The organism is Phascolarctobacterium succinatutens, assembly GCF_958453765.1.
Classification (GTDB): Bacteria; Bacillota; Negativicutes; order Acidaminococcales; family Acidaminococcaceae; genus Phascolarctobacterium_A; species Phascolarctobacterium_A succinatutens_B.
Window position 1 is genome coordinate 1 of sequence record NZ_CAUDZA010000014.1, and the last position, 56,683, is coordinate 56,683.

General features: G+C 49.1%; 41 protein-coding genes and 1 other RNA gene. 1 reads left to right on the forward strand and 41 read right to left on the reverse strand.

Features of this window, described 5'->3' with window-relative positions:
• From Q7Q81_RS06810 to pyrH, 20 genes are all read right to left on the reverse strand, one after another.
• A partial coding sequence (locus tag Q7Q81_RS06810; protein WP_304274706.1) for a filamentous hemagglutinin N-terminal domain-containing protein occupies positions 1–9,019 on the reverse strand: 9,019 nt, incomplete at its 3' end.
• A gap of 107 nt (positions 9,020–9,126) precedes the next feature.
• The gene (locus tag Q7Q81_RS06815) at positions 9,127–10,791 is read right to left on the reverse strand and encodes a ShlB/FhaC/HecB family hemolysin secretion/activation protein (protein ID WP_304274709.1); all 1,665 of its coding nucleotides are present in this window, start codon (positions 10,789–10,791) and stop codon (positions 9,127–9,129) included.
• An 827-nt stretch (positions 10,792–11,618) separates the two neighbouring features.
• A complete protein-coding gene (locus tag Q7Q81_RS06820) occupies positions 11,619–14,453 on the reverse strand; it encodes an Hsp70 family protein (protein ID WP_304274713.1) in 2,835 nt (944 codons plus the stop codon).
• Entirely contained in the window at positions 14,443–15,540 is a 1,098-nt protein-coding gene (locus Q7Q81_RS06825) for a hypothetical protein (protein ID WP_304274715.1), read from the reverse strand. The genes Q7Q81_RS06820 and Q7Q81_RS06825 overlap by 11 nt, the downstream gene beginning before the upstream one ends.
• Before the next feature lie 18 nt (positions 15,541–15,558).
• Positions 15,559–16,692, reverse strand: a complete 1,134-nt coding sequence (locus Q7Q81_RS06830; protein WP_304274718.1) for an MBL fold metallo-hydrolase — start codon at positions 16,690–16,692, stop codon at positions 15,559–15,561.
• Between the two features lie 476 nt (positions 16,693–17,168).
• A complete protein-coding gene (locus Q7Q81_RS06835) occupies positions 17,169–17,570 on the reverse strand; it encodes a YkvA family protein (protein WP_304274722.1) in 402 nt (133 codons plus the stop codon).
• Between the two features lie 35 nt (positions 17,571–17,605).
• A complete protein-coding gene (locus Q7Q81_RS06840; protein WP_304274726.1) occupies positions 17,606–18,097 on the reverse strand; it encodes a YajQ family cyclic di-GMP-binding protein in 492 nt (163 codons plus the stop codon).
• A gap of 99 nt (positions 18,098–18,196) precedes the next feature.
• Entirely contained in the window at positions 18,197–18,583 is a 387-nt protein-coding gene (locus tag Q7Q81_RS06845; RefSeq protein WP_304274728.1) for a DUF3783 domain-containing protein, read from the reverse strand.
• 14 nt (positions 18,584–18,597) lie between these two features.
• Entirely contained in the window at positions 18,598–22,323 is a 3,726-nt protein-coding gene (locus Q7Q81_RS06850; protein ID WP_304274731.1) for a PolC-type DNA polymerase III, read from the reverse strand.
• A 207-nt stretch (positions 22,324–22,530) separates the two neighbouring features.
• Complete coding sequence (locus Q7Q81_RS06855) at positions 22,531–23,262, reverse strand: MgtC/SapB family protein (RefSeq protein ID WP_210684617.1); 732 nt, start codon at positions 23,260–23,262, stop codon at positions 22,531–22,533.
• A 69-nt stretch (positions 23,263–23,331) separates the two neighbouring features.
• A complete protein-coding gene (locus Q7Q81_RS06860; RefSeq protein ID WP_303711650.1) occupies positions 23,332–25,041 on the reverse strand; it encodes a proline--tRNA ligase in 1,710 nt (569 codons plus the stop codon).
• Complete coding sequence (ispG, locus tag Q7Q81_RS06865; RefSeq protein WP_418948457.1) at positions 25,041–26,117, reverse strand: flavodoxin-dependent (E)-4-hydroxy-3-methylbut-2-enyl-diphosphate synthase; 1,077 nt, start codon at positions 26,115–26,117, stop codon at positions 25,041–25,043. The genes Q7Q81_RS06860 and ispG overlap by 1 nt, the downstream gene beginning before the upstream one ends.
• A 13-nt stretch (positions 26,118–26,130) precedes the next feature.
• On the reverse strand, positions 26,131–27,147 hold the full coding sequence (gene rseP, locus Q7Q81_RS06870) for an RIP metalloprotease RseP (RefSeq protein WP_304099248.1): 1,017 nt from the start codon (positions 27,145–27,147) through the stop codon (positions 26,131–26,133).
• A gap of 43 nt (positions 27,148–27,190) precedes the next feature.
• Complete coding sequence (locus Q7Q81_RS06875; protein WP_304274734.1) at positions 27,191–28,342, reverse strand: 1-deoxy-D-xylulose-5-phosphate reductoisomerase; 1,152 nt, start codon at positions 28,340–28,342, stop codon at positions 27,191–27,193.
• A gap of 10 nt (positions 28,343–28,352) precedes the next feature.
• Positions 28,353–29,231, reverse strand: a complete 879-nt coding sequence (locus Q7Q81_RS06880) for a phosphatidate cytidylyltransferase (protein WP_304274737.1) — start codon at positions 29,229–29,231, stop codon at positions 28,353–28,355.
• A gap of 64 nt (positions 29,232–29,295) precedes the next feature.
• Positions 29,296–30,084, reverse strand: coding sequence for an isoprenyl transferase (locus Q7Q81_RS06885; protein WP_304274740.1), 789 nt, complete (start codon positions 30,082–30,084; stop codon positions 29,296–29,298).
• 122 nt (positions 30,085–30,206) lie between these two features.
• Positions 30,207–30,371, reverse strand: coding sequence for a 4Fe-4S binding protein (locus Q7Q81_RS06890; RefSeq protein WP_009146289.1), 165 nt, complete (start codon positions 30,369–30,371; stop codon positions 30,207–30,209).
• A gap of 17 nt (positions 30,372–30,388) precedes the next feature.
• On the reverse strand, positions 30,389–30,592 hold the full coding sequence (locus tag Q7Q81_RS06895; protein WP_304274742.1) for a hypothetical protein: 204 nt from the start codon (positions 30,590–30,592) through the stop codon (positions 30,389–30,391).
• Positions 30,592–31,155, reverse strand: coding sequence for a ribosome recycling factor (frr, locus tag Q7Q81_RS06900; protein ID WP_009146287.1), 564 nt, complete (start codon positions 31,153–31,155; stop codon positions 30,592–30,594). The genes Q7Q81_RS06895 and frr overlap by 1 nt, the downstream gene beginning before the upstream one ends.
• Positions 31,155–31,883: a UMP kinase gene (pyrH, locus tag Q7Q81_RS06905; RefSeq protein ID WP_021721057.1), complete on the reverse strand. Its 729-nt coding sequence runs from the start codon at positions 31,881–31,883 to the stop codon at positions 31,155–31,157. The genes frr and pyrH overlap by 1 nt, the downstream gene beginning before the upstream one ends.
• A gap of 215 nt (positions 31,884–32,098) precedes the next feature.
• Here pyrH and Q7Q81_RS06910 point away from each other — a divergent pair, with 215 nt between their 5' ends.
• A complete protein-coding gene (locus tag Q7Q81_RS06910; RefSeq protein ID WP_293721572.1) occupies positions 32,099–32,632 on the forward strand; it encodes an ECF transporter S component in 534 nt (177 codons plus the stop codon).
• A 122-nt stretch (positions 32,633–32,754) separates the two neighbouring features.
• On the opposite strand, the gene Q7Q81_RS06915 is transcribed toward Q7Q81_RS06910, so the two are convergent.
• The 21 genes from Q7Q81_RS06915 to Q7Q81_RS07015 form a co-directional block, all read right to left on the reverse strand.
• Positions 32,755–34,416: a nucleoside kinase gene (locus Q7Q81_RS06915; RefSeq protein ID WP_304274747.1), complete on the reverse strand. Its 1,662-nt coding sequence runs from the start codon at positions 34,414–34,416 to the stop codon at positions 32,755–32,757.
• Position 34,417: 1 nt separating this feature from the next.
• Complete coding sequence (locus tag Q7Q81_RS06920; RefSeq protein WP_304274750.1) at positions 34,418–35,662, reverse strand: pyridoxal phosphate-dependent aminotransferase; 1,245 nt, start codon at positions 35,660–35,662, stop codon at positions 34,418–34,420.
• A gap of 21 nt (positions 35,663–35,683) precedes the next feature.
• On the reverse strand, positions 35,684–38,065 hold the full coding sequence (locus Q7Q81_RS06925; RefSeq protein WP_304274753.1) for an endonuclease MutS2: 2,382 nt from the start codon (positions 38,063–38,065) through the stop codon (positions 35,684–35,686).
• Positions 38,066–38,199: 134 nt separating this feature from the next.
• On the reverse strand, positions 38,200–38,490 hold the full coding sequence (locus Q7Q81_RS06930; protein ID WP_304274756.1) for a hypothetical protein: 291 nt from the start codon (positions 38,488–38,490) through the stop codon (positions 38,200–38,202).
• A 113-nt stretch (positions 38,491–38,603) separates the two neighbouring features.
• Positions 38,604–39,440, reverse strand: coding sequence for a pyruvate, water dikinase regulatory protein (locus Q7Q81_RS06935; RefSeq protein ID WP_044484866.1), 837 nt, complete (start codon positions 39,438–39,440; stop codon positions 38,604–38,606).
• A complete protein-coding gene (locus Q7Q81_RS06940; RefSeq protein WP_009146278.1) occupies positions 39,421–40,089 on the reverse strand; it encodes a helix-turn-helix transcriptional regulator in 669 nt (222 codons plus the stop codon). The genes Q7Q81_RS06935 and Q7Q81_RS06940 overlap by 20 nt, the downstream gene beginning before the upstream one ends.
• Before the next feature lie 133 nt (positions 40,090–40,222).
• A complete protein-coding gene (locus Q7Q81_RS06945) occupies positions 40,223–41,509 on the reverse strand; it encodes a replication-associated recombination protein A (protein ID WP_304274759.1) in 1,287 nt (428 codons plus the stop codon).
• A 17-nt stretch (positions 41,510–41,526) separates the two neighbouring features.
• The gene (locus Q7Q81_RS06950) at positions 41,527–41,811 is read right to left on the reverse strand and encodes a type II toxin-antitoxin system RelB/DinJ family antitoxin (RefSeq protein ID WP_299824423.1); all 285 of its coding nucleotides are present in this window, start codon (positions 41,809–41,811) and stop codon (positions 41,527–41,529) included.
• A gap of 50 nt (positions 41,812–41,861) precedes the next feature.
• Entirely contained in the window at positions 41,862–42,701 is an 840-nt protein-coding gene (locus Q7Q81_RS06955) for a hypothetical protein (protein WP_304274762.1), read from the reverse strand.
• 73 nt (positions 42,702–42,774) lie between these two features.
• A non-coding RNA gene (gene ssrS, locus Q7Q81_RS06960) (6S RNA) lies at positions 42,775–42,958 on the reverse strand.
• 143 nt (positions 42,959–43,101) lie between these two features.
• Positions 43,102–44,898 (reverse strand): aspartate--tRNA ligase, encoded by a 1,797-nt coding sequence (gene aspS / locus Q7Q81_RS06965; RefSeq protein WP_009146276.1) that lies wholly within the window; start codon positions 44,896–44,898, stop codon positions 43,102–43,104.
• A gap of 15 nt (positions 44,899–44,913) precedes the next feature.
• Complete coding sequence (hisS, locus tag Q7Q81_RS06970) at positions 44,914–46,173, reverse strand: histidine--tRNA ligase (RefSeq protein ID WP_299824419.1); 1,260 nt, start codon at positions 46,171–46,173, stop codon at positions 44,914–44,916.
• 33 nt (positions 46,174–46,206) lie between these two features.
• The gene (gene hemZ / locus Q7Q81_RS06975) at positions 46,207–47,673 is read right to left on the reverse strand and encodes a coproporphyrinogen dehydrogenase HemZ (RefSeq protein ID WP_304274764.1); all 1,467 of its coding nucleotides are present in this window, start codon (positions 47,671–47,673) and stop codon (positions 46,207–46,209) included.
• Positions 47,674–48,744 (reverse strand): AI-2E family transporter, encoded by a 1,071-nt coding sequence (locus tag Q7Q81_RS06980; protein ID WP_304274767.1) that lies wholly within the window; start codon positions 48,742–48,744, stop codon positions 47,674–47,676.
• Between the two features lie 6 nt (positions 48,745–48,750).
• Positions 48,751–49,377: an MBL fold metallo-hydrolase gene (locus Q7Q81_RS06985; RefSeq protein ID WP_304274770.1), complete on the reverse strand. Its 627-nt coding sequence runs from the start codon at positions 49,375–49,377 to the stop codon at positions 48,751–48,753.
• Between the two features lie 37 nt (positions 49,378–49,414).
• On the reverse strand, positions 49,415–49,864 hold the full coding sequence (gene dtd / locus Q7Q81_RS06990; RefSeq protein WP_298881173.1) for a D-aminoacyl-tRNA deacylase: 450 nt from the start codon (positions 49,862–49,864) through the stop codon (positions 49,415–49,417).
• Complete coding sequence (locus Q7Q81_RS06995) at positions 49,861–52,110, reverse strand: RelA/SpoT family protein (protein WP_293809791.1); 2,250 nt, start codon at positions 52,108–52,110, stop codon at positions 49,861–49,863. The genes dtd and Q7Q81_RS06995 overlap by 4 nt, the downstream gene beginning before the upstream one ends.
• Before the next feature lie 25 nt (positions 52,111–52,135).
• Complete coding sequence (gene recJ, locus Q7Q81_RS07000; RefSeq protein ID WP_304274774.1) at positions 52,136–54,490, reverse strand: single-stranded-DNA-specific exonuclease RecJ; 2,355 nt, start codon at positions 54,488–54,490, stop codon at positions 52,136–52,138.
• On the reverse strand, positions 54,487–54,870 hold the full coding sequence (locus Q7Q81_RS07005) for a LapA family protein (RefSeq protein ID WP_304274777.1): 384 nt from the start codon (positions 54,868–54,870) through the stop codon (positions 54,487–54,489). Before Q7Q81_RS07005 ends, recJ begins: the two co-directional genes overlap by 4 nt.
• Before the next feature lie 159 nt (positions 54,871–55,029).
• Positions 55,030–55,761 carry a hypothetical protein gene (locus tag Q7Q81_RS07010; RefSeq protein ID WP_304274780.1) on the reverse strand — a complete coding sequence of 244 codons (732 nt, stop codon included), beginning with the start codon at positions 55,759–55,761 and terminating at the stop codon, positions 55,030–55,032.
• Between the two features lie 18 nt (positions 55,762–55,779).
• A partial coding sequence (locus Q7Q81_RS07015) for an ABC transporter substrate-binding protein (protein ID WP_304274783.1) occupies positions 55,780–56,683 on the reverse strand: 904 nt, incomplete at its 5' end.

Genomic DNA, 56,683 nt, shown 5'->3' on the forward strand with positions numbered 1-56,683 from the left:
CAGTGATATTACTTGCGCTGTAACCGCCGCTAGTAATCGTTGCATTACCATAGGTGCGTACTACGTCGTTCAGGCCAACATTCAGCGTTGCCTTTTCTACTTTAGACTTGCCATTTGCAGTTACTACAAGATTATAGTTCTTACCCAAGCCTGCATTTGTAGTGCTTGCGCTTCCTGTCCACTCATAGTTACCTGCATCGTTCGTTACCTTGCTGCCGCTTACTTCATCAGTTGCGCCGTCGCCAGTAACTGTTACCTTAACATCGCCGGCATTATAGCTGTCGCCGTTTACCAGACCAGTGATATTACTTGCACTGTAGCTACCGCTGGTAATCGCTGCATTACCGTAGGTGCGTACTACATCGTTCAAGCTTACCTGCAAGGTTGCCTGCTTAACCACGGAAGCACCACCATCAACAACCAGCTTGTAGTTTTGCTTAAGCTTATCGTTCGCTGCAACTACATTAGCATTCCACTTATAAGTATCACCAGCATCATTGGTTACCTTGCTGCCGCTTACGCCATCAACCGCGCCATCGCCGGTAACAGCGCCCATAGTTACATTGCCGACACCATAATTATCGCCGTTGACATTACCAGTCAATCCGTTAACGCCGTATGCTGTACCATTAATCAGCGCTGTATTACCATAGGTGCGCTCAACATCGTTCAGCTTAACATGCATTGTTTCCTGGTCAACGGTAATGCTGCCTGTAGCGTCATTAACAAGCTCATAGTTGCCCAACTTATTTGCATCGCCGGTAAGCTTTGCATGATCAATTTTCAGGCTGTCAGCATATGTATCAGCGTCCGCAGTATTGCGCCCGCCCTTATTAGTCGCATAGCTGCTGCCATCCTTCAAATTAACGACGGCACCATCAGCCAGCTTGACATTATCACCATAAACAATAGCATTTGCCAAATCCTTAATGCTTACCACGCCATTGATATGGTTATTAATAGCATCACTGCTACCGTAGGTCAGATTAGCATTAATATTATTCAGGTAAACCTTGCGCGCCAAAACATTAGATTTGCCATGAACTGTCGTTGTTGTGCTGCTTACACCATCATTTTGGAATTCATAATTGCCTGTAAGGCTGCCATCAAGCTTAACGCCTGCCTGCCACTCATAGGTTCCCTTATTATTAGTACGCTTTTCATCCCCAACAGTAATAATACCTGTATCCTTGCTGTTTTGGATTGTATCCTGCAAATCAGTGATAATCACCTTACCATCCAGCTCTGCCTTCATAGCGCTATTGAAGCTGTCAAGTCCATCAATGCTCAATGCATAATCATGGTCTTTCAGCAAACTGCCATACGTTCTGTTAACAGTATTACCGATAACATTCAGCACCTTTTTGGTAACCGTAATATCACTCACGGTAAAGTCATAGCCCAGGTTGTTGGGGCCTACTTCGCCACCGCTGGCAATCTGTCCGGACCACAGCCAGCTGCTATAATCACCGACGTTCTTCAGAGCTTCGCCCTGCAGCAGGCTGTTGTTGTTCTTATAAGCCGCAAAAGCATCGTTGGCCGCATCATTTGTTTTAAGCTTGCCGTTTTCAATCCAGCCGTGGATATCAAGATGATTTGTCGCATCATAAACCCAACCTTTCTGCAGGTCGCCATCTACCGTAACCTTGGTCAGGAACACCTTCAGCAGCGGGTTAGTGCGTTTATCGTAAAGCTTCCAGGTTGTATCCTTATAATCAAAAGTATAGCTGTCCAGCTTCTTGGCATCCTTGCCGTTTTCTTTCAGCGTTCCGTCTTTCTTGATGATATAGCTGTTTCTGACAGTGCCACCATTTACGTTGGTGTTGCCATTTGCTGCATAGCCATAAATATTGCTTACCTGGCCTGCATTGCTGCCTACAATATTTGCCACATTGCTATTGCCTGCTACCGCAGTAGTGCTATAAGCGTTGCTCAGTTGGCCTCCAGCCGTATTACTGCCAACGATACCGCCGACATTGCTAGCGCCGCTGATTGCACCGCCATCAGTATAGGTATAATTATAAAGCTTTCTGCCATCAGCATCAGTTGCTCCGGTTTCGGTCTTGGTTACTGTTACTACGCTGTTGAACACCTGGTTCAGCGTGCCGCTGTTAGTACCGGCGATACCGCCAACGTTGCTGCTTTGTCCTGCATCGACCACACCGGTGTTATAGCCTGCCGTCAGCTTGCCGCTGTTATTGCCAAGCAGACCGCCGATGTTTTCGCCATCAACTGCTGTAATAGTACCGTTTGTTGCATCGTAGGAGCCTGCCTGAATCGTGCCATTGTTGTAAATCTGGTATTTGTAATAATTGTTCTTATCATCGCGACCACCGGTGATAACACCATGGTTAATACCAATGATGCCACCGACATTTGCTACACCGCTGACATTACCATTTACTCTGTTCATCAGGGAGGAATTGCTGATATTCGCGCCAACGGCATTTACACCGATAATACCGCCGGTGCCGTTTTCCTCCATGGTACCGTCAGCAGAAGCACTGCCATGCACTTCGCCCTCATTTGTCATGTTGACGTAAGTAATATTCGCACTGTTTTCACCAATGATGCCGCCAGCACCACCAGCTAAAGCAATAACGGTACCGGAGTTGACAATACCTACGCTTTGTTCTGAAGTACCGGTAATATCCACTTCATTTTTGCCGATAACACCGCCGACATAGTTATTGCCGATAACAAAGCCTTCATTACTGTTGCCCATGCCCAGGAGCTGGCCAACTTTGCCGTCTTCGCTTGTGTTTCTGCCGACAATGCCGCCGACATAGGAAGCCTGCGCAGCATCCACTCTGGCCCTGTTGGTCGCATTGGTGATGATGCCAATGTTTTCACCGGTAACGCCGCCGAAGAACTGCGCATTAGCTACAATTTCCGTGCTTCCCTTTAAAGCAGTTCGTGTCGCGTCATCAATCACATACAGGTTGATATTGGAATTGACATTATCAATTGTGCCGCTGTTTTTACCGGCAATGCCGCCGACATTTTCCCAGCCGTAGATTTTACCGCTGTTCAGCAAGTTCAGCTGGTCATCCGCGGAAATTACACCCTCGTTAACACCGGCAATACCGCCTACATTCTTAATACCGGTAATGGTAGCCTGCGGAGAATTTTCCAGATTGTTGAGGTAGGAGCCCGCTGTATTGTAGCCTACCATGCCGCCGACATTGGTGCAGCCGGTAATCGCACCGGTATTGCGTCCCTGGTTTGTAGCAGCATGGTCCTGCATACCTACCAGGCCACCAACATTTTGGCTGCCTGCATCACCAATAATCTCTACAGCATTGGCAATATTTTCCAGCGTTGGCTGTGAAGCGAAAAAGCCATCTGGATCATCCATCACATTGGTGCCGGCAATACCACCTATAGCCTCAGAGCCGTGGATAATACTTTCATTGTAGACATTGGTAAGCTTGCCGTTGTTCGTGCCAACAATGCCACCAGAAATTTTAGTGCTGCCAGCTTTACCAGTAACACCATGAGCGGAAACATTATCAATATCAGTATCCATCTCAGGTCCCAAAACACTAAGTTCATGTTTTTCGTTGATACCGACAATACCTCCCAAATTAGATGCATACTGATCTGCAGACAGACCAGCAGTTGTCACCGCACTGTTGCTTTGAACATTATCAATATAACCGATTTTCGCTTCAAAATTACTCCAGTCAAAAGTACCGCCATTAACGCCTGCAATGCCGCCTGCTACAGTATTCGCCCCGGCGATAACTGTACTCTGGTCATCGCTGTTAGTAATACCGCCGTAGTTTTTGCCTACAAGGCCACCGATATAACCGCTGCTGCCTTTTACGGTATTGCCATAGCCGGAAATGCCGCTGATTTTGCCACCATTATTTTCTGCTGCTACAGCGCCAACACTGTCACCAGTATCATTACCGGTGAATACGGAAGAAGCGATGTTGATGTTTTTAACTACCGCGCCACTGCCCAGCTTGCCAAAAATACCGCCTTTAGCCTGCAAGCCGACAATTGTGTGACCATCACCATCAAACGTGCCTGTAAAAGCTGTAGTGCCACCGCCGATAGTGTTATAGGTGCTCTTGCCTTCTGCATTCACCAGGCCGCTGGCATCTATATCATTTTTCAGGACATAATTATAGCTTAACGCATCTCTGTCAGTCATATTTTGAGCAACACGCTGCAAGGAGTTCAGCTCCTCGGCATTGCTTATCCAGGTATAAATAACATTGCGGATTTTATCACCTTTATAATTCTCACCTGCTGATTCCACATACAGGTTTTGCAGTTTATCTGACACTTTGACGGTAGTATCGTTTTCTTTAAGGTCATTCTTGGCAAAGTTCAGATTTCCCGTAACGCCGCCAAACGTATAATTATCATCCCATAAATCGAAGGTGATTTTCATGGAGTGCTTATCATCTGTCAGCTCACTGTTATTGCTGCCATAAATGCCGGTTGCTTTTGTCGTATGCGCATCAATAAATTTATGCAGCGCCTTCACCTTATCATTACCCGTCAGCTCGCCACCGATATTGGAAAGGTCCAGGGTAATATCGTTTACATAAACAGTGCCCGGTTCGTCAGGTACATCAGCACCGCTCAGGTTAATGCTGCCTGCGATATCAAGGTCGCTGTCGACAAGGATATCGCCGCTGCTGCTGACAGTCAGGTTACCCTTAGTTACAATCTTGCCTTTTTTATAGTTGCCATACAGCAGGTTGGCGCTACCGCTCATGTACGTGCCATCAGCCAGGGTATTTTCCATGGTGCTGATGGTGATATCGCCTGTTTTGGCAGTTGCAGTATGTAGCTGATAAGCATGTGCCATGCCTTGAGAGGTCATTGCCTTAGTTTTGTCTGACACATTATCCTTATCAGGTTTCTGGGAATCAACATAACCATAGTTAATACCAGGAACAATAACATTGGTGCCTTCTTTCTCGTTGCCCATGGTAATCAGCTTGCCATAGACAGTTAAATCGCCGGCGTTGATGGTAATGCCATGCTGAAGCGATTTTTCCGGATTAAAGCTGGAAAGCGCATTATGATTGCCGGTCGATATAACGCTGCCGCTCAGCTCCATGGAGCTGTTGGTATTTAACACAACATCACTGCCGTAAAGCATGCTGTCCATACCAAAGCGCAGTCCACCCTGCAGGTTATCCTTGGCGTTGAGCTCCAGCAAGCCATCGCTGTAAATGGTGCCACCAAAAACATGCGTGCTGTTGGTAATTTCTACATTATTCAGCGTCAGGCCAGGAGTATAACGAAGGGTATTATCAGCATTGGGCAAGCCAAAAACTGCCAGGGAGCCATTGTTCTTCAGGTCCATATCGCTCCAATTGAAGCTTAAATCCTTTTTGGTGTTGATAATCGTCAGCAGCGGATCATAGGCCGTGCCATACTGCACATTCGCACCTTTATTATCCTTAATGAACTCCTGCCAGTTGCTTTCCTGGCTGAAGTATTTATGCGAGCCTGACAGGAAGGCGTTCAGCATCGGCAGGCTGCCATCGCTCATACGCCAGTTATCATCCGTTGCTTCTGTTATTGTGCCATTCTCCTGTTTGGAAAAGCTAAAGTCCCCCCACTGGGTCTTATCTTTCAACTTATCATATTCAATGACATTGGCCTTTTTTAGCAGCTCAAGATTGGCAGGATTTAATGTTAAATCAAGGTAACCATTATCATCCTGCGGACGGATGTAATAAACCTTATCGAATGTGACAGAATTTTGATTTGTATTACGGCCGTAGAAACCTAATATATCACCAAGCCTACCGCTATTAACATACAGATTACCCATGGTATAGACATTGCTTATCTTCAACTTGTAGTTACTACCAGGTTGAAAACTACTTGGCCACCTATATATAGCTCCCAAAATGCCACCAACTACATTAGCACCGCCAGCATCCTTAAAGGAGCGTAAGGAACCAAGGTTATAAGCATTGGCAATACTCATATCATCAATGTCGCCACTGCTTTTATTGCCGCCGTTCAAGTCTACGCCACCAACAATGCCACCTACCTGGCTATCCGTACTGTTCTTGTTATTTACCGTAATATTACCGGTGTTGAAAACGTTTTTCAGATAACCACTGTACCAATAACCGGCAATGCCGCCGACAACGTTTAAGCCATTGTAAATATCACCATTGTTATAGCTTTTTTCAACAATGCCGCTCAAACGGCCGACGATGCCACCGACATGGCGTCCAAAAGTCCCGAAGCCGCTGTCGCCAATCGTACCCTTGTTATAAGTATCGTAAATGATAACACGGCCGCTGGCCTGTTCGGTACTGTCACCCAGGATACCACCCATATTAATCGGCGTCGTACCACTTGCATCAGCACGTGTTGTATGAATATCGCCTACGTTATAGGAGGCAGCAATACTGCCATTGTAGGCAAAGCCGCCAATACCGCCAATATTGGTATAACCCTTAACATTACCTGTATTATAGCTGCTGGAAACTACTGCGTTGGCATGGGCACTACTACTGGCAGCACTGGTATCATTTTTGATAATATCAAGTTGTTCTTTATCAGTCAGAACTTTACCATTGCTATCCGTTGCCTTCGGCATGTCAATTTTACCGACAATGCCGCCTACATTGGCAGCCTGTGCCGTCAGCTTCAACCTATCCTCTGCCGCAGTATGCACATCGCCGCGGTTGCCACCAGCTTCAATACGCACCGCCGCACCGTACAGATAGCCTGCTATACCGCCAATATTACCGGTGATATATTTTTCTTTATCTTGGTTGGGGTTGTAATCACTGCGGGTGATTTCGTAAGTAAAATCGCCATCGCTTTTGATGCCACCGGTAGCCATAATGTCACCGCCGTTGTTAATAGCGTTCAGAATGCGGTAATCATTTTTATATACATCATTGACATCGGTGGAACCAAAATAACCGGCAATACCGCCTACGTTCATCGCACCGCGGATATTGCTTTCTACGTTATTGGCATTGGTGATATAGCTGTCCTCGGCACGGCCGACAATACCGCCTACGTTACCTGCTGCATAATGGTCGTAGCCATCAGGATTATCGCCACTATCAGCAGTTTTCTTTACCAACGCGGAGCTTACATCCGCTTTGTTGGTTACATCCTTCAGCTTGCTGCCAGCACTGCTGCTGCCAACAATGCCGCCGACATTTGCTGCACGCACATCAGCCTTATGGGTACCGGTAAGCACACTGTCATTATTCTGCCAATTATCTTTTTGGTAATCTGTATGATAAATATAGCTGTCAGTAGTATAGCCATTGGCCTTGATAATGCCTTCGTTAGAGGCATTATCAACAGTTGTATTGGAAATACTGCCAACGATACCGCCAACATTATAGCCACCCTCAACAGTATTATAGTTAATCAGCGTATTCTTCGTGCCACCAACAGTCGCATTTTCTGCTCTACCAATCATGCCGCCGATATTGTTAGAGCCATTATCTATACCGGTAATTTTACCAAGGTTATAGGAGCCCTTGTACTGGACACGGTTTTCCTCATCATTGGACAGCTTGCCGCCCTCCATATAGCCAACCAGGCCGCCAACATTGCTAACACCGCTGACATTACCAGTATTAGTCAGGTTCGACAGCTCACTGCTGCGGCTGTCCGGCTGAACAGAACCAGCAGCATCAGCAAAGCTATAGGTACGCCCTGTATCATCCTTAGCATAACCGATGATACCACCGACATTATTTTTACCGCTGACCTTCAGCGTACTGTTGACACCCTTGACTGTGGTGTTCACCGCATGACCGATAAAGGCACCGGTGTTATCGCCGCCCTGCACGGAAATGCCATCAGTACCGGCAATCAGCGTTACATTGCCCATAATTGCGCCGTCAGTAAAGCCAAACAGGCCAGTGGCATCGCCCTTGCTGCCATCACTGTTCTTAATGCTCAGGCCAAAGATAGAATTATAAAGACCATCAAACTTGCCCTTGAAGGCATTATTCTCAGTAGTGCCAATAGGAGTCTGGTCACTGCCCGTCAGGTCAATAGAATAACGCAGGGCATAATGGTCCCCCATTCCCCAACCATCCGCTTTGCCGATTTTTGCCAATTCCTTGCCGTCCTTAATCCAACGGTAGGTAAAGAATTCGGCAATTGTCTGGTTCGGTGCATCAGGATTGCCAACATTAGTCGTGCCATGCCAGCTGGTGCTTGTTGTTGTATCCATAGTACCGCCATTATCGCTGACATCAGTGAACACCATATATTTGCCCCATTCAGCGGCCTTTTCCGGCGTACTGCTGCCAAGTACAATATCATACTTGCGGTTATCACCAACACTCTTGTTATCATAAGGCTTGCTGACAATAGTCAAGGCATCAGCCTTAGTGGTATCAAGACCACTGAGGCGGTCCATATCAATAACTACACGTTCACCCTCAAAGACCAGCTTATTGGCGTTGATATAACCCAGGCTCATCAGCTCGGCGTCGGTCATTTCCCTGTTCTGCTTCAGCGCGTTGGCGATATCAGTATCTTCTTTCCAAGTGTCGATATTATTTATTTTTTTGTTGGCAATATGCAGGCTGCCGACATTAATTTCCGCACTGTTACCAATCTGCACGCCGTTAGGGTTTACAAGATAGATATTGCCGCCCTGCTTACCACCGACATAGGAATTCAGCTTGCCGTAAATCTGCGAGCTTTCGCTACCAGTAACATAGTTCAGCATATTAAAGTTATCGTGGTCACCACGGATAGTTACGGTAGCATTGGCACCAATGGAAAAGCTGTCCCAGGTGACAATGGCATTTTGCGTCATCTGGTGCAAATTCATCTGGTTGCCCTGCGTCCAGCTGCCGTTAAAACCACCTTCAATATTACCGGCAATTACGTCACCTTGTTTCCCATTACCGGGAAGCATGTTGTTGGCAACAACGCTGTTGCCTGCGGCGCTGGCAACCCATGGCACTGAAAGCACAGAAAGCATTACAAGACTGGCCAGACGCGTATTTAAACGTTTATTTAAACTATCCTTTTGTTTCATTTTTTCTCCCTTCATTTAAGCTGCATATTCAATTATCAATTTATTTTATGAGCTTGCTTGTCCGCACCTTCTCCCTTAAGACGCAGAAAAGCACCAGACAAGATCACTTAAAACATTTTATAAAGCTGGAACCACATATGGCCGCTATGGTCACGTGGTTCAACCCTGTCTTTTTGCGCATTGATTTTGCGGGCATAATCCAATTGAGCATGCCAAGAATTATCCAAATTATAGCGCATGCCCACACCCCAGCCGGAAAGATGCTCGATAAGAGCAGCATTATGCGATTTTACTGCGCCTGTGTCAATAAAGGCTGCAGCCTCCAATCCCTTGATGCCCGTCTGACGGCGAACCTCGGCAGTAGCAGTAAAGCCAATATCGCCGCTGCCTTCACTGGCACCATAAGCACGCACGCCGTTCATACCGCCCAGGTAGAACATTTCGCTGCCGTCCAGGTTGCGGTTGGCAATTTGGCCGCTGAGCTGTACGCGGTAGTTTGTTTTACCATCATAAATAACGTGCAGCAGGTCACTTGTCAGCTTATGGTAGTCACCATCCAGGGATTTGCCACCGCCACTCAAATTACCATACCAGTAAATCAGGCTATACTGGCTGAAGCGGTTCGGCAGATACTTGCTGCCGCTGATGCCTGCATGGTAAACATTGGCCATTTTCTCCGTGGTCAGCTCTATTCCTGCCAATCCTGCAGCCTTCAACTGCAGTCTATCCTTAATTTTGCGGTGGTCATAGCCATAAATCGCCGTTACACGGTTCATGCGGTCGCGGTATACAGGCGTCAGACCATAGAAGCTGAAGCCACGCGACTGACCGAGAGAATTATAAAAGCTGTTTGTATTAAGGTCGTAACTGCTCTGGCTCCAGCCAATGCCCCAGCGCGTGCCGTCACGTCCGACAGGCGCTTCATAGCGTGCACCATAGTTTTTGGTATCATGGTTGGTGAGCATGCCGTTCAAAATGATTTTGTCACCCTGATGACCGGGGTTATTTATTTCGGTATTAAAGCCGTAGCGATAACGGCCGCTGTAGTAGCCGCCGGCATTATCAGTAAATACGTAGTTGTTCCAGACGGGACGACGCAGCACCTGCACCTTTACCTTCGTGGTGCCAGGCTTGCTGCCCGGTGCTAAAATCGCTCTGGCAACAACCCCCGGCAAATCGTTGATGTTGTTCATCGTCATTTCCAGCGGCTTATCCATGATATAAGCACCGCTTTGCAGATTCTTATGAATATAACCAGCCAGCACTCTGTCAGCTACGTCCGATTCATTGCTGATAATCTCAATATCATCGTATTTGGCAACGTAAACTGCAATTTCCAGCTCGCCCTGCTTTACCTCCTGCGGCGGCACAATAGCCTGCGCTACAGTATAGCCGCAGGTGCGCGCATATTCATTAATTCTGCTGATGAGCTGCTGCAGCTCTGCCATCTGCAGGCTGCGTCCTTCATACTCTTTGCAGATAGCTGCCAGCTTGCCGTTCTTATCAGGCAGCGTGAAGCCTGTCAGTTTAACCTTGGCAACAAAAAACGCCGGATGAGCCTCCGTGCCTGTATTGCCAGGCTTATAAAGCTCGCCTGCACCTTGCATGCCTTCCACCTGTTGCTCCTGTTGACCTGTTCTGTTGTAAGGATGTGTCGTTACAGCCTCCTTATCAAAGGTAGGTATGGGGTTTGCAGCTAATGCCGTTGTGCTCATCAGTGAGCACATAACAGCTGCTGCTATCAGCTTTTTGTTCATTATATTCAGCTCCATTCTCTTAATTTTCTCCAAAAAGCACACCACTTGAATTGTTAATATATAAATTCTCAATTGTTCACGTACATTATTTATTTATGGTATGAAATATTCTTAATAAAGGAAGTAGCAGTACCTGCAGACAGTAAACTGAAACAGCAGGTAATTTTTCGCACAACACTACCGATTAAAATCAGTCAATATAACCACTATCGACTGAAATATTTAATATTATCGCAACTGTTATACACTTACATCACAGAAAGTATGAACAACGAGTATCTTTTTCTCTCTCGATTATTTTACTCTTTATTAATATTATCGTAAACTGCCCTTTTTTAAGCTTCAGAAAACATTTTTCTTGATGTTTTTGCAAATATTTTAGCTTTAGCAAAAACCTGCATCAATTTATATTGCAATTCACAAGCACTCACTTTATAAGGATTATTGTTTCCAGATAAGTTTTATCCATGAATATTTTTTCTAAAATATATGCGATTAGAAATACACTTACTTTTATAAATTACCTATCTTATTAATAGCAATTATAGCACTATGTCCCCCCCCAGTCAAACTCTTATCCATGAACACGCTACATTCGGCGTAAAAATTTTCATTAACTCTTAAATACGTTACATTTAGTTGAAGAGATTTTAACAGTTAAGGTTCAGATAGGTATAAGTAAACTTTAAAAAATTATATCTTTGCTAATTTTTGCGTAAAAAAATACGCAACAGATATGATATCTCCATCATCAACATAAAATCAAAAAGGACCGCCCCCACAGGCGATACATCATCGCCAGGGACAGTCCTTTTGAACTTCACTTAATTATTATTTCCGTTTTAAATTTCCAGCTTCTTCAGCAGGAACTCTTCTTCATCCTCAGACAGGCTTTCACCATCAAGCATTTTGTAGGCAACGCCAGCAGCCTTGGCCAGACGCATCATAACCTCCGTGCTGTAGTTGCGGTTGAGATTTGCCAAAGTCTGTCTTGCCAGCTCCATAGAAGCAGAAGACACAGTATTTCCCCCAAAACGCTGGTCGCAGGCATAGGCCAGGGCAATCAGGCAGCAGACAATCTCGCTGCTGTAGTTTACATCAAGAACAGTGCGGTTGTTGATAATGAAGCAAAGGTCCTCCACTGCCTTGTCCACATCAAGGCCTGCCGCTCTGCCGCCATCCTCCAGGCGCAGCGCCATGCCCAGGGCATGTGCTGTAACCTGCAGGTTACACTTGTTGCTTTCGCAGTAAGCATCACGCTGGAATACCTCTTGCACAAAGCTGCCAGCAACGCGGCTCTTGCCCAACGCGTACAGGCTTGCTGTATAATAACGGTTTTCAGCTGCCAGCGGCTGCACTTTGGCAACCTGCTCCTTACTGCCGCAGCAGCCAAGGGTATAGATGGCCTGAATGTTGACATTAATTTTGAGACCATAGCATGGGAAGCCCTGCAGTACACCCTGCAGTTGGTTCAAACACTCTCTTGCTAAGCTTTGGCGCTGCTGCTCAGTCCAATAAGCAACATGCTTGCGGGCAATGGTGAAAAGACGCAGGCGCAGCTCATCATTATTGGTATAGCACAGCATCTCCAGCAGCGGTCTGGCAAATTCTGCCTTATTACCGGCAGCAGCAATACTGCTGGTGCGCTGGCTCAGCTTGTTGATGACATCCTTTGGCACATTGCCCTTGGCAGTACTCTTGCGTTCACACAAGGTCTGCAGGCCATGCAGCTCATTATGCACGTTCAGCTTAGTACCGGCGGGAGGATTGAATTTCAGCTTAGTAGCATGTGCATCAGGATTATCGCCGCCGATAACGATTTCAGCAGTTTTCTGCTCCAGAATCTGGTGCATATCCACATCACTGCTCAAAAGCATCTCCATGCTCAGCACCTTGTTGCTGCCCATGAGCACGCGAATCGCAACGTAAGCACCATCCTTATAACCATGCTCCAGCTTCAGATGACCATTGCCGATGGTCTGGTAAGTGTCGCCAAAGGTACGTCTTTTAATAGGGATGGCAATCTCTGCCTTGTCTGGAAGCAGCTGAAAGCCCTTAATATAGTCGGACTGGTACGGCAGATCCGTGCCGCCGGCAACAAGCTCCTGTACAGCACCATCGCGCATACCAAGATACAGGCTGTCATTAAGAATATTTTTACCCCATTCAATTGCAGCACGCTGCTGTACGGCTGCGGCAGCAGCCTTCGGAGCTGCAGCCTTGCCGGGCAAGGGCTGCAGAGCAGGCGCTTCTGCGCCTACCATGCGCATATCCTCCTGCATTTGTTTCGCATATTTGTGCAGGTAATAATGATATACTGCTGCACCTCTTGCTACAGCCTGGTCCGGGTCCAGCGCCACAATCGGCTCCAGGCCGAAGAATTCGCGCAGGCGGTCCGTAACCATATAGAATTTGCTCATACCGCCATTGACAATTACGGCATCTACCTTCACTTCATCACCCAGCTTAGCGGCACTCTTTTGCAAAACGTCAAGAATAGGATAGATAATATTCTTCGTATCCTGCAGACTGTCTATTTTCTTGTAGTCGGCAAGCTGCAGATTTTTTCCCATAAACGGCTGCAGAATCTTTTCCACAGCCTCTTGAGTGAAGCTGTCGTCATAGGCGTAACCGATGCCGCCCATGTTACCGCCTACGAAAAATTCTTCGGCATCCTCCTCATCATCCCAGCCAAAACTGTCATCGGCAGCATAGCTGCTTTCTGCCTGACGGCGCTCGCTCAGCTCCAGCTTCAGCTCCTCTGCATAGTTCAGCAGTTGAGGCATGATGGCCTTCTTTTCCTGCTGCAGCTTGCGCACAACCATAGGACTAGTAGAATACTGTTTTTGGTAATGCTCAAACATTACATCAGCAATGGCCTGATCAAAGTCATCGCCGCCTAAAAGAGTGTATCTGTTGGTAGCAATTTCATCTACCTTTAAAACGTCGGGACAGTCCTCACGACGTTTAATCTTATGCATCGTAATATCCAGGGTGCCGCCACCCAGGTCAAACACCAGCACGTTCTTCTCGCTGCTGAGGTCAATAATATGATTAGAAATCTCACCATTTTGTACCTGGTTAATTAAATCATAGATAACGGCATTCGGCTCAGAAAGCAGCACTGGTCTTTCGCTGCCATCCTTATTGGTAACCTGAATACCGGCTAACGCGGCAGCATCACGTGTTGCCTGGCACATTACGGAGTCAAAGTTAGCAGGTACGGTAATTACCGCGTCCTTGATTTCCGTGCGATAAATTTTGCTGGCCTCCCGCAGCATGTGCTGCAGGATACGTGCCGAAACCTGCGCCGGAGTTTTATCCATAATCTCATCAGCCAAGCCTTCGGCATGCGCACTTCCCATCTGGCTTTTAATAGATTTTGCTACCAGATGCGGGCGCAGCGCATACTGGTTTTTGGCAAAATCGCCTACCAGCGGCTCATAGCCGTATTCCTCACGGTAATACACGCAGGACGGCAGCAGCGGCTTCTTCTGCGTGTTCAGGCGCGCCTTGCCTGCTGCGCTGTTGTAAACATCTACAGCACGCGGCAGGTCTACTACCTTGCTGACGATATCGCCATTAGCCTTAAGATTAACTGTAGCCAAAACAGAGTTGGTGGTTCCCAGGTCAATGCCTACGCATAAATCATTGTGTTCTTCATTATTAATCAACATTATCTACAACCTCCTTAACCTTCGGACGAGAAATTTGTACCTGTTTTTCGCTATAAATCCAACCAGGAGAAATTACCTTAACCTGCTTTTCTTCCTCAGCACAGGTAAAAGGAGTTCCCTCGTAGTTCCAGAATTCAACATCGCCAGCCTTTACAATGCGCAACGATTCAGGCTTCAGCATGGGATTAATATGGCTGTCACGCAAAAATTGTACCAGCTTGCGCACCATAATCAGCAAACCATTGATCTCCAACGGCAGCACATAACCGCTCTTTTTCACAGCGTCAATGCCCTTACGCAGCATCAGCAGCTCGTCCAAAATACAGCCATATTTATCAGAATTGAGCTTACCGAAGAACTCTGTCATTTCCTGCAGCTTAACAGCCTCCAGGCGTTCGTCAAATTCACTTTGCAGGTCTCTGAGCAGCATATCGGATTGCTCCAGCGCGCTTTCAAGACTTGCCAGCTTTTGCAGCAAACGCTCCTGCTCAGGACTATGAACTTTTTTCGCATTATTATTGGTGGCTGGTGCACTACTGCGGTGCTTATTGAAGCCATAGGCATAAGTAATGGCGTTTTCTATATCAAAAAGCAGATATTTGCACAGTGTATTGCCAAAGCTGGTAATCATCTGCTGATCATTTTCCTGCTGCAGTTGCTTAATATTGTGAAAAATCACAGCCAAAAGAATTTTATAGTAATGCTTAGGCTTTTTTTCCATGAATTTTTCCCGGGTGCTGCGATACAGCTCATAAGCCTGCTGGTCACCGTTCATGCTTTTTTCCAACATGATGGTAACGCCGGTAGCATTTTCAAAAACCTCCAGGCGTTTTTCTTCGGTGTTAATCTTGAAGTCGCGATAGATTCTGATCATATCGTCAACACTGCAGCTGCAGTCATAATTATTTTGTACGAAATCTGCACAGGCAGCAGGCGACATATGAAGATTGGCGCACAGAGCCTGCAAGGTCAGATTCTCCAAAACAATATCCTCCGAAATTTTTTCGAAGCGCCCGGCCTTTTGCTGCACCTTCTCATGAATCTCCTTTAAAATTCCCTGTACCTTAATACTTTTTGTTTCCAGCATTATGCTTCCTCCTAATTCTTAAATTGTATAAATGTCGCCTTCCTCAGGAAAAACTACCTGAGTACGGCATTGGGCATCACGCATGAGCTCCTGCTCCACGGTGTGACCATAATAACCCTCGGCACAATGCACCAGATAGGCCTGGCGCGGGTTCAGCCTGCGAATGAAGCTGAGCATTTCCCCATAGTCCTCATGCAACGTATAGGCATTGCCAAAAATACGATAACGCCAGCTTACCTGCTCCTTGCGCTTGGTACAGATAACAACGTGCGGATGTGCTGCACCGGCATAAAAGCTGCTGTAGTTGTTTTGCTGCAGTACCGGCAGCTGCAGGCTTTCCATCACGTGCACAGCGGCCATGGCCTCCGGCTCAAGATAGATTGGATAAACCTGTCCGCTCTGCTCCATCTCACGGTTGAGCGCCATTAAGAGCTCCAGCACTCTGCCGGGGTCAAAGGCCTGCAGATAAACAGATTGCCCATAGCGCAGGTTACTCATAACCTCACTGATGCGCTGTGGAAGTGTGTTCTTTTCACGAACACTGTAAGGCTGCTTGGCATGCAGTGCACACATCAGCAATACGTCCACCTCCAGGTCATCTGGCAACCAGCAGCCATCAAGGCCGAAGGCTGATTGCAATGAGTAGTCGCCAGTGTAGAGAATTTTGCGGCCTGCATATTCAAACAGTGTCATCATAGCGCCGGGGATATGCCCCGCCGGGAAAAAGGTGACTGTGTAATCACGCTGCTTGATTTTTTGCAGGTAATTGACAGGCGCAACGTTGCTTAACAAACGCGAAGCTTCGGCTGCTCCCTGCTGACTGCTATTGGCAATCAGACGGTATTCGGCAAGCTGCTTGGTCTGCAGTGTCATGTAAACGGAAGCCTGAGGTGCCATCTGCATGAGCTGCGGCAGGTAGCCGACATGGTCGGTGTGCGCATGAGAAATGTAAACGTGGTCAAGCTGCTGCATGCTTTCCATGAATTGCGAGGTAAGCAGGCTGCGAAAATCCGGGGAACAAGTTGCTCCGTTGATGCGCTGAAGTCCACAATCTAGCAGGATGTTACTCTGTCCCAGACGCAGGTAGTAGCAGCTGCGGCCTACGCTTTGAGCGCCTCCCAAGGGCATAAAACAGATATCTTTTTGTCGCATGTCTTCCTCCTTTCTGTTTGCTGATATCAGTATAGCAAGTGACAGTGACAGTTTCTGTCTATCATTGCTTTTGTGATATTTTTATTTCAACATGATTATACTTTGAAGGATTTAAAATATCATTGAAAAAAAGGTGCGTGCTCAAGGATATTAGGATATGCAGACTTGCTTGCTTTTACTTTCACTGTTTATATCTGCGATTTTTGTTGCCAAACGGCACGCTAAGAAAGTTTTTTATTTTACGAAAGAGGAAGAAAGATAATAGCCAATATCTTTTTATAAGAAGTGTAGCTGAGCCTGCTTTTGCACAACAAAAAAGCCTTAGCCGCAGCCAAAGCTTTACCATTGCTCTATATATTTTTTACAGCAAGCATAATATGGGCACGCCAACCAAACTGTTGCATTAATCATTGCATCACCGGAAGCTGGCGCAAAAAAAAAGCGCTGCCTTTCGGCAGCGCCTCTTTTGCTTGTAATTAAAGCTTCGCAACGACATCCTTATCAAAAACCTTCGCCAACAGCTCCTTAGCTCTGGCATCAACCTCTTCATCAATATACCCCTGCACCTTCAGCAGAGCAAAGGTAATTGCCACAAGATCATCGCTGTAGCCCAGCACCGGCGTCAAATCCGGCAGAAAATCCAGGGGAGTGATTAAATATCCCAAGGCGCCCATAATCAACGCCTTTTCCTTCGCAGGAACCTCCGGCTTCTGCAGTACGCACCACAGCTGCACGGCCTTGTAAAGCAGCTCGATGCCGATGTGGGCACCGTAGCGGCTGATTTTATGCAGCAGGCCTTCCTCGCTGTAGCTTCCGGAATACTTCTGCAGCTCGCCGTCATTGATTTTCTTTTTGTCAAAGTCTTTGTGTTCTGTCATTTTGCTCCACTCTTTTCCAAACCGTGGACGAATGCTTAGCGCATGTTGATGAATTGCAGATCAACGCCGAAATCGCCGGCCTTCAGCAGCTGGATAACAGCCTGCAGGTCATCCTTTTTCGCACCGGCAACACGTACCTGGTCATCCTGAATCTGAGCAGTTACCTTCAGCTTGGAAGTTTTGATAGCTGCCACGATTTTTTTGCCGTTCTCCTTAGAAATACCCTGTTGGATTTCCAGAGATTGGCGAACGGTGCCTTTAGCAGCGGGTTCAATTTTGCCCGGAACCAGGCAACGCAGAGGAATACCGCGTTTAGCCATTTTTTGGCGCAGCATATCTAAAATTGCGCCCAGCTTGTACTCGTCCTCAGCTGCAATTTTTACTTCCTTCTCACCGAGCTCGATGGAAGCATTGCTGCCGCGGAAATCATAACGTTGGTCAATCTCTTTCTTAACCTGATTAACAGCGTTATCCATCTCCTGCATATCAACTTGGGAAACAACGTCAAAGGAACTATCTTTTGCCATTATTATTATCCTCCTAAATATAGCTAAAGTTTATCATGCCTAATTATATCAAAGAAAGCGCTTTAACGCCAGTAAAACTACCGGCAGCGGCAATTTTGCTTATTTACCTGCATTTTTACCATGCATATAAGCATGCTCCTGGCTAAGCTCCTGCAAAAGCTGCAGGCCGCTCCAGGTACAGTTGGTGGGTGTCAGCATCGCCTTCAGCGCCACCTGACGCAGCTTGCCCTTTTTTATAGCAGCCAGCAGTCTGTCCAAATCCTGACGGCTGAAGCCGCACATGAGCAGCATTTCCTCCTGCCCATCGTCACCGCTGTAAAGCTCTTCTACAGACGCCACCTCGGGCAAGCCTGCCAGATAGCCTACAGGCTGCAGCAGCTCCTCACGTTTTACGGCGCGCAGCTGCGTACGCAGCATCATGCAAATCAGCTTCAGCGCCTGCAAACGCTCAGGTGTAAAATTATAGGCCAAAATTATTTTTTGCATATGATTCTCCTATCTCAGGCAAACAAATCAATCTGGTTATTTTCCGGCAAATCGCCCAAAACGCCCATGTCTGCCAGTTTTTCGATAACACTCTTGTTGACACCGGAACGCTGGCGCAAATCCTCCTGAGAGATAAACGGCCGGTTGATGTCCCTTGCCGCAGCAATACTCTTGGCAGCATTTTCACCTACACCGCCCAAGGCAGCCAAAGGCGGACGCAGGCCGTTTTCTGTAACCAGGAATTTAATCGGGTCCGACTTGTATAAATCCATCTTATCAAAGCTCAGACCGCGCTCCAGCATCTCATTTACCAGCTCCAGATAGGTGACAGTCGTTTTATCCAAAGGCGAAGCCTTGAAGCCCTGCTGGTAAACATTCTTGATAAAATTCTTTACATAGCTCTTACCCTTGGAAACATGGGTGTAGTCAAAATCCTTGGCACGCACAGTAAAGTACGCCGCATAAAATTCCTTGGGATAATGCACCTTGCAATAGGCAATACGGTAGGCCATAAGAACGTACGCCACAGCGTGCGCCTTCGGGAACAGGTACTGTACCTTTTCGCAGGACTTGATATACCATTCGGGAATATTTACCGCGCGCATGGCCTCGAGCATCTTCGGCTCCAGACCTTTTTTCGCCGCCTTACCCTTACGCACGTGCTCCATCGTCTTAAACGCCAGACTGGGCTCCACACCTTTGGAAATAAGGTGCGTCATAACGTCGTCACGCGTGGAGATGGTTTCGGCAACAGGCTTGCCTTCCTTAATCAAATCCTGCGCATTGTTCAGCCATACGTCCGTACCATGCGAATAACCGGATACACGCACAACCTCACTGAATTTTTTCGGCTGTACGTCGCTGATCATCTGTCGTACAAATTTGGTACCGCATTCAGGGATACCGAAGGTGCCGACAGCACTGTCAATCTGCTCCGGTGTAACGCCAAGCGAGCTTGTATCCTGGAAGATACGCATTGTTGCCTCATCGCCCACAGGAATCTTCTTGGGATCAAAGTTAGGATCCACATCCTCCTGCAGATATTTTTCCAGCATCTTCAGAACCATCGGATCATCGTGGCCCAGAATATCCAGCTTAACCAGACGGTCATTGATGCTGTGATAATCGTAGTGAGTAGTAATCGTAGTGCCGTCCTTATCATCGGCAGGACGGTTCATCGGCGTAATATAATGGATATCCATATTACGCGGCACAACCATGATGCCGCCGGGATGCTGGCCCGTAGTGCGCTTGATGCCGGCAAAGCCTTCGACAAGCGCTGCCACATGCGCCGGATGCACATGCAGATTCTTGCTCTCGTAATATTTTCTGATAAAGCCTATCGCCGTTTTGTTGGCGATAGTAGCAATCGTACCGGCACGGCAAACGTTATCGCGGCCGAAAAGCTCCTCGGTGTACTTGTGCGCTACGCTCTGGTCAGACATTGCGGACGGATCATCTGGATCAATACCGCCGGAGAAGTTCAAATCAATATCAGGAACCTTATCACCGTGGAAGCCCAGGAAAACTGCGAACGGGATATCGTGACCGTCGCGCAGCATTCTGGTGCCGCATTCGGGGCAATCCTTCGGCGGCAGGTCAAAGCCGCTGTCAACCTCATTGTTCATAAAGAATTCGCTGTGACGGCAATGCGGACAGCGATAATGCGGCTTCAGCGCATTAACCTCGGTAATATCCAGCATCGTAGCAACAAAGGACGAGCCTACGCTGCCACGCGAGCCTACCAGATAACCGCGGTCGATAGAATGTTTAACCAGCTTATGCGCAATGTAATACAATACGGAGAAGCCGTGGCCGATAATAGCATCCAGCTCCATCTTCAAGCGGTCCTCAACAATCTGCGGCAGCTTTTCGCCATACCATTCATGCGCTTTGGCATAGGACAAATCACGCACGGCATCCTCCGCACCGGGAATCGACGGCGAATACAGCTGGTCGCGGTCGGGAACAGGCTTAATACGCTCAATCATATCCGCAATCTTATTGGTATTGGTAACAACAACCTCGTAGGCTGCCTCCTCACCCAAATAAGAGAACTCCTCGAGCATCTCCTCCGTAGTGTGCAAGTACAGCGGCGGCTGCAAATCAGCATCCTTGTAACCCTGACCGGCCTGCAGAATCGCACGCAGCTGCGCATCCTCCGGATTGAGGAAATGCACGTCGCAGGTTGCTACAGTAAGCTTGCCCAAGCGCTTGCCCAGCTCGTAGATTTTGCGGTTATGCTCACGCAAATCTTCCTCCGTGCAATAGTTTTCACGCACCAGGAACTGGTTATTGCCCGTAGGCTGAATCTCCAGATAATCATAGAAGCCGGCGATTTCCTCCAGCTCCTCATCGCTCGCACCTAAGCGCACCGCACGATAAAGCTCGCCCGCCTCGCAGGCCGAACCCAAAATCAGGCCCTCGCGATGCTCCTCGATAACAGCGCGCGGCAGAAGCGGACGCTTATTCAGATAACGCAAGTGGCTGATAGTAACGAGCTGGTACAGATTACGCAGACCAACCTCATTTTTCGCCAAAATAATAATATGATGGCTGCTGATTTTGCTTTTACCCTTAGTCGTAGCATCGGGATTTTCCGTATCAACAGCATCGTCCTTCGTCTTGCGGTCGCTGATAAGATAACCCTCCATGCCGAAAATCAGCTTCAGGTCACTGCCCTCCGCCGCATCAAAGCAGAACGGAAAGGCCTGCACTACACCATGGTCGGTAATCGCCAAAGCCTTGTGGCCCCAACGGATAGCCTGCTTGACCAGGCCCTCCATCGGCGTCAGTCCGTCAAGCTTACTCATCTTCGTATGGCAATGCAGCTCAACCCTCTTGACCTCAGCATTATCCATGCGCTCCTCCTTGGCATCGAGCTTCATAATGCCGCGAGGCACCATGCACATCTCGTCAAAGGCAAAGCGGTCGGGTGCAACATCACCCTGCAGACGCAGACGCATACCGGGCTTCAGCAGATTTTTAAACTCATTGCATTCCTTACGCGGGTCACCGCCATCACGCTTGTCAAAGCGCAGCTTGACGAAAATACCGCCGGTATCATCGCTCACGTTAAAGGTAAGCACAATGGAGCCAACGCGCGTTTCCTTATCAATAAAGGTCTGCAGCGCACCGTCCTTATCCAAGCTTTTAACAAAGGTGCCTTCGATAACAACGTTGCGCTCTTCCTCTGTAACAGTATCAAGCTTACGTGGTGTGCCCTTGATTTTTTTGCCCCACAGCTGGCCGTCAGCCTTCTTTTCACCGTATAAGGCAGCCATCGCCTGCAAATAATCCGGATCCTCCTCCGGATTGTTGTAGGACGTTTCACAGGGAGGCTCCGGCGGCAGGGTTTCGCCGATTTCAATATCAGGCGGCTCCGGCGGCAGAGGAATTTCCTCCGGCAGCGGCTCACCGGTGCAGTCGGTAATTTCTACCTCTGTCTGCGGCTCACGCTGCATCATCTGGCATTTGGAGCCATCGCCGTCGCAAATCATATCTACGCTTTGCAAAGAAAAAGCGGCTGCAAGCTGCTGCGCCGCCTTCTGCAGCAAGCCGCCGGTAAGATGGGCGGCACAGCTGAAGTGCACCTCCCACTGACAGGCAGACTCGTCTACACAAATCTGATTAATATGCATCAGCTTCAGCTGCATCAATTCCACCGGAGAAAAGGTCAGCGAAGCCAAAAAACTATAAAATTTTTCTTCATCAGGAATCAGGCAATATTTTTTATTCACATTAAATCCTTTCCTAATAATGACGGGAGAAGTTGTTGGATTAAGATGTACGTCGAAGCGACGCAATAACACAGATGGCGTACTGTCTTCCTCTATCTTTTGAGATAAGCTAGAGTGCGTCAGATGCTAGGCGCGGATGCCGACGGCGTACTTTTAGTACGTCAAGGCGACGCAACAACGCAGATGACGTGCTATAGCTTATCTCTCTTATCGCATGTTTTCGACACCAACCACACCCTCAATCCCCTGCAACCCTCTTACCAAATCTCCGCCATCGGGCGCAGTTTTGCCAAGCTTCAGAAATACCTCCAGCACCAGACGATTCTTTTCCTTATCGCGCTTTACGTTCAGCGATTTTACCTGTACGCCGTTAAGGGACAGATAACCGGTAACATCGGTTATAGCACCGGAGCGATTGGTAGTAATGATGCGGACAAACTGGCGGTCGCTGCGGTTGTTGGCAGCAAAACGCTTTTCCCAGGTATGAAAGGTAACCAAAGTTATCATGGTGATAATGGTTGCCACACTGCTGAGGAAGTACATACCGCTGCCGGCAGCAAGACCGATTGCGGAAACCATCCACAAGCTGGCAGCAGTTGTCAGGCCGCGGATAGTTAAACCCTCGTGCAGAATGGTGCCTGCACCGAGAAAGCCTATGCCGCTGACAACCTGGGCTGCGATACGCGCCGAGTCACGGCGTTGGCCGATATCCTCCTCCAGCTTGGCAGTTTGAGGATAAACATCATCAAAGCCGTAAAGCGAAACAAGCATAAACAGCGCCGAGCCCACGCACACAAGAATATGTGTACGGAAACCGGCAGGACGGTCGCCACTGCCTCTTTCTATACCGACAATACCGCCGAGAATTGCAGCAACAACCAGCCTGATAACCATAACAACCTCTTTGTTATGCAAAAAAGAAGTATTAATCAAATCCATGCCAGTATCACCTCACAGCTTCCGTTCCCTCTGCCTGCGCCGGGCGCAGACAGGGGAACTGACTTATTTTTACAGCTTTTGCAGCATCTCCTTGATAGCAGCGATATAGTCACTATCCAACGGCAGCATGCTTACTTCGCCGGTCTTACGAACTTTTACTTCCAGCTCGCCGGTCTGCAGAGTTTTAGGACCTACAACTACGCGCAGCGGATAGCCGATTAAATCTGCGTCCTTGAATTTTACGCCCGGACGCTCCTTGCGGTCGTCGATAACAACCTCAACGCCTGCCTTGTGCAGCTCGTTATAGATTTCCTCAGCCTTGGCAAAGGATGCTTCATCCTTTACGTTTACAGGTACAACAAGCACTTCATACGGAGCAATAGCAACAGGCCAGATCATACCGTCGGCATCATGGCTCTGTTCAACGCAGGCAGCCATAGTACGGCCTACGCCGATACCGTAACAGCCCATTACCATCGGCTGCTCCTTGCCGTTTTCATCCAGATAGGTGCATTTCATAGCTGCACTGTATTTGGTGTGCAGCTTGAATACCTGACCTGCTTCGATACCGCGAGCCTTAGCAATCGGAGCGCCGCAGTGCGGGCAGGGATCTCCTTCAGCCATCAGACGGATATCGGCAACGTAGGTCGGAGTGAAGTCACGTCCCGGGTTAGCGTTGATGTAGTGGAAGCCTTCATGGTTAGCACCACAGCAAACATTGTGCATATTCATAACGGTTGCATCGCAAACGATAATAACCTTTTCAGGGTCAAGGCCTACAGGGCCCATGTAACCACCGACAGTGCCGGCTTTAGCCAGCAGCTCTGCCTCTGCCATTTCCAGCTCAACTGCGCCTACAGTGTTTTGTACTTTGGTTTCGTTAACCTCGTGGTCACCGCGAACAAAGCACAGTACCAGGCCTTTTTCGCATTGGTAAGCAACAGCCTTTACAGATTTTTCAATCGGAGCGTTGAGAAAAGCGCAAACGTCGGCAATGGTCTTGCAGTTTGGAGTTTCAACCTCGCTCAGCTCCTGCATTTCTTCTGCCGGAGCTTCCAGCGGATACAGCTCTGCCTTTTCGATATCGGCAGCGTAATCGCATTTGGTGCAGTAGGTAATTTCTGCTTCACCGCTGTCTGCCAGCACCATGAACTCATGGCTGCCGGTACCGCCGATAGCACCGCTGTCTGCTTCTACCGGACGGAAGTTCAGACCGCAGCGGGTAAAGATTTTGTCATAAGCATCATACATAGCCTTATAGGAAACGTCCAGACCTGCTTCATCACGGTCGAAGGAATAGCCATCCTTCATGATGAAGTCACGGCTGCGCATCAGGCCGAAGCGCGGACGACGTTCGTCACGGAATTTGTCCTGAATCTGATACAGGTTCAGCGGCAGCTGACGATAGGAACGCACATCGTTCTTAACCAGGGTAGTAACCATTTCCTCGTGGGTAGGACCAAGGCAGTATTCATGGCCGTGACGGTCCTTCAAGCGTACCATTTCTGCGCCGTAAGCGTCCCAACGGCCGCTTTCCTTCCATATTTCTGCCGGCTGCATAATCGGCATCATGATTTCCTGACAGCCTGCATGGTCCATCTCTTCGCGGATAATATTTTCGATTTTTTTAATAACACGCCAAGCCAGCGGCAGATAGGTGTACATGCCATTGGTGGATTTACGCATAAAACCGGCACGCAGCAGCAGCTGATGGCTCGGGATTTCAGCCTCGGACGGAACCTCACGCAGAGTGGGTGCATACATTTTAGAAACTTTCATTAACGGGATACCTTCCTCTCAAGTAAAATTTTATCTATTTCAGCAAAAAGCTCGCTTACAAGCTGCTCTTCGGGAACCTTCCGCAGGATTTCACCCTTGCGGAAAACAAGTCCCTCGCCGATGCCGCCGGCAATGCCGACGTCAGCCTCACGTGCTTCACCGGGTCCGTTGACCACACATCCCATAACGGCAACCGTAATGGGTTCTTCAACATCCGCCAGACGGCGTTCAACCTCCAGCGCCAGCTTTTCCAGACTGATGCGGGTGCGTCCGCAGGTAGGACAGCTAATTAACGTCGGTCCGTGCTCACGCAGACCAAGGGATTTCAGAATGTCATAGGCCACACGCACCTCGTTCACCGGGTCGCCGGTCAGCGAAACGCGAATAGTATCGCCGATGCCCTCGGCCAGCAGCGTACCGATGCCTACTGCGGATTTGATAATACCGCTGTTGACGGTGCCTGCCTCCGTAATGCCGACATGCAGCGGATAATCACACTGCGCTGCCATCAGACGATAAGCCTCCAGTGTCAGCGGCACATCATGCGCTTTGAGTGAAATCTTAATGCTACGGTAATCCATCGCTTCGAGAATGCGGACGTGGCGCCAAGCCGCCTCCACAAGAGCCTCCGCGGTGGGATGGCCGTATTTTTCCAGCAAATCCTTCGGCAGGGAGCCGGCGTTAACACCGATGCGGATAGGAATATTGCGTTCCTTCGCTGCTTCCACCACAGCGCGCACCTTCTCCTCACCGCCGATATTGCCGGGGTTTAAGCGCAGGCCGTCAACGCCTGCTTCAATCGCTGCCAAAGCTAGCTTATAATCAAAATGAATATCGGCAATGACAGGAATCGGACTTTCCTTACAAATTGTTTTCAGGCCCTCCGCCGCTGCCATATCAGGCACAGCACAGCGGATAATATCGCAGCCTGCATCTGCCAGACGCTGAATCTGCTCCAAGGTTGCAGCAGCATCGTCTGTATGTGTGTTAGTCATAGACTGAACGGCAATCGGAGCATCGCCGCCCACAGCCACGCTGCCTACATGCAACTGGCGGTTTTTTCTACGTTCTATCACTTTCGTTCACCTCTTAACGTGTTATATCCTTAAAGGTGGAAAATACTGTCAGCGCTAAAATCAGCGCAATACCAACCATCTGGATGTTAGTCATAGCCTTGCTGCCGAGCGGTTTGCCGCGCAGGCCTTCCAAAAGCAGCAGCACAAAGTGTCCGCCGTCAAGTGCCGGCAGCGGCAGCAGGTTGATAACGCCCAGGTTGATGCTCAAAAAGGCAACAAAGGTAATCAACGGCAGCATGCCCTTTTCCGCCACCTGACCGGCCATCTGCGCCACACCGATAGGACCGGCAACCTCGGCCGGAGCATTACCGGAAACTATCTTGTACAGACCATTAAGCATGGAAACGATAATATTTTTGGTATAGACGCAGCCCTCTTTAATCGAGCCGAAAAAGCCCAGGCTTACCTTGTTGAACTTAGGGCTGATGCCGATTAAGGGACGGCCTGCCTCCCTGTCATACACCGGAGTCATAGTGTAGCTTTTTACAGCTCCCTGACTCTCGGCAGTAAGCGTTACAGGATTAGTACCGCTCGCACGCAGGTTAGTAACAACCTCCGTCCAGGTAGCAACAGGCTTATTGTTAATCGTCAGAATGCGGTCGCCGTTACGCAGGCCTGCTCTTTCCGCAGCCATGCCGTCTACAACAGTGCCCAGGATTGGCTCATTCACCAGCTCCTGTCTGCCCTCCAGCATAAAAATACCGCTGAAAAGAATAATAGGCAACAGGAAATTCATCAGCGCACCTGCCAGAATAACCAGCATTCTGGAGGGAATAGGCTTGGATTTAAAGGTTCCCGGTTCAGGCGGATCGTCAGGATCCATACCTGCGATTTTATTATAGCCACCCAACGGAATAGCCCGCAGGCTGTACAGAGTATCGCCGTCCTTTTGCTGATACAGCTTGGGACCGAAGCCGATGGCAAATTCATCGACACGCATACCTGTGAGCTTCGCCGTAATAAAATGACCGAATTCATGTACCGTAACCAGCACACCAAAAACAAAAACAGCGGCTAATATTGTTAGCATTTTACCTCCTTACGATAGTCGGCAAGCTTTGCCGGCCTTCAGTCTATAATTTAGCAATAACCCCTTTGGCAGCAGCACGCGCCCAGGCATCCGTTGCTTCAATATCCTCCAGCTGCGGACGCAGAACATTGTTGTGCTGCGCTGTAACCGTAGCAGTGATATAAGGGATATCCAGATATTTAATTTTGCCTGCCAAAAAGGCATATACAGCCTCCTCGTTGGCAGCATTGAAGGCACAGGGCAGAGTGCCACCGGCCTTACCGCAGTCAATAGCAATCTTCAAGGAAGGAAATGCTTCTAAATCAGGTGCTTCAAAGGTAAGATTACCCGCAGCAACAAGATCAAGCTGTTCAAAGCTGTAATTATAGCGCTCCGGCCAGCTCAAAGCGAACTGAATCGGCAAACGCATATCAGGCACACCCAGTTGGGCAATCACACTGCCGTCGCAGAATTCTACCAGACTGTGTACAATGCTCTGCGGATGTACAACAACCGCAATTTTATCATATGGCATATCAAACAGCCAATGTGCCTCCATAACCTCCAGGCCCTTGTTGGCCAGTGTAGAGGAATCAAGCGTTACCTTCTGCCCCATGCTCCAGTTTGGGTGATTGAGGCATTGCGCCAAAGTTACATTTTTCAGCTCACTGCGTTTTTTGCCGCGGAAGGGACCGCCGCTCGCCGTAATAATCAGACGCTTGACTTCCTTTTCCGTGCCTCCGCGCAAGGATTGGAAAATAGCGCTGTGCTCACTGTCCACAGGAGTCAGGCTTACACCGTGCTTACGCACAGCCTCCATAACAATGCTGCCGGCAGCAACAAGCGTTTCCTTATTGGCTAGCGCAATGTTCTTGCCGCAGGCAATAGCAGCCAACGTCGGGCGCAGGCCAGCATAGCCTACCATAGAACCAAGCACCGTATCCGCTCCCTCGTAGGTAGCGGCAGCCAGAAGACCTTCCTCCCCGGCTAAGATTTCTGTCTTGCCGTGATAGCGGTCAGCCAAACGTTTAGCAGCGTCCTTATCCGTCAAAACGGCAATATCAGGCTCAAACTGCTTAATCTGCTGCTCCAAAAGCTCATCGCTTTTATGCGCAGCCAATGCACGTACCTTCAGCTTTTCAGGATTAGCAGCAGCAACCTCCAAGGTCTGACGACCGATAGAGCCCGTACTGCCCAAAATAGAAATATTCTTCATTTGCTATCCTCTATTCTTGAAACATAGATAAAGCGCTGATAATCATCAGCAGATAATACACAACCGGTGCCGTAAACAGCAGGCTGTCAAAACGATCCAGCACACCGCCGTGACCGGGGAAAATCTTACCGGAATCCTTAATATCAAAGCTGCGTTTGACAATGGATTCGATCAAATCGCCGACCGGAGCAAAAATTGCCACCGCCAGCGCCACTGCCACAGCATGCCACAGGGCAATGCCCAAGCAGATAATGCACAGAAACAGTACAGTCACAAAGCAGCCGACAAAGCCGCAGACAGCGCCTTCAAAGGATTTCTTCGGGCTGACGCTGCAGAACGGTGTCTTACCGAAGGCACGGCCGAAGAAATATGCGAAGGTGTCGCTGGCCCAGGTGCCCAAAAGCACAATCCACAGGCAGATTTCGCCGTACTCAAATACACGGAAGCCCAAATCGATATGCGGACCGCCGTCAAAACTGCGCAACAGAATAATGTGCGCAAACAAAAGACCGCAGTACAGCATGCCCCAGGCAGTAAGCGCACTGTTTTCTGCCCAATGCTGCTCGCCTCTGTTGCAATGCAGCCACAGGCCTTCAATCGTGCTGAAAATGAAGAACAGCGCTGTGAGCATCACAATAAATGCCAGCGTATAAACGCCCTCCAGCTCAAAATAATAGCCTGCACCGGCAACCAGCACCATCAGCAGTGCACCAACGCCACCGGTCAGCGTGTAGGCATGATAGCCCTTGTTCTCTACCATCTTGTGGTATTCGTACCAGGCCACAGCAGCCAAAACAGTAACAGCCACATTAAAAAGCATACCACCCTTTGTGATAATGCCGACTGCCGCAATAATACCGATTACACCGGTAATAATACGTGTTAACATAGTTAAAATACATCCTTCTTTGAATTATAAAATTGATTGGAGCCCTGACGACGTATACGGCGTCTTACTGGCTGACTAAACCGCCGAAACGGCGCTCGCGCCCTTGATAAGCCAAAATCGCCTCCACCAGATGATCCGGTGTAAACTCTGGCCAGAACACCTTGGTCGTCCAGATTTCCGCATAAGCAATCTGCCAGAGCAAAAAATTGCTGATACGCAAATCACCGCCCGGACGGATAAGCAGATCCGGCGCAGGCAGGCCCTTGGTATACAAATGGTTTTCAATTACATTATTATCTATATCGTCTACGGCCAGAGTACCGTTGGCAGCTTCCGCCGCAATAGTACGCACAGCATGCAGGATTTCTGCCTGTCCGCCGTAGTTTATAGCCAAATTCAAAATAATACCGGTGTTGTTTTTCGTTGCCTCTATTGCGTGCTCCATCTTCTGCTGCACAATCTCAGGCAGACCTTTACGCGAGCCGATAAAACGCACCTGTACGTTATTTTCGTTAAATTCATCAATTTCGTTGGTCAGATAACGGCTCAAAAGCTCCATGATGAAGTTTACCTCCGTCATCGGACGCTTCCAGTTTTCGGTTGAAAATGCATAAGCACTGATAACCTTAACTCCCAGCTTATCAGCTGCACGGACAATAGTTTTCAGTGTTTCCGCTCCGGCCTGATGGCCAAAGGTGCGCACCTTGCCCTGAGCCTTAGCCCAGCGACCGTTACCGTCCATAATAATAGCAATATGCTGAGGAATATTCTGCATATCCAGATCCTCAGTATGCATTACGATATTATTCTTAGTCTTATTTTTTGTTTGAAACAAGCCTCTAAACACAAGCATCAAGCCCTTCGCTAAAATTTGTAACTTGCTTTTAGTTTTCTTTACTTTTCCCCTGATTAAAGAAGAGGCGCGCCTCCCCCTTGCGGGAGGCCGCCTTCCTGATTTTGCATTGCAGTCTTGAATTACTCAATAGCGCCAACCGGGCAGCTAGCAGCGCAAGCGCCGCATTCTACGCAGTCTTCACCGATTTCGTATTTACCGTCAACTTCAGTAATAGCGCCAACGGGGCAGGTAGCAGCACAAGTACCGCAGCCTACGCAAGAATCCTTATCAATTTTCAGAGCCATTCGTCGCACCTCCTTCCTTATCTATACACAATGGTAAGAGCTAATCTATTAGCAGACAACTGCTGTTGTCTTACTACATATCTGCGCACCTCGCGCCCTTCAAAGTCTGCCTCGCTTGCACGCGGCGGCAGCAGAAGCTGCACCTCATAGGTGCAGCCTGCGGCCTCCAGGCGACGGACAGCCTCCTTGAGAGGCAGTGCCAAAACCTGTGGAATTTCCATTATACTTCCATTACTTCTTTTTCTTTGTTAGCAGCTGCAGCGTCGATTTCTTTCATAACCTTATCAGTCAGCTTCTGTACCTTCTCGGTACCCTTCTTAGCCTCATCCTCGGTGATTTCCTTAGCCTTTTCGGTCTTTTTGATAGCATCGTTGGCATCACGGCGCAGGTTGCGGACTACAACACGGTATTCCTCGGCTTTTTTATGTACAACCTTAACCAGGTCCTTACGACGCTCTTCGGTCAGTTGCGGCAGGTTCAGACGAATGCAGATACCGTCGCTGTTCGGGTTCAGACCGAGGTCGGATTTCATAATTGCTTTTTCAATATCCTTCAGAATGTTTTTCTCCCAAGGTTGAATAACAATCATACGCGGTTCCGGTACGGTTACGCTTGCAACCTGAGTTACAGGTGTCGGGGAACCATAGTAATCAACCATAACCTTCTCCAGCAGAGAGGGAGTTGCACGGCCAGCACGCAGGCTTGCCAGATCTACACGCAGAGCAGCAACGGATTTTTCCATCTTGCTCTCGATACCGCTGATAATTTCATTAACTGTTGCCATTATTCCTTACCTCCTACCAGGGTACCAATTTTTTCGCCTGCAGCAGCACGCAGAATGTTACCCGGTTCATCAATATTAAATACTACAATAGGAATGTTGTTATCCATGCACAGGCTGATTGCAGTGGAATCCATTACGCTGAGATGACGTTTGATAACCTCGATGTAAGGCAGCTCATCAAATTTCTTCGCATCCGGATTAACTGCCGGGTCGCTGTCATAAACACCATCTACACCTTTTTTAGCCATCAGGATAGCATCTGCTTCGATTTCCGCAGCACGCAGAGCAGCGGTGGTATCGGTGGAGAAATAGGGGTTACCGGTACCAGCGGCAAAAATTACAACTCTTGCTTTTTCCATATGACGGATAGCACGGCGACGGATGTAGGGTTCTGCAATCTGACGCATTTCAATAGCGGTCTGCACACGGGTCGGAACCTCTAAGTTTTCCAAAGCATCCTGCAACGCCAAAGAGTTGATAACGGTTGCCAGCATTCCCATGTAGTCAGCAGTAGCACGGTCCATGCCCTTGTTGCTGCCGCTGAGTCCGCGCCAGAAGTTACCGCCGCCGTTAACGATAGCAACCTCTACCCCTGTCTCAACTACAGCCTTGATTTGCTTGGCCAAGGCATATACTACTGTCGGATCAATGCCAAAGCCTTTTTCACCGGCCAGGGCTTCACCACTAAGCTTTAAAACTACACGTTTGAATTTCTTAAGTTCTGTCACGATAGCGACCTCCCATTTTTTTACTTATTCCTATACTCTATTCAATAATTATACCAAAAATACCTGCTTTATTCTACCAAAAATTTTATGAAGAATTAGCGAAAGAAATTCCCCGGCTAATCTGACCATAGATAATTTTTCTGTTCTGGCAATATTATTATAACCAAACAGCGATATAATAGTTTTTATCATCTTATAAAGAGGGGAATGTTTATATGGAACATATAGAACGTAACGCACAAAAAAGTAACGCCACTCTGGCAATCTGCATCACCGCACTGTTTATGGCGCTCAATATTATGATGAGCTCTTTCGGTCTGCCGGTACCGGGCGGCCATTTATATCTCAATGATGTTATCATCTGCACGGCAGCAATTCTGCTGGACGACCCCAAGGCTGCCTTCATCGTCGGCGGCGTTGGTGCCTTCTTGGGCGATTTATTCTTCTACCCGACACCGATGTTCGTTTCTCTGGTTACTCACGGCATTCAGGCTGTTGTCATCTGCCTCTTGGCACACCGCGGCGGCAAAGTAAGCTTCAAGGGCGCTGCTCTCGGCGTAATTTTAGGCGCTGTTATCATGGTTGTGGGCTATTCTCTGGGACGTGCTTTTATTTACAGCACACCGCACTACGCTTATATCAAACTGCCCTACCAGATTCTGCAGGCAGCAGTCGGCGCTGTCGGCGGCCTGGTGCTTTGCTTCAAGGCCGGTCTGCTGGAGCGCTTCGATAAAATGTTCCGCAAATAATTTTTTCCGCTAACACAAAAGCTGTTGTACGCAAGCAAACGTACAACAGCTTTTTTATTTGCGTCCACCTGCTGCCCTAACTTGGGCAGCAGACAAATTACCACAATATTTTGTTGTTAAAATCACAGTGCGTCCTTAAACACACTGCCGCCGATAAATTCGCGCAGGATAGAATTATTGGGAATAACCTCATCCTCCAACGGCTTAACGTAGCTTAAAATGTTCAGCAGACGGCGCGCAGTAGTATAGGCCATGCCTGCGGACTGCGGTACAGCACGCAGTAGCGGCTCCGCATATTTTTTCAGTACAGCAAATTCGTAAATCAGCGTGGTGTTGAAAATGATATCGGCACTGCTCTGGTACGGGAAAATGTATTTTTCTTCACCCTCACGCACGTCGGACCAGGTCCTCAGCGTAGTTTCCGCATCATGCGAACGGAACTGGCTGTCGCGCACCATGCGGCGCAGCAGACGCATATCGGTAGTACGGATACGGTTGTACTCGTCAAAGGACATGGGCGTCAGCGCACTGACGTAAATTTTTATTTTATGTTCCGCCGGTACGGACGGCGTCAGCTTTTCGTTCAGGCCATGAATGCCTTCGATAACCAGCACGGAATTTTCCTGCAGCTGCAGCTCATTGCCGCGATATTCACGGCAGCCGGTGCGGAAGTTATACTTAGGCATTTTAACCTTTTCACCTGCCAGCAGACGCTGCAGATGCTCGTTGAACAGCTCCAAGTCGATAGCCTCCAGGCATTCAAAGTCATAGCTGCCGTCAGCCTTACGCGGCGAATCGACACGGTTTTTATAATAGTCATCCATAGAAATGGCAATCGGACGCAGGCCGTTAACTGCCATCTGAATGCTCAAACGCTGTGCCGTAGAGGTCTTGCCGGAAGAGGACGGACCTGCGATCAGCACCAGCTTCAGCTCATGGTGACTTGCCAGAATATCGGCAATATTAGCCAGCTTCTTTTCATGCAGCGCTTCCGCTACCTGAATAATCTTTTCGGCATAGCCTAAATCAATAATTTTATTGAGCTTGCCAACAGTATTGCAATGAATCATGGCAGACCATTCTTCTGCTTCCTGATAGGCATCGTTAAGGCGCGGCTGGTCTACAAATGGCGGCAGCACCTGCCAGTTGCCGTCGTCAGGATAATTGATAATCACACCGTCAGCATATGGCAGCAGCTCAAAGTAAGGCACATAGCCGGCATCGGGGCACATGGGGCCGAAGAGATAACCGGGTACGCCCTCCAGAATGTTAATCGTCAGCACGGTGTCATCCGGCACCTGAGCCAGCAGCGCCAGGTTATCATCGCTGCAGATGGCGCAGGCCATATCAATAGCCTCTGATTTAGGCAGACGCAGCAGCTTAATAGGCTCCCTGCGTTCTGCCATTTTATGCATATATTCTTCAATGCTGCGAATATCTTCAGCGGTGAGCTTACGCTCGCTGTTATCCTTGCAGTAGAGCGCGCTTCCCAGGGAATTGCGCACCTCCAGATGTACATCGGGATAAAGCTTTTTGGTTGCCGCAATCAGCATAAACAGCAGCGTGCGCACATAAACACGCATGCCTACGGAATTGTTGACTTCCACGAAATCAACAGTGCCGTCGGCAGTAAGCGGACGCTGCAGGTCACATTCCTCACCGTTATAGAGTCCCATAACGATGGGAGAAGCATATTTATCGCTCAATTTTTGAGCTAAAGGCAGCAGAGTGCTGCCCTCCTCTACTTCGATAATTTGTCCATTGGACAACTGCAGCTTAAGCATTTTATTCGCCAACGGCTTGCATTGCAGCGTTGACCTTAGCAGCCATGCCTTTGATTTTCTTCAGAGGTACGGCGCAAACAGCGATACGCACACCTGCAGCCAGAGGAACTGCAAAAATGTTGTCCTCATGCAGCTTGTCGCAGATTGCATCCGGGTTTTTAGCAGGAATAGACAGGAAGAAGCCTGCTACATACGGCAGCATCGGCAGACCGCATTCTTCCGCTTCCTTGGTAAACAGGTCGGCACGTGCCTTAATCATCTGATAATAGTAATCACGCTCGGCGCAAACCTTGGCCAGCAGCTCGGGATCGCTGTAAATAGTTGCCAGAGTGCGCATTGCCGGACGGTTGATGTTGGACCAGGTTGCACGGCTGGTGTATTGGTTGATAGCAGCGAACTCGTCAATAACGCTCTTGTCGGAGGAAACGCCAATCATAGCACCGGTACGCTGACCGTACATGGTGAAGCCTTTGGACATGCTGTAGCCGACAATGCAGAGAATGTTGGCAGGCAGACCGGAGAGCTTTTTGAAGATTTTGCGAACCTCTTCTTTTTCGCCGGCATAATCGATATAAGCAACGTCCAGGAAGAAAACGATGTTTTTGCCCGGTACGGCAGCCTCCTTCAGAATTGCCAGCACTCCGTCCATATCCTCGCCGCTCAGGCTGTAGCCGGTAGGATTGTGTGCCGGAGTATTCAGCAGATACAGCAGGTTATCCTGCTTAGCGAGCAGCTCGTCAACCTTTTCCTTCAATGCAGGCAGGTTGAACTTATTGTTTTCGTCCAGCATTTTATAGGTGGTGAAATTGCGGCCCATATCCTGGCACAGTACTTTGTAAGCGCCCCAGTACCAGTCGGAGCAGAGCACGGTGTCACCGGTTTCGGTGTAGTTCCAGATAGCATGGTGGATAGCACCGGTGCCGCCTGCGGTTGCAACTGCAGAAATGTAGCCTTCCGGACGGGAGTTGCCGAAGGCAGCAGTCAAAACGCAGTCCAGATATTCAGGCAGACCGCTGATAGGTGCGTAAGCAATCATTTCGTTGGTGGAAAGACCACGGAAAACCTCTTCTACGGTCGGCAGGCAGACGAGCTTTTCATCCTCATCCAGAATAGCGCCGATGGTAGCGTTGGTAACGGCATCTTTGCCGTATTTGGCAGCAGCTGCCACTGCAGCAGCGTTAGCACCGAAAATTTTATCTTGGGCAGATTTACCCTTAGCGTGTTTTGCAGCAATACTCATAGTCATAGTTAACTACTCCTTTCAAAATTACAAATCAATTACCGTAGCGCCACTGCCACCGGCCTCCAGCGCCGCCGTTTCCAGCTTCTTGACAAAGCGGTTAGTCGACAAATACGCTGTCAGTCCGGCGCGCAAGGCACCGGTTCCCTTGCCATGGATGAGGCGCAGCTGGCCGATACCGGCAATCAGTGCATCATCAATAGCTTTATCTACAACGGGAATTGCTTCATCAAGCGTCATCCCGCGCAAATCAATTTCCTGTTTGGCACTGCCTGATTTGGCAATGAACATCTGGTGTGCGTAATTGGCAGCAGCATTCTTGCTGAAGCCCTTGCGCTTTTTAGGCGCAGCATCGGTATGCGCAGGCTGTGCCTTGGTCAGCAGGCATTTTTTTGCCGGCACAGTCATTTTCAGGATACCTACCTGTACAGTCACATCATTGCCGTTGACATCGGTGATAATGCCGTTCTTTCCTAAGGAAACAACAAAGACATTCAGACCCTTCTTGGCTGTCTTGGCTGATAACGGTGCGCCCTCCGGCAACGGTGCGTCCTCGCTCAGCGTCTTGTTGAGCTTCTTGCGCGCTTCCTCTGCCGCCTGCTCCAGGCGCTTCGTATCGAAGTCAGCCTTCATGGAGCGCAGCTCCTTCAGCACTGCTTCGGATTCACGGCGGCTGCGGCGATAAATCTCGTCTGCCTGCTCACGCGCCTTGCGCAGCATTTCATTCTTGCGGCGCTCAAACTCACTCTTGGAGTAAGCCAACGCGTTGCGCAGCTGCTCGCTTTCGCGGCGCAGGTCCTCAATCTCCTTGCTGCCGCTTTCATAACGGCGACGTTCGCTGTCCAGCTCCTGCAGTACATTTTCCATATGCACATGCTCCTGGTTCAGCAGCTCGCCGGCATTTTGGATAATATCCTCAGCCAAACCCAGACGGCGGCTGATATTGAAGGCATTACTGCTTCCCGGCACGCCCATCAGCAAGCGATAGGTAGGACGCAGCGACACGGGGTCAAATTCCACGCTGGCATTTTCCATACCCTCGTGACCGTAGGCAAAGGTTTTCAGCTCGCTGTAGTGGGTTGTTACCATCGTCAGCACGCCCTGCTCATGCAGGTGCTCCAGCATCGCCATAGCCAGCGCAGCGCCCTCGTTCGGGTCCGTACCGGCACAGATTTCGTCAATCAGCACCAAATCTCCTGCTTTGACCTCGTTTAAAATACTGATTAAATTCGTCATATGTGCGGAGAAGGTTGACAGGCTCTGCTCAATGCTCTGCTCATCACCGATATCCGCATAAACCGCACGGAACACCGGCAGCTTGGCACTGCTTGCGGGGATAAACAGACCGATTTGCGCCATCAGCGCAAAGAGGCCTACAGCCTTCAGTGCTACCGTTTTACCGCCGGTGTTGGGGCCGGTAATCAGCAGCATCGTAAATTTATCACCAAGCTGTACATCCAAAGGCACTACCGTATCCTTCGGCAGCAGCGGGTGACGTCCCTGCGCAATTTCCACACCGCCGCTCAGCACCAGCATCGGTCGTACCGCATGCTGCTCCTGCGCCAGTAAAGCTCTGGCACAGATAACGTCCAGCGTAGTAAAGATTTCCAGCGAAGCCAGCAACGCCTTCGCCTCCGCGCCCACGTTCTGCGTGAGCTGACGCAGAATACGCTCGATTTCTTCGTGCTCCTCTGCAACATAACGCTTGATATCATTGTTCAGGTTGACAACAGCCAACGGCTCGATAAACAGCGTTGCACCCGTACCGCTCTGGTCGTGCACAATGCCGGGGAAGTTCATCTTATATTCCTGCTTTACAGGGATAACATAGCGGTCACCGCGCATCGTCACGATGTTATCCATGAAGTACTTCTGGTTATTGGGGTCATGCAGGATGCTGTCTAGCTTTTCCTTCACGCGGTTTTTGGCAATCTGAATCGCAGTACGCAGACCGCCAAGCTTCGGGGAAGCGTTGTCCTTTATTTCGCCATGCTCATCAATCGCACTGCCAATCTGCTTTTCCAGACGGGAAAATTGCGTCAGCTCCGCACCGTATTCGGCCAGATTAGGCGCTGTTTCCGCATTTTCCGTAGTGAAATCCTTCATCGAAGCAAAGGCCTGCACCGTTGTCTGGATATGCTGCAGCTCCTCCGGCTCCAGCACACTGCCAAGCTCCGCGCGCTTCACGTCGGCCGTAATATTGAACGCACCGTCGAAGGGGAAACGTCTGCCTTCATCCAGAATGCGCAGCGCTTCCGTAGTTTCCTCCTGCAGGCGCTTAACCTTACTGAATTCACTTTCAATCTGCAGGGAAATTATTGCCTGCTTGCCCAAAAAGGTTGCGGCCTTGGAGGCCAGCATATTTTTTACTTTATCAAATTCTAATGTCTTTACAGCAAAGCGTGCCATAGTTTTTTGCACCTCTAAATCTAAATCATAATATATTATTATAGCATATTTGCAAAGCTTTGTGCTACTGCCTGCAACAGCTATTCCCTCCTACCGAGGCTGCATAAAAACACAATCCGTTGAAAGCGCAGACATCACTTCGCGATAAAAAGCTCTCCATCACGCTCGTAGGCATAGCATTCCTGCTGCAAAATGCGGGCAATACGCACAAAATCATCAGCCACATCGGCATCAGTATAAGCCACCAGCAGCTTTTCCGCATAGCTGCGTCCCTTATAATAGCCAACGGCGTCCTGTACGAAAAAGCCGTCCGTATGCTTATACAGCACCTCAGCAAACTCATCTATCACCTGCTGCCACGGAGCAGACTTCAAAGCACCGTTCTCATAAACAGCGCAGGGAATATGAAAAACATATCTGTGCACTAAGGCACCTCCTTCAACCCTCTTTATCCAAAAACGGCCACCGGCAGACGCTTTGCTGCCAATGGCCGTTGATTTTCTGACTCACTGCAACAGCAGCTCAGAGCTACACTGATTTAGTTTTCGTGATGGCGTTCCTTGTTCTTGCGCACATACTCCATGATAATACCGGCGGTTTCTTCAATCGCACGGTTGGAAACGTTAATAATCTGGCAGTGCAGACGGCGCATAATGCCCTTAGCATAAGCCAGTTCATCATCAATACGCTTCATATCGGCATAAGTCGCAGTATCGGAAAGGCCCATGGTTTTCAGACGCTCGCTGCGGATTTCGTTCAGCTTGAACGGGTCAATCAACAGGCCGATAATCTTATACGGAGGCACCTTGAAAAGCTCTTCAGGCGGAGCCAGCTCCGGTACCAGCGGCACGTTGGCAACCTTAATCTGCTTATGTGCCAAATACATGCTCAGCGGAGTTTTGGAGGTACGGGAAACACCGATAATAACAACGTCCGCCTTCAAAAGGCCCAGAGGATTTTTGCCATCATCGTATTTAACAGCAAATTCCACAGCCTCAACACGCTTGAAGTATTCGTGGTCCAGAGAATGAATCAGACCGGCCTGATTTTTCGGCAGCAGACCGGTAGACTTTTCAATGGATTTCAGCATCGGTCCCAAAACATCGACTACCTCAACATCACTGCTCATAGCCTTGTCCGCCATATGCTCGCGCAGCTCCGGCGATACGATAGTATAGCAGATAACCGCATTATTTGTTGCAGCCTCTTCTACAATTTTATCAATCTGTTCCTTGTCCTTTACGTAAGGAACACGGATAACATCAAATTTTTCTTCTACGAACTGACTGGTGGTTGCCTTAACTACGGACTCCGCAGTTTCACCAATAGAATCAGATACAGCATAAATAACCGGATTAAGCTTCGTTATTATGATAATTACCCCCCTTACCCTCAGCCAGATCTACCAGCAGACGAGTAAAATTAGTTTTTGTGATACGTCCCAGCACTTGGTACATGCGCTTCTTTTCATCAATGATTTTTACTACCGGCAGACAGTCGATTTCATTGTCAATCAGTCTGCGAGCTGCCGAAGCGGCAGGCTCATCCGGAGTAGCTACGATGATTTTGGAAATCGGCGTCATTACCATGACCACGGGAATATCACGCAAATCATTATTATTGATAGCAGCCTTTAGTAAATCCTTTCGCGACAAAATGCCGTTCAGCATGCCTTCCTCATCCAGCACGAACACCGTTCCGACATCCTCAAGGAACATGGTAACAACTGCTTCGTAGGCGCTCTTGTCATGTTTAATCGCTACCGGTACCGACTGCAGATCCTGCACAGTAATAGCAGAAATTTCTTCCATCAGCATACCCAAAGTATTTTTACCGGTATAAAAATAACCAACCTTCGGTCTCGCATCAAGAATACCGCCCATAACAAGGATTGCCAGATCACTGCGTAAGGCAGCGCGGGTTACATTCAGCCTTTCGGCTATATGCTCGCCGGTAATAGGTCCGTCCAGACGTACAATTTCAGCAATTTGCTTCTGCCTGTTGCTTAAAGCTATGATCTTCACACCCTTTCTGTCTAATACAATAGTCTATAATATAGGTATAGTATACACTATTAACAGAAAAAATGCTAGATTGCGACACAAATAATTTCTGCAAAATTTAGCTGTATAGCTTAAATTTCTAATTGTGTTATTTTTATCTGCGCCCCTTGTCCTGACCATGACCGCTGGGAATGTAATAGCGCGTTCCCATCAGCTCATCCGGCAGATACTGCTGCTCCACCCAGCCTCCAGGGAAGTTGTGCGGATATTTGTAATCTATACCGTGTCCCAGCTTGGCAGCACCGGGATAATGCGCATCACGCAAATGCTTGGGCACACTGCCGCAGTTACGGCTGCGCACATCCGCACGCGCCTTGGCAATGCCCATATAGGCTGTGTTGCTCTTGGGTGCGTTGGCAATATAACACACCGCCTCCGCCAACGGTATCTGCGCCTCAGGCCAGCCGACAAAATCAGCAGCTTGTGCCGCAGCGTTGGCTACCACCAGCGCCTGCGGGTCCGCCAGGCCTACATCTTCTGCCGCACAGATAACAACGCGACGCGCCACAAAGCGCACGTCCTCGCCGCCCTCAATCATGCGCGCCAAGTAATGCAGCGCTGCATCCGCATCGCTGCCGCGCATGCTCTTGATAAAAGCGCTGATGATATCATAATGCTGGTCGCCCTTTTTATCGTAACGCTGCAGCGCCGTACCGATAACACTGCGCAGCGTTGCTACCGTCAGCACACGCTCGCCCTCCTCCGGCAGCATGAACTCTGCCTGCTCCAGAATGTTCAGCGCACTGCGGGCATCACCTGCTGCAAAATCGGCAATAATCCTCAGCGCCTCAGGCTCTGCTTTAAAGCTGTTGCCAAAACCACGCTCAGTGTCGGCAATCGCTCGCTCCAAAATCTGCTGAATCTGCGGTGCCTGCAGCTTTTCCAAACGCACCACCTTCATACGCGAAAGCAATGGCGAATTGATTTCAAAAAAAGGGTTTTCGGTAGTAGCACCGATGAGCACTATCGTGCCGTTTTCCACATAGGGAAGCAGCACATCCTGCTGCGCCTTGTTGAAGCGATGAATCTCGTCGATAAACACGATAGTACGGCCGCGTCCGTTGCGTCTGTCCTCCTGCGCCTTGGCGATGAGCTTGCGCAGCTCGGGCACACCGCTGGAAACGGCATTGATGGCCTCAAACTTTTCACCGGTAACATGCGCGATGACCTTCGCCAACGTTGTTTTGCCTGTTCCCGGAGGTCCGTAAAAGAGTACGGACTGCAGTACATCACGCTCAATCATGCGACGCAGCGGACTGCCTGCGCCCACGGCGCTCTCCTGCCCTACAAAGTCGCTGAGGCGTTCAGGACGCATGCGGTCAGCCAAAGGCTTCGTCTGTCGCTTTTCAGTTTCAAATAAATTACCGAATAGATTTTCCATGATCGTCACTCTCTATTTTATTTCAAATCCAGATTCTCTAAAGGAATACTCTCTCCTCTTTTAGCCTGTTCCAAGCTGGCACTAATCATTTGCTCAAATTCTTCATCACTCATAGAATCGCGTGTAGGTAAACTTCGCGGTATAGTAACAGCAAAAGGTATACCACGTTTTAGGATAACCTGTCTATATGTCATGTTAATAAACGATGATGCAGAGATACCTAATTGCTCTAAAATAGCCTCTGCCTGAGCTTTAATATCAGGTTCAACTCTTACACTTACATTTGCACTTTTGGCTACCATAGTAATCCCACCTTTCACACTCATTATCATACCAAAGTAGCACAAAATACTTATTTAACTGATTCCAAAACAACTGTAGTTCCAATACCTGATGAATACTTAAAATCCTCTAGTGACGTAAAACTAACATCCAACAATTTTCCCCCCACTCTCTTCGTTACACTAACTTGTTCAGCCGTTAAATATCCTTGATCTATCATATTGTTTATATCCTCAATATTTTCTTCAAGCGACTTTGGCATAGTAGTAGATGCATAAACAATATCTAATATTGCTACGTTAACTAACGTCATATCATTTTTCCACTTCTGATATTCATTGATTAATTTAGCAATTCTTTCATCGTTAGCAAGAATATATTTTTTTAAGTTTTTTGAGAATTTTTGGGGATTACTCCGCTGAAGCTCCTTGATTTCACTCACTATTTCATTTGTTTCAAATTCGTGAGATGAACATATCTCTCCAATTTTTTCTGCAATAGTTCGCGTCTTGTAGTCCATTCCAAATCCATATGTAATATCGCCATTAATATCTTTTGTTTGAACAATAGAAGATTTTTTTCGATTTTGCAATATAATTTGATTTATCTTATGTATCCCTTCTGACGTTTTTAAATTAACAAGATTGGTAAAGCCCTTTTTTTTCAAATATTCATAAGCATTAAAATCAGGATTTGATTTATATTTTAACATTTTATCGTTATATAAACTGCTACCATTTTGTATTAGTGTAGAATATATGGGATCCATTTGAGCATAAAATGTTATTGTATTCTTCTCTTTTTCAGTAGGTATCCATTCATCGCTACTAAACGCTAATACAAGGTTGCATATTGCACAACAAGCAAGCAAAGTAAACACCACTGCACCTTTAACCAAATTTTTTACCATAGTAATCCCACCTTTCACACTCATTATAGCATCAATGTATTGCAAAACGCAATACATTGATTTTTGGCAAAAATTAATCCCCACAATGCCGTCCAGCTCCGTGTTTTGAACCTGCATGTGCAGGTGGGTGCCTTCCCTAACAATCGCAAACGTCCACTCAAAGGAGGCATGTTTTTGAAAGAAGGAGTATCAGGCTCCCTAGGTTAGAGTGTTGGCTCAAAACCTTTGGAGCAATGTAACGAACATCGCAGGGGTATAATTAACAACTATTCTTCAATTGTCTTTAACTTCTATCGACATACATATAATACCAAAAATGGAAGCGTTTTTCAACGCTTCCATTAAAAATTTTTGAATATTTATTTTGCTTTATCCTCTTGACAGAAGCGGGCTAAAGTGCTTATTTGTCTTCTTTATCCTTCTTCATCAGCAGGCTGGTTTTGATGTGCAGCTCACGCAGCTGTTTTTCATCAACATCGTTAGGAGCCTGAGTCATCAGATCGGATGCGCTCTGAGTTTTCGGGAAAGCAATTACGTCGCGGATAGAATCGCGCTGAGCCATAATCATGATCAGACGGTCAAGACCGAATGCCAGACCACCGTGTGGCGGAGCACCGTATTCGAATGCGTTCATCATGAAGCCAAACTTCTCTTGTGCTTCCTCATCGGACAGGCCGATAGCTTCGAATACCTTCTTCTGTACGTCGCGGCGATGGATACGGATGGAACCGCCGCCGATTTCGGTGCCATTCAGAACCATATCATAAGCCTTAGCATATACCTTGCCGGGGTTGGTCAGCAGCAGCGGCAGGTCCTCGTCACGCGGAGCGGTGAACGGATGGTGCATTGCAACATAACGTTTTTCTTCCTCGTTGTACTCGAACATCGGGAAGTCAACTACCCAGGTGAAGGCCAGCTTATCCGGATCAATCAGACCACGGCGTTTAGCCATTTCGATACGCAGTGCGCCCAGAGAAGCAGCAACTACAGACGGTTTATCGGCAACGAAGAGCAGCAGGTCACCTGCTTCAACTTCAGCAGCTTTTTTGATTGCTTCGATGTTTTCATCGCTGAAGAATTTAGCGATGGAGGATTTTACGCCGCCTTCTGCCGGGAATTGCAGCCAAGCCATACCCTTAGCACCGTAGATGCCGCAGAATTTAACGAGCTCGTCCAGCTGACGACGGGGAATATCTGCATAGCCTTTTACGTTAATGCATTTTACCTGACCGCCGTTAGCAATAACATTGTTGAATACCTGGAAGGTGCAGCCTTGAACAGCTTCGCTGACATTTTTCAGCTCCATGCCGAAGCGCAGGTCCGGTTTATCGCTGCCGAAACGATCCATAGCATCGTCCCAGGTCAGACGTTGGAAAGGAATCTGGATATCCTTGCCCAGAGCACCCTTGAAGATGTGGTGAATTAAGCCTTCCATCAGCTCCAGGATTTCGTCAACTTCCATGAAGGACATTTCCATGTCCAGCTGGGTGAATTCCGGCTGACGGTCTGCACGCAGGTCCTCATCACGGAAGCAGCGGGCAATTTGGAAATAACGCTCCATACCGGCTACCATCAGCAGCTGTTTGAAGATTTGCGGAGATTGCGGCAGTGCATAGAACTTGCCGGGGTTTACACGGCTCGGAACGAGGTAGTCACGAGCACCCTCCGGAGTGGATTTGCACAACATCGGAGTTTCAATCTCGAGGAAATGGTTATCATCAAGATAGTCGCGCATCAGTTTAGCAACTTTGTGACGCAGAATCAGATTGCGTTGCATTTCCGGACGGCGCAGGTCCAGATAACGGTATTTCAGACGCAGGTTTTCATCGGTGTCAATGCCGTCTTTGATGTAGAACGGAGGAGTTTTAGCACCGTTCAGCACTTCGATATCATGTGCCAGTACTTCGATAGTACCGGTAGGAATGTTTTCGTTGATGGTGTCCTCATCACGCAGACGTACATTACCAATTACTTTGATAACATATTCGTTACGGATGTCCTCGGCAGTTTTGAAGCTGCTGCCGGCGCTTTCGGGATCGGCAACAACCTGCACGATACCGCTGCGGTCACGCAAATCGATAAAAATCAATCCGCCGTGATCACGTCGTTTAGCAACCCAGCCGCACAGTACAACCTGTTCGCCGGCTTGCTCCTTGGTCAGCACACCACAATGATGGCTGCGTTTTTCATTAATCATCTTTAGCACCTCTACTTATAAAGTATTGAAATAACTAATAATATCATTAACAGCGATTTCATGTTGCTCGCTTGTTGCCATGTTACGCACAGTAACGGCATTACGGCTGAGCTCATCCTCGCCAAATATTAACACTTGCTTAGCCTGGAATTTGTTGGCCTGCTTCATCTGGGACTTCATGCTGCGGCCGTTAAAGTCGTATTCAACCTTAAAGCCGTTGCGACGCAGCTCGATGGCGGTTTTGAAGGCCAGCGCAAAGTTTTCCTGCTTGGGGCAGACAACATATGCGTCAATGCTTTCATCAAATTCAGGCAGCAGATTCTGCTTCTCCAGAGCCAGCAGCACGCGCTCCATACCCATAGCAAAGCCGATGCCGGGGCGGGCTTCGTCACCGCTGATTTCCTGTACCAGTCCGTCGTAACGGCCGCCGCCGCAAACAGCGCTTTGTGCGCCCAGCGGAGCGTACTGGATTTCAAAAGCAGTTTTTGTATAATAATCAAGGCCACGCACAAGATTGTGGTCAACCTCATATTCAACACCTGCGGCAGTCAAAAGCTGCTTCAGGCCTTCAAAGTGTTCCTTGCATTCATCGCACAGGCATTCCTCCAGGCTCGGTGCACCCTCGCCCAGCTCATGGCAATGCGGATTTTTGCAGTCCAAAAGACGCAACGGATTGCGGTCGAAGCGGCCTTGGCAATCCTTGCACAGCTCGTCAAAGTTAGGCTTGAAGAAAGCCTGCAGCTTTTCTCTGTGCTGCGGACGGCATTTTGGGCAGCCTACGGAATTGATTTTCAGCTTCAAGTCCTTCAGGCCCAGGCTTTGCAGTACCTGCACAGCCAGCAGAATGATTTCCGCATCGACATTCGGGCCGGTTACGCCCAAAGCTTCCACACCGAACTGGTGGAACTCACGCAGACGGCCTGCCTGCGGACGGTCATAACGGAACATAGGTCCGATGTAATAGAACTTCGTGGCAGCGTCATCCTTGCTCAGCTTATGCTCAACGTAAGCGCGGACAGCACTGGCGGTGTTTTCCGGACGCAGGGTAATGCTGCGGTTACCGCGGTCGGTAAAGGTATACATTTCCTTTTCAACAACGTCGGTGGTATCACCGATACCGCGTTGGAACAGCTCTGTATGCTCAAACACAGGAGTTCTGATTTCTTTGTAGCCATATTGTGCGCAAATCTTGCGCATGGTTTCTTCCAGATAACGCCATGCGTTAACGTCGGAAGGCATAATATCCTTCGTACCTCTGGGTGCTGTTGTCAGCATAGTCTATCCTCTCCTAACGGCACTCAGGCCCTTTTACAGGTCTGTGCCTTCTATATTAAACAAATCACGGCGACGCTCTGCCAGCTCCTGCAGGTGCGCCCCATACACTGCCACATTTTTCGGCATATTCAGTTTATGCAGATGGTGTCCGTCAGGCAAAGGCACCTTGCTGGCAGATGCAGGTCCCACACCAATCACCGGATGACGTTCCTCCATCATCTGGATATTATAGATACTTTCCGTACCGGGCTTAGCATAACCGATATTTGCCAGATGCCCCAACATATAATGCTGGCGGTACAGATAGTAAGGCTCTAACCCTATCGCAGCAGCCATCTCAGCGGCCCGCTGCACCATTTTTTCCGCTGCCTGCGTAGTCAGCACTGCCTGCTCCTGCTTTTGAAAGAGCGGTGCGCTGCGCTTCAGCGTAAGCGTATGCACTGTCAAGTTCTCCGGTGACAGCTTCACTGCCTGCTCCAGAGAATATGCAATCTCCTGCTCCGTTTCCTGCGGCAGACCGACAATCAGATCAACATTCACAACAGGAATCCGGCTTTTGCGCACAAGCTCATAGGCATTGTAAAAATCCCTGACGCTATGACGCCTGCCAATCAGCTGCAGCGTTTTATCATGGAAGCTCTGTGGATTGACGCTGATGCGGTTCACCCCCGCCGCCTCCATCGCCGCCAATTTAGCGGCACTGAAGCAGTCCGGGCGACCGGCCTCTACCGTGAACTCGCGCAGATGCTGCAAGCCTTCGCAGTTGCTTTGCAGCAGTTTTCGTTCCACTGCATGCAGCAGACGTGCAAATACCTTATCACTCAAGCTCGTGGGTGTGCCACCGCCAATATAAAGTGATTTGACACGCAAGCTATGCATACCTATTAATTGTACCACATTTTGCAGGTCTTGTTCAATCATATTTACAAAGTTTTGCTGAGATTCTTCATCCTGCGGCACAATTCCCGCCGGAAACGAGCAATAGCTGCAGCGCGAAGGACAATACGGCACGCCGATATAAATACCGGTATCCGTAAGGCGCGTACTGTCGCTGAGGATATGCTTCTGCTTCAGAGCAATGTCCGTAAGCAGCCTTCCCTGCGCCATTGGCAGCAAATAATTTTCGTTCAGATATTCCGGCAATGCTGCAGCCTCTACGCCGCTGTCCAGCAGCTTATGCGCCAGCTTCGTCGGGCGCACACCTGTGAGAATGCCCCACGGCAGCTTAGGCTGCAGACCGGTAAGCTCGGCAAAAACCTTCAGCACGACAAGCTTCACGCAACGCGTTACCTCGCCGATCGCAGCAGCTTCGCTGCAATGCTCGCTCGCTGTAAAGCTTTGCTCCGCACCTTGCAGACAGGCGCTGACGCAGCCGTGCTCACGCGCAAGCGTCAGCGTAAGCGCAGCGGACGGTGCCGGCTGATAGCCAAAAAATGCGGCCATGTCGCTCACAGGCCGCGTAACATCCAGCTCCAATGTATTACGTAAGCAAAAAAACATTTAATTCTCCCGTCCTTCACCGGCATGCCACAGCTGCTTGTACAGCACTCTGTAGATTGCTGCTACCGGCACGGCAAAAACCATACCCAGAATACCGAACAGCTTAGCACCGATGAGCAGGCTGATAATCAAAACTACAGGATGCAAATCAATCTTTTGTCCCATGAGCTTAGGCATAATAAAATTGGCATCCAGCTGATAATATACCAGATAAAAAAGCGCTACATGGAAGGCAGCCTCCGGCGCCTGACCGTAGGCAATAAACACAGCAGGCACAGCGCCCATCAGCGGGCCGACTACCGGTACCGTTTCGGCAAGGATGGCCCAAAAGCCGAGCACCAGCGGAAAGTCAATACCCAAAAAAGCCGTGCCGATGGTAATAACGAAGCCGGAAATCAGGCTCAGCTTGCCCATACCGCGCACATAGGCGCTCATGGTTCTGCCGATTTCGTCCACAACCTCCGCCGCTTTGTCCTGCGCGTCGTAGTTGAACAGATTAATCACCATCAAGCGCAGCTCACGCCAGTCCTTAAGAAAATAAAAGGCAAGGAAGGGCACGATAATCAGGCCTATCAAGCTCTGTACAATCCCCAGACTGGACTGGACAAGATTACGCAGCACCTTTCCTACAAAGCCCATCGCCCAGTTCAGCAGACCGTTGACCAGCATATTGAAATCGGACGGCAAGAGCGGAATGGTAGACGGGTCCTTAAGCATGCTGTCCAAATCCTGGATATTGGATTTGGCGGCCAATGCCGGCAGCTTTTGCAGGAACTCGTTCATCTGCCCGAAGAGCGGCAGAATGATGAAGCCGATAATCATAACAATAAAGATACAAAAGGCCAGCAATGCCAGGATAATCGCCACTACGCGCGACAGCTTAATCATGCCGTGCGCCATGCGCACCTGCGCGATAGCATTAACCAGCGGATAAAGTGCGAAGGCCAGGCCTACTGCCAGCAGCAGCGGCAGCAGGAAGCCCGCCATTAAATATAAAACATAAGAGATTGCCGTAACAACACCCAGCTTAAAGAAGGTGCTTTTACGTATTTGAGGCCAATATTTCAGCATGATGTTTTATTGCAGGAAAGGATTCCTGCGACGCTCCCAACCCACGGTAGTAGTAGGTCCGTGGCCCGGCAGCAGCTTAACGTCGTCCTCAAGCACCATCAGCTTTGTTTTGATGGACTGGATGAGTGCGCGATAGCTGCCTCCCGGCAAATCGGTGCGTCCGATGGATTCACAGAAAATAGTATCACCGGCAAATACTACCTTGCCCGGCGCGTAGTAATAACAGAAGCCGCCTTTGGTATGTCCCGGCGTAGCAAAGGCTTCAAACTTCATGCCCGCCAGCTCCAGCACATCCCCGTCATGTACAAGGTGGTCCGCAGGCTCATTTTTCAATTCTTCACCGATAAAGAAGGAAAGGTTTCTGTTCGGCTGTGTCAGGCAGTCAGCATCATCCTCGCCGATATACACCGGCGCACCTGTAGCCTTGCGCAGCTCTGCCAGCGCACCGATATGGTCGCTGTGACCGTGAGTCAGCACAATAGCGACAACCTTGGCCTTAGCCTGCTCAATCATCCTATTAATGGTCGGGTAATCTCCGCCCGGATCGAAAATAACGCCTTCACCGATAGCTTCATTTACGGCAAAATAACAGTTGGTAGCAAGCATACCTGCTTCAACATGATAAATCTTCATTCTTCAACCTCCGTTGATAAATCTATGCACAATATAATTATAACAGCTTCGTGCTGTCCAGCAAAATAGTTACCGGACCGTTGTTCACCAGCTCTACCAGCATATGCGCGCGAAAGATGCCTGTTTCTACTGGCAACCCTGCCTTGCGGCAGCCGTCTACAAAGCGCTCATAGTAAGCGTTGGCCACATCGGGCGCTGCAGCAGCCGTAAAGGACGGACGCTTGCCGTGGCGGCAGTCACCGCACAGAGTAAACTGAGAAACCGCCAGAATCGCACCGCCTACATCCTTCACCGACAGGTTCATCTTGCCTGCCTCATCCTCAAAAATACGCATACCGCACACCTTGTCGATAATATAGGCCAGATCCTTATCGGTATCGCCCTCGGCCACACCCAAAAGCACCAGAAGGCCCTTCTGTACCTCGCCGGTAATCTTTTCATCTACAGTAACACTGGCGTGGTCTACACGCTGCACAACTGCTCTCATTTCTTCTTGCCTCCGCTGCCGTTCGCCGTAGAAATCAGGCGTTCAACAGAATAAACACCCTTCATGCGGCGGATACGGTTCATAAAATACTCCAGCTGCTCCAGGCTCATGATATCAAGTCCCATGTGCATGGTAGCAATTTTATTCTTATCTGTATGACATGCAAGCGAGAAAATATTAATCTTCGTTTCGCTAGTCACATTCATAATATCGCTCATCAGTCCGGTCCTGTCTACGGATGTAATCACGATGTTAACCTTATAGACATCATCAATGCCTACATCCCAGGCAACCTCAATTAAGCGACGCTGCTCCTCGGGATTATTGGTCAGGATATTAGGGCAGTCCGCACGGTGTACGGAAATACCGCTGCCGCGTGTAATATAGCCGATAACCGGGTCGCCGGGAATCGGGTTGCAGCAGCGCGCCAGCTTAACCATGATGCCTTCTTCGCCCTTAACGAGAATGCCGTGGCTGGCCTTAGCCTTAGACTTGCGCGGCTTCAGCTCTGCCAGTACCTGCGCCAGGTCCTTGGTGGTTTCCAGCTTCTGCTCTTTTTTATAGATTTCCACCAGCTTGGACATAACAGTGTTCAGTGTAACACCGCCGTAGCCCAGTGTTGCCAGCAGATTTTCATCCGTATCGATGCGGATTTTGCTGCCTGCTTCCTTCAGTTTTTCCGGAGACATCAGCACCTTAGGCTCGTAGCCGAGGCGTTTAACCTCACGCTCCAGCATTTCACGGCCCTTGACGATATTTTCCTCACGGCGCTCCTTCTTGAACCAGCTTTTGATTTTGTTGCGTGTATCGGAAGAGCCTACAACATTAATCCAGTCACGGCTCGGGCCGTTGGACTGCTTAGAGGTGATAACCTCTACGATATCGCCGTTCTTCAGCTGATAGTCAAGCGGTACAATGCGTCCGTTGACCTTAGCACCTACGCAGCGGTTGCCTACATCCGTATGGATGCGATAAGCGAAGTCAATTGGCACACTGCCTACAGGCAGGTCAATAACATCACCGCGCGGCGTAAAGACAAAGACCTCATCGGCAAAGATATCCATCTTGACCGTGTTGACAAAGTCGCGCGAATCATTCATATCCTTGTGCCATTCCAGCAGCTGACGCAGCCAGCTCAGCTTGGCATCAAAGCCCTTGTCACCGCCGGCAGACGGCTTGCTGCCGCCGCTTTCCTTATAGCGCCAGTGCGCAGCGATACCGTATTCGCTGATGCGGTGCATTTCAAAGGTGCGGATTTGGATTTCCAGCGGCTGACCGCCATTAGAAAGCACAGTCGTATGCAAGGACTGATACATATTGGATTTCGGCACCGCTACATAGTCCTTGAAGCGGCCCGGAATAGGACGCCACATGCTGTGTACGATACCCAGCGTGCCATAGCAGTCCTTCACGGTGTCTACCAGCACACGGATAGCCAGCAGATCATAAATCTCGCTCAGCTGCTTGTGGTCACGCAGCATTTTCTTATGAATGCTGTAAAAGTTTTTCGGTCTGCCCTGAATTTCGCAGCGGATACCGGCCTTCTCGACAGCGTCCTTCAACGTTGTCATAGCCTCGTTAATCATATCCTCGCGCTCACGGCGTTTTATTTTTACCTGCTCTACCAGGTCGTAATAAATATCCGGCTCCATATAACGGAAGGCCAGATCCTCCAGCTCCCATTTAATGGTATAGATACCAAGACGATGTGCCAACGGCGCATAAATTTCCAATGTTTCCCGGGAAATAGACTGCTGCTTATGCACAGGCATATACTTCATCGTGCGCATATTATGCAGACGGTCAGCCAGCTTTATCAGTACGACACGGATATCGCGCGCCATTGCCAAAAACATTTTGCGGTAGTTTTCAATCTGGCGGTCTTCCTTGGAAATATATTCGATTTTGCCCAGCTTGGTAACACCGTCTACCAGATTTGCTACCACGGTGCCGAACTGCTCTTTGATATAGTCCAGCTTATAATCCGTATCCTCAACCACATCGTGCAAAAAGGCAGCTGCCAATGTTTTGTCATCCATCTGCAGTCCCACAAGGATGCTGACAACGCCAATCGGATGGATGATATACGGTTCACCGGATTTACGTGTCTGCGCAGCGTGTGCCTTGGCTGCCAGCTCATAGGCCTTACGGACAAAAGCTACCTGCTCCGGCGTAAGATATTCTTCTATACGCGCAAACAATTCATCTATATCAGTAATATTAGTTATTGCGTTTGTTGAGGGCATTCTCCCCACTCCCATCTGCACTTCATCAGCAACGCAACAACTCGTGCTGACTCAGGCGGTAATTTTCTTTATAAATGTGCTCCAAACGCTCTCTTTCCTGCTGCAGGGTTACATATAGGGGTGCATCCTCCAGCGAGCAGCGTTTAATAGCAGCTTTTTCTATTATACCATTATTATAGCGGATAAAGCCAAGCTCTTCCATAATTTTTACAGCTTGTTCACTTATTTGTTCCGCATGAGCAGACAAAAGCTCTTTGATGCTCACAGTTGTCCGCATTTTAAGTGCATTCATCACCAGCTTATAGGCCTGCATCATCGCATCCCTGTCCGGATGCGTCAAAGCCAGTCGCTGCAAGCGCTCCTGCAAATCCGGCTGATTAAAGAGCAGCGTTACATGTTTTGCTCCCTGCTGCCGCAATCTGCGCATAATATCCGCCAGCGGATAAGCAGGCAAATCCAACAGCACTATTTCTTCGGCCTGCTGCAGCCTTTCCTTGCTCATCCCGGCAGCCTCCTCATAAGAAGCCAGCTCCAGATAATCCCCCGCAGTCTGCAGCACCTCGGCGGGCAGCGACTGCTTATCTTCGGTATAAGCAAGCACCTTGTTATGCACCTTGGCCAAGCCCAGCAGCAGACGCCATTTATCATCGGCAGCCTGACGCATATCCCCCAGCGTCACCTGCTGATGAATGCTTACGGCCTGCAGCTGCACGCTCGTTTCGTTACTCCAGACATTTATTTTCGGCTGAAAGGCAACATCAGCCACCATATTTTCAAACATATACGGCAGTAAATCCGCATTGTTCCACATCAGGCCGCGATAGGAATTATAGCCCTTATCCAGCACAAACTGCAAATGATTGCGCTCCTTGCCCATAGCGCGCTGATTGTGCAGCAGCGCCTGACGGAAGGCAAATACAGGTGCCTGGTTTTCGCAGCCGCAGGGCTCCAGCAGTGCCAGCTGCTCCAAATCCCTGATACTGATTTCACTGCTGCCGCTTAACACGCAGTCAATTGCCTGATGCGGCAGATAATCCTCCGGACGCAGCTTTTGCGCAACGTATTCGCGGAAGCGGCGCTTGAATTCCGGCAACAGCTCTGCCGGCAGCGTCAGGCCCGCAGCCTGATGGTGACCACCGTACTGCGTCAGCAAATCACGCTCGGCATCTATCGCCTCGTAAAGATTGAGCGCCGGAATACTGCGGCAGCTGCCCTTGGCAACGCCGTTGTTCAGGCTTATCAGAATCGTCGGCAGGTGGTACTTGTCTACCAGGCGCGATGCTACGATACCGATAACGCCCTGATGCCAGCCTTCGGAGGCCAGCACGATTGCCGTATCTATATGCTTTTCCTGCGCCAGCTGTGCTTCTGCCTCTTCCATAATCTTACGGCTGATTTCCTGCCGCAGCGTATTTTCACGGTTAAGCTCGGCGGCAATTCTCTCCGCCTTAACGCTATCGTCGGTTACCAAAAGCTCCACCGCCAGCTGCGCATGCTCCAGCCTGCCCACAGCGTTCAGGCGCGGTGCCAGACCAAAGCCGATGTTATCGGAAGCAATGCCCGTTTCCGGACAGCCGCTGGCCTTAATCAAAGCACGCAATCCCACCAGCTTCGTTGTTTCCATAGCCTTCAGGCCACGGCGCACCAGCTCGCGGTTTTCGCCGACCAGCGGCACAATATCCGCCACCGTTCCCAGCGCCGCCAGCTCTGTAAGTTCCTGCCACTCCGGCAGCCTGCCCGGCTCGCGCTGCTCCAGCGCCTGACACAGCTTGAAGGCAATACCTACACCGCTCAAATCCTTAAACGGATAGCCGCAGTCACGCTGCTTGGCGTTGATAATTGCGTAGGCAGGAGGCAGAAGCTCCGGCACCGTATGGTGGTCCGTAATAATAATATCCAGAGATTTCGGCGCATTGGCTACCTCGCGCAGACCGCTAATGCCGCAGTCCACGGTAATAACCAGTGTCGTACCCTTCTCCGCAATATTTTTCAATGCTTCGTCATTAAGGCCGTAGCCCTCGCTTTTACGCTGCGGAATGTAGGTGGCAACCTTACCTTCGCGCTGCTTCAGATAAAGATACAACAAGGAGGAGGCACTGATTCCGTCCACATCATAGTCGCCGTAAACCGTAATCTGCTCGCCTACCGCCAAGGCCCGCTCAATACGCTCAACCGAGCGCTGCATATCCTTCAGCAAAAACGGATCATGAAAGGGCGTAGCGCTGCCGTAGAGAAAATCACGCATCGAAGCTGCATCCTGCAGACCGCGCTCCAATAAAATACCGGTGACCATCGGCGAAATATTCAGCTCCTCCGCCAAATAGTCTGCCATCTGACTGTTATATTCTTTTATATCCCAAATTCGTTCCTTGTGCATCATTGGCGGCTACCGCTCTCGCCAGCAGTCTTGTCTGCTGCAGTCGGCTCTGCCTTTTTTGCAGCCTCGGCCTGTGCCGCCTCGTTGTGCAGCAGCTGGGTGTGCTGCAGCATGGCAACACGCTCCTGCAGGCGTTTGTTTTCTGCCTGCAGCTGCTGCATTTCCTCACGCATTTTTTTATCCTTCAGATAATGCTTGGCCTTCATCGTCAGCAAGAAGCAGGTGGCAACCAGCACGCCCATTAAAAACGCTCCGAGAATTACCAGCACCAGTGAAGCGCTGAAGCTCCAGAAAACAAAGTTCAACGATACTGCTACCGCATTCTGCACGGCAAACAATGCTACTATCATACAAATAATTATAACTAAGATTAAAAACGGCATTCAGCTCAACTCCTTTAGTAGTATAAATTTTAATATATTATAACTGTTATAATTCTGCCAGCATACAAAAAAATCCTGCTTATAAAGCAGGATTTTTAGTGTATACATGCTCATTTAAGGCCTGATTGTATTTAGTCCGCAAAGACTGACGGCAGACTGTTATTTTTCCTTCAGCTTCTCCAAGATAAAGGCTGTCACACGGCTCTGCTTGTCAATCTCCAGCGCAAAACGCAGCGGCTGCTCCTTGTCGTCCTGCCAAAAATATTCGTAGGTCGTATTATCGGCAGCATAAACAACCGCATCAGGCAAGCCGTACTGTCCGACAGCTCTGCCGGCACTGTCACCGATGCTTACGCCGCGCATTGTAATATATTTGGGATTGACTACGCGGATTGCCTCCACAGCCTGTTTTTTGCGGGCAACACTGATTACGGCGCCCTCAAATGTATAGTTTATCTGCTTACGCTTTTTATCTATTTTCTCCTGCTTGACGGCACCCAGGCGCTCCTCGGCCTCCTGCTCGTCAAACTTCTGTCCGAGTGCGGCATAGCCAAGAGCAAAATCCTCCTGCGTCAGCTCGTCCCTGCTTCCGGCAACGGTATATGGCGCGTAGATAAAGCCGTCCACACCGTCCGATTCGGCCTCCAGCCAGTCACCGCTTTGGCGGATAACACGCAGCAGCGAATGATGCGGCAGCACCTTCAAAACATTGCCGTCCTCGGCGGCGCTGCGGAAATTAATATCATCCTCTTCCAGAACCACAAAGCTGCCCTTGTCATATCCCTTGATTTTTTCACCCGTATAAAACGCTTCCTGCTTCTCGGCAGCAGCACACAGCTGCATTCCCACTGCCAATAAAAGTGTCAGACCAATTGTTTTGAGCAATCTCATTGCCACTACATCTCCTAACTAAATTCCGTAAGCGGCATGTGCCAGCTCCTGCACAGCCTTAACAGTATATTGCGAAGTACTGTATAAATAATTGTCATGCAGGCTTTGTACGCGGCCGTTTTTTACAGCCTTAATGCTTTTATAGGCCGGATTTTGTAAAATGCGCTGACGGAATTGCTCCGGGTCGCCTTTTTTACTGTAATCCCAGCTCGGAGTAATAATCAGCTCCGGGTTAAGCTCAAGCATTTTTTCCTCCGACAGGTTCCCCTGATACGGAATATCCATGCCGTCCAGCGCGTTATGTACGCCTGCATAATAGCACAGGCCGCTGAAGGTACCCCTCATGCCCAGCGGTCCGGTAAAGGAGAGTGCCAGTACATTAAGCGGCTTATCGCCTGCAGCCTGCAGCGCCTGCTTACGCACCGCCTCCAGCTGCGACTCCATATTTTTCGCCATCTCCTCGCCCTTGGCTTCCTCGCCAACGGCAGAGCCTATTTCCTTGATAAACTTAAAAATATCCTGCACATTGTTCGGCGTATGGCAGACATAAACCTTCAGTCCGGCACTGCGCAGTCCCTGAATCGGCTCCACGGTATAATCCGGGATAATAACCAGATCGGGCTGCATGGCCAACACGCTTTCCAGATTGCTGCCCTGCGCTCTGCCCTTGACGGATTTGACCTTATCACCAGCACTGCAGATACCGGAATCGTCAGCCAGCAGCGACAAGGCTGCCAAGCGCTTACTGTCAACCATATCCAGCAAAATTTCATCGGCAGATACGTTCAGGCTCACAATGCGCTGCGGCTTTTCGCTGAAGCTCAGCTTAGTGCCTGTTGCATCCGTCACCGTGTACAAAACCTTACCGCTGTCTGCGGTATTTTTTTCCTGCGGTCCGCAGCCGGCAAGCAGCAGACAAAGC

Bases quoted from the DNA above. Each gene is read 5' to 3' on its own strand.
- Q7Q81_RS06815 (WP_304274709.1), bottom strand. From the start codon at position 10,791: ATGGAGCTGAATATAATGAACAAAAAGCTGATAGCAGCAGCTGTTATG.
- Q7Q81_RS06820 (WP_304274713.1), bottom strand. From the start codon at position 14,453: ATGTTGATTAATAATGAAGAACACAATGATTTATGCGTAGGCATTGAC.
- Q7Q81_RS06825 (WP_304274715.1), bottom strand. From the start codon at position 15,540: ATGCTGGAAACAAAAAGTATTAAGGTACAGGGAATTTTAAAGGAGATT.
- Q7Q81_RS06830 (WP_304274718.1), bottom strand. From the start codon at position 16,692: ATGCGACAAAAAGATATCTGTTTTATGCCCTTGGGAGGCGCTCAAAGC.
- Q7Q81_RS06835 (WP_304274722.1), bottom strand. From the start codon at position 17,570: ATGACAGAACACAAAGACTTTGACAAAAAGAAAATCAATGACGGCGAG.
- Q7Q81_RS06840 (WP_304274726.1), bottom strand. From the start codon at position 18,097: ATGGCAAAAGATAGTTCCTTTGACGTTGTTTCCCAAGTTGATATGCAG.
- Q7Q81_RS06845 (WP_304274728.1), bottom strand. From the start codon at position 18,583: ATGCAAAAAATAATTTTGGCCTATAATTTTACACCTGAGCGTTTGCAG.
- Q7Q81_RS06855 (WP_210684617.1), bottom strand. From the start codon at position 23,262: ATGGATTTGATTAATACTTCTTTTTTGCATAACAAAGAGGTTGTTATG.
- Q7Q81_RS06860 (WP_303711650.1), bottom strand. From the start codon at position 25,041: ATGAAAGTTTCTAAAATGTATGCACCCACTCTGCGTGAGGTTCCGTCC.
- rseP (WP_304099248.1), bottom strand. From the start codon at position 27,147: ATGCTAACAATATTAGCCGCTGTTTTTGTTTTTGGTGTGCTGGTTACG.
- Q7Q81_RS06875 (WP_304274734.1), bottom strand. From the start codon at position 28,342: ATGAAGAATATTTCTATTTTGGGCAGTACGGGCTCTATCGGTCGTCAG.
- Q7Q81_RS06880 (WP_304274737.1), bottom strand. From the start codon at position 29,231: ATGTTAACACGTATTATTACCGGTGTAATCGGTATTATTGCGGCAGTC.
- Q7Q81_RS06885 (WP_304274740.1), bottom strand. From the start codon at position 30,084: ATGCTTGTGTTTAGAGGCTTGTTTCAAACAAAAAATAAGACTAAGAAT.
- Q7Q81_RS06890 (WP_009146289.1), bottom strand. From the start codon at position 30,371: ATGGCTCTGAAAATTGATAAGGATTCTTGCGTAGGCTGCGGTACTTGT.
- Q7Q81_RS06895 (WP_304274742.1), bottom strand. From the start codon at position 30,592: ATGGAAATTCCACAGGTTTTGGCACTGCCTCTCAAGGAGGCTGTCCGT.
- frr (WP_009146287.1), bottom strand. From the start codon at position 31,155: ATGGCAACAGTTAATGAAATTATCAGCGGTATCGAGAGCAAGATGGAA.
- Q7Q81_RS06910 (WP_293721572.1), top strand. From the start codon at position 32,099: ATGGAACATATAGAACGTAACGCACAAAAAAGTAACGCCACTCTGGCA.
- Q7Q81_RS06915 (WP_304274747.1), bottom strand. From the start codon at position 34,416: ATGCTTAAGCTGCAGTTGTCCAATGGACAAATTATCGAAGTAGAGGAG.
- Q7Q81_RS06920 (WP_304274750.1), bottom strand. From the start codon at position 35,662: ATGACTATGAGTATTGCTGCAAAACACGCTAAGGGTAAATCTGCCCAA.
- Q7Q81_RS06925 (WP_304274753.1), bottom strand. From the start codon at position 38,065: ATGGCACGCTTTGCTGTAAAGACATTAGAATTTGATAAAGTAAAAAAT.
- Q7Q81_RS06945 (WP_304274759.1), bottom strand. From the start codon at position 41,509: ATGGAAAATCTATTCGGTAATTTATTTGAAACTGAAAAGCGACAGACG.
- Q7Q81_RS06950 (WP_299824423.1), bottom strand. From the start codon at position 41,811: ATGGTAGCCAAAAGTGCAAATGTAAGTGTAAGAGTTGAACCTGATATT.
- Q7Q81_RS06955 (WP_304274762.1), bottom strand. From the start codon at position 42,701: ATGGTAAAAAATTTGGTTAAAGGTGCAGTGGTGTTTACTTTGCTTGCT.
- aspS (WP_009146276.1), bottom strand. From the start codon at position 44,898: ATGATTAATGAAAAACGCAGCCATCATTGTGGTGTGCTGACCAAGGAG.
- hisS (WP_299824419.1), bottom strand. From the start codon at position 46,173: ATGCTGACAACAGCACCCAGAGGTACGAAGGATATTATGCCTTCCGAC.
- hemZ (WP_304274764.1), bottom strand. From the start codon at position 47,673: ATGTTTTTTTGCTTACGTAATACATTGGAGCTGGATGTTACGCGGCCT.
- Q7Q81_RS06980 (WP_304274767.1), bottom strand. From the start codon at position 48,744: ATGCTGAAATATTGGCCTCAAATACGTAAAAGCACCTTCTTTAAGCTG.
- Q7Q81_RS06985 (WP_304274770.1), bottom strand. From the start codon at position 49,377: ATGAAGATTTATCATGTTGAAGCAGGTATGCTTGCTACCAACTGTTAT.
- dtd (WP_298881173.1), bottom strand. From the start codon at position 49,864: ATGAGAGCAGTTGTGCAGCGTGTAGACCACGCCAGTGTTACTGTAGAT.
- Q7Q81_RS06995 (WP_293809791.1), bottom strand. From the start codon at position 52,110: ATGCCCTCAACAAACGCAATAACTAATATTACTGATATAGATGAATTG.
- recJ (WP_304274774.1), bottom strand. From the start codon at position 54,490: ATGATGCACAAGGAACGAATTTGGGATATAAAAGAATATAACAGTCAG.
- Q7Q81_RS07005 (WP_304274777.1), bottom strand. From the start codon at position 54,870: ATGCCGTTTTTAATCTTAGTTATAATTATTTGTATGATAGTAGCATTG.
- Q7Q81_RS07010 (WP_304274780.1), bottom strand. From the start codon at position 55,761: ATGAGATTGCTCAAAACAATTGGTCTGACACTTTTATTGGCAGTGGGA.